The organism is Haloactinospora alba (assembly GCF_006717075.1).
GTDB classification, from domain to species: Bacteria; Actinomycetota; Actinomycetes; order Streptosporangiales; family Streptosporangiaceae; genus Haloactinospora; species Haloactinospora alba.
Genome location: NZ_VFQC01000001.1, coordinates 3467551 through 3523298 on the forward strand (window position 1 = coordinate 3467551; position 55748 = coordinate 3523298).

Here is a 55748-nt window from a genome sequence, read left to right on the forward strand (position 1 = left end):
GGTGGAGATGTCGTCGCCGTGGCCGTGGCCCGCGGTCTGGTGCAGCACCGGGCCGGCGTCCACACTGTCGGTCTGCGCGTGCAGCGGTTCCGCGACCTCGCTCGCGCGGTCCAGCAGCGAGCCGGTGGTCGGCGCCGCCTGCGCGTGGCGCGCGTGCCCGCCGGAGGTGCCGCCCTCCTTCACCAGCGCGCCGGTGTCCTCGGCGGCCGCGCCCGCGACACCGCCGACAGCGCCGATGGCGTTGCCCGAGGCGTTCACCGGAACGTCCAGGTCACCAACGAGCTGGTTGCCGCCCACGGCGGAACCGTTGCCGGAGGTGGAGATGTCGTCGCCGTGGCCGCCCTCGATGACGGCGGCGCCGCTGTGCTCGGCGGCCGCGCCGGCGGTGCCCAGCACCGCGCCGACGGAGTTGCCGGTGACGTTCACCGGGACATCCCCGTCGAGGACGGCCTGGTTGCCGCCGACCAGCGAGCCGTTGCCGCTAGTGGAGATGTCGCCGTTCTTGTCGTGCACCACGGCACCGGTGTGGTCGGCCTTGGCTCCGGCGATGCCGCCGACGGCGCCGATGGCGTTACCGGAGAGGTTCACCGGAACGTCGGCGTTGGCGACGAGCTGGTTGCCGCCCAGCACCGACCCGTTGCCCGAGGTGCTCGGGTGGCTGTCGGCGAACGAGACGCCGGCGCCGAGCGCCACGAATCCGGCTGTCAGCAGCGCGGTATGTGCCGAAGTGCGCACCCACTTGCGCATGTGAAGGTCCTCTCGAACGAAATTCGCGGATGAGATGAAATGAACCAACCCCCGAGGGCTCCTGCGCTCCTGGAGGGAGCGCGGACCTCCGTGGCCTGGCTGCCATCCCGCCGCCCCGTATCTGGCCGAGTACGGGCCCGCCGGATGCGGTGGGGGGCACGCAGCGTGTCCCGCCGGATGCGGGAACGTGGCGCACGCCCGGTCAGCCCCGCTCTGGATGAGCGGGGGCTGGCGTGAATCCCGCCGCACGGCTGCCGCGCCGCGGGACTCGCGCCAGCCCCCGACACGCGGGTCGGGGGCTGCGTGGGATTACCCCTCGGCGCGGGCCTTGCGGAACCTGCTCAGCGCGATCGCGCCGGCTCCGGCGAGGACGGCCGCCAGGGCGGCGCCGACCATCGCCAGCGCGTTGGCGCCGGTGGTGGGCAGGCTGTCGTCGTCACTCTGGTTCACCGCGGGCTCGGTATCCGCGGAAGGGGACTCCTCGGGCTTTTCCTCGGACGGGGCTTCCGTGGTTGGGGAGGGGTCGGGTTCACTGTCGTCCTCCTCCGGCGGCGCGGTCGGGTCCTCGGGGGTGGGCTCCGGTGTGGGGTCGGGGTTCTCCTTGTCGCCGTCCTCGGGCGGGTTGTGGGGTTCGGTGCCGTCCGGGCCGTCCTCGTCGACCTCGGCGCCGCTGTCCTCGCAGTCGGCACCGGCGTTGCCGGCGACGCCGACCGCGTTGCCGCAGCCGTTCACGGGGACGTCCGCGTCGGCGTCCGCCTGGTTGCCGCCGACGATCGAGCCGTCGCCGCTCGTGCTGGTGTCCCCCGAGTCGCCCTCCTCGACCTTGGCGCCGCTGTCCTCGCACTTGGCGCCGGCCACACCCAGCACCGCGACCGCGTTGCCGCAGAGGTTCACGGGGACGTCCGCGTCAGCGTCCACCTGGTTACCGCCGCCGATCGACCCGTTCCCGCTCGTGCTGGTGTCGGCGTGGGCGAGGGGGGCGGTGGAGAGGACCCCGGCTGCCGCGAGGGCCGCGAGTGTTCCTACGGACGTTTTCGACATGACGTCTCCTTCCGGATTTCAGAATTGGATTTCGGAATTACGTGGAGTGAGGTTCGACATTGCGACATGTCAGCAGGAAGAGTGACTGACTAGGTGCGCTGTGTGTCCAGACGGGGTGTCACTCGCGCGTCTCGGGCGCGGAAAGGCCCGCGTTCAGCCGCTTCGTCGCTGACAGTGCGGAAAGGGCTAGTCGGGCGAGAACGAGGGGTCGTCCGCCGCGTCGCGGACGGCCGGGTGCACCGCGCCGGGCAGCGCGACGCGCTGGGCGTTCAGGCGCGGGAACTCCTGCTGGCTGCGCAGGAAACCGGCCGGTGCCGGCGCCCCGGGCGCGGACACCGTGCCGGTGGTCTCGGACGTGTCGTGCCAGCCCTGGCGGTCCGGTTGTCCGGAGCCGTCGTCGTGGCCGGCGTCCTTCTGCTGTTGCGGGGCCGGGTCAGCGCCGGCGCCGCGGTCCGTACCGAACGCCCCTCCCGCGTCCGGTGCGGACGGGGTCGGCTGCGCCTCCTCCGGTTCTTGCTGCTCGGAGTCCCGGTCGGAGTCCTGTTCCCGATCCCGCTGCGCGTCCGCCTCCTCGGCGGCCTCGGTGGCCCCCTCGGCACCATCGGTGCGGGGTTCCGGCTCGGCGGAGCGCTCGACGGTCCGTTCCAGGCCGTCGTTGATGTCGGAGACCGGCTCGGAGACCAGGGAGGAGTCGCCCAGCGACACGTCCCCGAGGGAATTCTCCTCCGCGGAGAGTTCCCCGTCGCCTCCCACGGTCCGCGAGACGGCCTCGTGCGCGCGCCGCCCGGTCTCCTCGAGCGCGTCGCGCGCCGACACGTCGGTTCCCTCGTCGATTCCGGACAGGAGGTTCTCGCCACCGTCCGCGGGAACGGGTGCGGCATCGTGCCCGCCGGGGCCCTCCGCCGTCGTGTCCGTGGCGGTGTCGGCACCAGCGGCGTCCCCCGCGGCGTCCACAGCAGTGGACACCTCGGGAAGGTCCGGCTCGGCGGCGCCCTCGGCCGCTGCGAGCGCGGCCCCTCCCAGGAGCCAGCCGGTGACCGTCAGTCCCACCAGGAGGAGCGTGCGGCGGAGAGTGTCGTCCATGGCACGGCAGACCGCATGGCTGAGGGATTCCCCCCGCCGGTCTGCGAACGCCATGATCGCCCCTCTCCGACACAGCCGCGTGGCACGGTCAGCCGCTTCGGTCGGCCGCTCACGCAGCACAACCTCTGCAAACTGAGAGTAACAGTAACACCACCCCACGCAACATGTACGGCAAAACGCGGGGAGCGTCGGTGTGTTTTTCGCTCCGGGGCCGGAGCTGCCGCCCGGGGAGCCCTCTCACACCGGGCGGCGGCACCGGCCGGCCGCGGGTCAGCTCATGCCGAGGAAACGGTCCAGCACCCGGGTGCCGAACCGCAGGCCGTCCACCGGAACCCGCTCGTCCACCCCGTGGAACATCCCGGCGAAGTTGAGCTCCGGCGGCAGCTGCAGCGGCGCGAAACCGTAGTTGCGGATGCCCAGCCTCTGGAAACTCTTCGCGTCGGTGCCGCCGGACATGCAGTAGGGCACCGCCCGCGCGCCCGGGTCCTCCGCCCGCAGGGCCCCACCCATGGCGTTGACGAGCCCGCCCTCGAAGTCGGTCTCCACCGAGGGGAGGTGGTGGATGAACTCCCGCGACACGTTCGGCCCCAGCAGCCGGTCGATCTCGGCGAAGTACTCATCGCCCATACCCGGCAGGAACCGGCCGTCCACCTGGGCGCTGGCCGCGCCGGGGATGACGTTGGCCTTGTAGCCGCCGTCCAGGACGGAGGGGTTGGCGGTGTGGCGCAGCGTGGCGCCGATCATGCTGGCGATCGGTCCCAGCCGGGCGACGGTCGCCTCGGCGTCGTCCTCCCGGAACTCGATACCGAACGCGTCGCACACCTCCTCCAGGAACGTCCGCACCGTCTTGGTGAGGCGCACCGGGAACTCGTGGCGGCCCAGCCTGGATACCGCCTCCGCCAGCTCGGTGACGGCGTTGTCGTCGTTGACCATCGACCCGTGCCCCGCCGTGCCGCGTGCGGTCAGCCGCATCCAGGCGATGCCCTTCTCCGCGGTCTCCACGAGGTACAGCCGCCGGTTCTCCGACACGGTGAAACTGAACCCGCCGACCTCGCTGATGGCCTCGCTGCAGTCGGCGAACAGTTCGGGGTGCTGGTCCACCAGCCACTGGGCTCCCCAGGAGCCGCCCGCCTCCTCGTCCGCCAGGAACGCCACGACGATGTCCCGCGGCGGGAGACGGCCCTCCCGCATGCGCTGCCGCAGCACCGCGAGCGTCATGGCGTCCATGTCCTTCATGTCGATGGCGCCGCGCCCCCACAGGCAGCCGTCGGCGATCTCGCCCGCGAACGGCGCGTGGGTCCAGTCGGCGGCGTCGGCCGGAACCACGTCCAGGTGGCCGTGGACCAGCAGCGGCGCGCGGCTGGGGTCGGCGCCCGCCACGCGGGCGACCACGCTGCTCCGGCCCGGGTGGGACTCGTAGATCGCCGGTTCGATCCCGACCTCGTCCAGCTTCTCGGCCACGTACTCGGCCGCCGGGCGTTCGCCGGGGCCGGAGTGGTCGCCGTAGTTGGACGTGTCGATGGTGATCAGGTCTCGGCACAGGTCGACGACCTCGGCTTCGGCCGGGCTCAACCGCTCGCTCCCGTCGGCCATGGAGCAGCTCCTCTCGGGGGTCGGCGCGTCGTTGGCGGGCCCCCATGATCCCGCCCGGAGGAAAACGATGCACGCTCACCCTCATACTTTTGCTACAGTTAACCGTGTTCGGCGCGATGCGCCGAGCGGATACTACGTCCGGATGGCGGAAACGGTAGACGCGCTAGCTTGAGGTGCTAGTGCCCGGATAGGGCATGGGGGTTCAAGTCCCCCTCCGGACACCAGGCGACCGGCTTTGCCGTAGGTCAGAGACCTGAGGCGGGGCCGCGGGAACAGGGCCGCATTTGAGCCAGTACGCATTCAGTACACATGGCTCAGGTGCGGCCGTTCTTTGTTTCGCCTCCCCGTTCCCGCGCGGTAAGGGCGGAAACGGCGCTCCCGCCCCGCTCTCTTCCGGCTCCGCCCGCTCAGTCGGCGGCGCCGGGTTTGCGGCCGACGCCGCAGCGGCTCGCCGAGGCTCCGGGAGTGAGTGTTCCGACGCCGGCGGGGTCGGGCCGCCACTGCGGACAGGGGACGACACCGGGAGCGACGGGCTCCACTCCGCGGAAGAACGCCGCGATCCGCTCGGGACTGCGCGCCCGGTACGGCAGCGGGACGGACTCGTTGTACGACTCCAGTGCCTCGTTCGCGGCGGGTTCGGTGTCGGTCCCGTCCCACACCGCCAGGTAGCTGCCGCCCGGAAGTTCTCCCAGCAGCCCGTCCACGACCGGGTGGACCTCCTCGTCGGGGACGTGGCCGAGGACGCCCATGAGCATCAGCGCGACCGGTCGGGTGAGGTCCAACCGCCGGCGGGCGGCCCCGATGATGGCCGCGGGGTCGCGCAGGTCGGCGTGGATGTAGTCGGTGCTGCCCTCCTCAGTGCCGACCAGCAGGGCGTTGGCGTGGGCCAGCACCAGCGGGTCGTTGTCCACGTAGACGACGCGGGACTCCGGCGCCACGGCCTGGGCGACCTCGTGGGTGTTGTTCACGGTGGGCATGCCCGATCCGATGTCCAGGAACTGGCGCACCCCGGCCTCACCGGCCAGGTAACGCACCGCGCGCCCCAGGAACGCCCGCCCCTGGCGGGCGTAGTCCCGGATGCCGGGGAAGCGCGCGCGGAACTCGTCGGCGACCTCGCGGTCGGCGGCGTAATTGTCCTTCCCGCCGAGCCAGTGGTTCCAGATCCGCGCCGAGTGCGGCACGGTCGCGTCAACCGGCGGTGGCACCGGAGGGCCGACGGGGGCGGCGTCGCTCATGGGTTCGGGGCCCTTCACCGAGGGGGTGACCGAACGTGGCACGTCCGGCACGGTCGCGTGGCACAGCCTTCCGAACCGGCAGCGCGATGGTCAACCGGTCCCCGCCCCGGTGGCCGGTACCGGCCACATCCCCTGCGGCGCGGGACGTACGGGAATCACGAGGTGAGGACGCGCACCCCGAAGAGGACGAGCACCCCTCCCGCGAGCTGCTCCATCCGCTGGGTGACGGCGGGGCGGCGCAACCACCGGGCGAGACCGCTCGCGGCGGTGATGACGAGGGCGAGCCACATCGCGGTCTCCACCACGTACACGGCACCCAGCGCCAGCGACGCTGCGCCTGCGGACATCCCGTCCGGCACGAACGCCGGCAGGAAGGTGACGAAGAAGACGCCGATCTTCGGGTTCAGCAGGTTGGTCGTCGCCCCGGTCGCGTAGGAGCGCAGCGCGGCAGCGGCAGCGCCGCCGCTGCCGGTGTCCTCGACGGCGGGTTCCCGCTTCGCGAGCAGGCCGCGGACACCGAGGTAGAGGAGGTAGCACGCTCCCGCGACGCGCAGCACGGTGTAGGCGGCCTCGCTCGCCTGGAGCACGGCGGCGATACCGAGGGCGGCGGCGCCCGCCCAGACGGAGAGGCCGGTGAGGATGCCGAGCGTCGTGGCGGTTCCGGCCCGCCAGCCGCTGTTCACGGTGCTGCGCAGCACGAGGGTGCTGTCCGGGCCCGGAGTGACGACGAGCAGCCCGGCAGCCGCGACGAACGACAGCAGCAGGTACGCCATCCGGGGAACGTAGCATCCGGGGCACCCGCGGCCTCCGCTACCGGAGGGGTAGCCGGGCCCCGCTCTCCTCCTCGGAGCGGGGGCCGAGGATGCGGCGCTCCGCCTCGGTTATGGGCACATCGTTGATGCTTGCCTCCCGGCGGGACATGAGCCCGTTGTCGGCGAACTCCCACATCTCGTTGCCGTAGCTGCGCCACCACTGGCCCGTGCTGTCGTGGCACTCGTACTGGAAGCGCACCGCGATCCGGTTGCCGTGCACCGCCCACAGCTCCTTGCGCAGGGTGTAGTCCAGCTCGCGCTGCCACTTCCGCCGCAGGAAGGCGACGATCTCCTCGCGTCCGGTGACGAACTGGTCCCGGTTACGCCACACCGAGTCCTCGGTGTAGGCCGAGGCGACCCGCTGCGGGTCGGTCGTGTTCCACGCGTCCTCGGCGGCCCGCACCTTCTGCTGGGCCGTGTCCCATGTGAAGGGGGGAAGCGGTGGTCGTGCGGTCATGACATCCTCCCACTGAAAGAGAACGGTCGTTCTCCAACTGGTGCTAGAATAGAGAACGGACGTTCTCGACAGCAAGCCGGGAGGTGCCGTGGACCGCGCCGAAGCCACAGAGCGGCTGCTCGACTCCGCGGAACGCCTGTTCTACACGCGTGGCGTGCGGGCGGTGGGTATGGACGAGATCCGCTCGGACTCCGGGGTCTCACTCAAACGCCTCTACCAGTGTTTCCCGTCCAAGGAGGAACTCGTACTCGCCTACCTGCGCCGCCGGGACGAGCGGTGGCGAGCGTCACTGGCCGCGGCGGTGACCGAACAGGCCTCCGGGGCTCGCGACCGGGTGCTCGCCGTCTTCGACTGGCTGCACGAGTGGTTCTCCCAGCCGGACTTCCGCGGCTGCGCCTTCCTGAACTCCGCGGGAGAGCTCGGTCCGACCTCTCCCGCTGTGGTGCAGGCCGCCCGCCAGCACAAGGACGCTGTTCGGAGCTACCTCGCCACCCTCGCCGCCGACGTTCCGGTACCCGACCCGCAGGAGACAGCGACCCAGCTGCACCTGCTGGTCGAGGGGGCCATCGCCTCAGCGGCGGTGACCGGGACCCCCGAACCGGCACGTCACGCCCGGCACGCGGCCGAGGCCGCACTCGCCCGTTCGTGACCCGGGACCGGACGGTCCCCGGAGGAGCAGCCGAACCGGCCGCGCCGTGCTCGGGAGCCCCGGGAGCCGTGGTTCCCCGGGCCGTGCGGCACGAGGACCTCCCACGGGGATCCGTGCTTTGTTATGGTCCCTCGCGTGGACCTGGTGACAACGCGCCGCGGCGGACGGCGCCCGGGCGGACCCCCACAGCACCCGACCCCTCCGGGACCGCGGACGTGACGGGCAGGGAGACCGACCCCGCCGACCATCCGGACAAGGAGGTCCGTGAGGTTCTCCGGAAACTCGCGAAGGACGGGTGGCGGCTGACCAAGGAGGGGCACTGGGGAGCGCTGTACTGCCCATGCGGCTGCCTGCGCATCCAGGTTCCCGGAACACCGGGAACCTCCTCCCGCGCCGCGCGGCGCATCGCGTGGAGCGCGCGGCGCTGCCCCCTACCGCCGGACGACCCGCGGCGCCGGCCGAACGCTGCGGACGACTGAGTGTCCCCCGTCTCCCGGCTCGCACGTGACCGGGGTCGTCCATCTCACCGACACGTCCGTTGACCCTCGTCAACAACAGTAGGATACTTTCCGTGAGACGAGCTGACGGGAGGATCCCGGCCACGCCGCTCTCCCGGGAAAGGCAGCGACCGATGTTCGAGTACGAGTTCACCTTCGTCCTGGACGGCATCACTCTCGACGACGAGGACACCGTTCGCGCCCTCACCGACGAGCTGGACCCTGTGCTCTTCTCCGTGCACGGCACCGTGCACATGACGGTCGCCGGGGAGGGTCCCGACGCGACGGCCGCCGCGCTGGCCACAGCGGAGCGCGCCCGCAGGCTCGCCCCCGGGCTGCGGCTGCTGCGCCTGGACCGCGACATCGTCGGGGTCGCCGACATCGCCGAGCGCACCGGCCGCAGTCGGCAGAACGTGAACCAGTGGGTGAACGGAACGAGGCACGGCGAAACCCCGTTCCCCGCTCCCGAGGGCACGGCCGGACGCCATCCCGTGTGGCTGTGGTCGGAGGTCAACGACTGGCTCCGCCGGTACGGGATCGACGACGGGGAGAACCGCCCCACACGCGCGGAGATGGCCGACATCGACTACCTCCTGCGGCACGGCTCCCGCACCGCGCGCCTGCACGTGGACCTCGGCGGTGTACACAACGGCGAGGACATCGCCCGCCAGCTGAAGCAGCACGCCAGCACCACACCGCAGTTCGTCGAGTTCCTGCTGCGCCACCCCGAGGTACGCGACGCCCAGGGCAAGCACATCCTGGTCGTCTCCCGTCCCGACGAGGCCGTCACCGACCTGTTCCAGCGGCTGGAACGCTACGACCGCCCCGTTGTTCTGGTCACCGTCCGCGACCGGATCCACGCCCGGGTCCTCGCACCGGGGGTGGGGGCCGACGCTGACCCCGTGCCGTTGGAGCCGGAGGCCACGGTGGGCGACTGGCTGGGGCTCATCCGGCTCTACCCCGGCCACGCGTTCGCCGTCGACTCCGGTGACGACGCGCTGGGGGCGGCGCCGGGGGACAGCTCGCTTCAGCTCACGACGGCCTGAGGTGACGCGTCCCCCGCCGGGGAGAGGTCACTCCTGCTCCTCCCGTCCCGACGCGTCCGCGGCCGCGTTCGCCGACGGGGGTCGGCGGCGCGCCGCCGACCCGAGGTGGGTCGCGCGCAGCTCGTCCATGAGGCTCTCCCACAGCGGCGGGCCGCCGTGTTCGAGTTCCTCGGCCCGGCGGCCCAGTCACGAGCGCCGCGTAGCGGCGCGCCGCGAGGGCGCGGTCCACGTCCACCAGCCGCACCCACAGGTTGTCGACCGTGGCCGAACGCACCGCACGCGCGTCGTGGAGCAGGTGCGGCAACGGCTCGTCTACCGCCCCCGTGTACTCGATCCGGTCACACCCCTCCTCCACACGCGTGAGGAACTCCCACAACGCGGCGTACGCCCGCCGTGTCACCGCCGCCAGCTCGACGACCCGCACCGTTCCACCGGCACCGGCGCCGACTGGACCCGGTAGAACACGTAGCCGGTGGCCTCACCGTCCGGGCACTGGTGCACGGCGAAACGCAGCGACGACGCCCCGTCGCGCACGTGCTCCTCGTCGTACAGCCGGGCGTCCCAGAACCTGGCGGGTCGGGCGAGCCAGCCGACCGCCCCGCCGCGGGCCCGCTCATAGACCTCCTCGAGAAGAGGGCGGGCGCTGTCCCGGTCGAACAGCCGGACGGTCCCGTCGCCGAGGTCGGTGCCGGACCGCAGCCGCATCTCCCGCCGCTGCCCCTCGATCCGGGCCACGTGGGAGGCTGTGCCGTACCCGTAGCGGCCGTAGATCATGGCCTCGGCGGCATTCAGCGCGGCCACCGGTTCACCGCCGGACTCGTGCAGAGCGGTGAGCTGCCCGCGCATCATCGCGGTCATGATCCCCCGCCGCTGGTAGGTGGGGGTGACCGCTACCAGTGTGACCCCCGCGACCGGGAGCACGGCGCCGGGAACCGTCATGGTCCGGGTGAGGATGGCACCGCCGCCGACCACCTCCCCGCCGTCGAACGCGGCGGTCGTGCGGTCCAGCTCGATGGTGCTCGCCGCGTTGCGCAGGGCGCCCTCGCGCCACTCGCTGCCGTAGGTGTCGCAGGTCATGCGCGCCCACGCGTCGAACTCACCGGGTTCGAGGGGGCGCAGGGGGTAGGGGTCACGCATCCCGCCTATATACCAGGGCTATTTCATTCTCGGGTGTGGCGGGTGTAGCTGCTGGTCAGGGGAGCCTGAGAAGGTCAAGGGGACGGGTGAAGCACTCGTAGCTCACCCATCGGTAGGCCGCGGGGATACTCGCGAACCCCAGCCCTGCCAGCACCCCGATCGCCACATCGCGCAGCAGCGCCATGTTCTGCGGAGCGTTGCCTGTGCGCACCCGTGAGGCGTCCTCGCCCAAGCTCACATCGCGGATGTGGTGGCGGGCCTCGATGCCCCAGTGCCCGCGCACCAGGCTCGCCAGTTCTGCGGCCGTGACGCTTTCGGCCGGCAGGCTCGTGACCAGGTAGGCGTAGCTGCGCCGGACTCTGCCCGTACAGGACTCGCGCACCCATCGATGAATACGCATCACCTGACGGGCGTGGGGAAATGCGATGCGCGGTGCGGTCAGCACCTTGGCGGTGCGCACCTCGACCCGCCCGTGGGCGTGCTCACGGGCGGCCTCCAGCACCGGCGCCTGCGCCCAGGGCAGCGCTTTGGCCTGGGAAAGCAATGTGGGCTGGTTCGCCTTGACTGTCAGCAGGTACTCAGCCCCGCGTGCGACGAGCCAGCGGGCAGTGCCGAGTTGGGTGTGCAGCGCATCGGCGCTGATCACACACCCCGTGATGTCGACGTCGGCCAGCAGGTCGGCCACGGCGGCCATCTCACTGGCCTTGTCGTCCACGCGGACCTGGGCGACGGTGCGTCCGGCCGGGGTCATCGCCTGGAGCAGATGGGCGGCCGCAGCGGTGCGGGTGGCCGAGCCGCGCAGGCTCTTGCCGTCCATGACCAGCACCGCGATCTCCTCGGCGGTGTGGAGCCGGGTGAGCGTCTGCGGGTCCAGGGCGGTGAGGACGCGGCGGATCGTGGCGGGGCTGGGCGCCTGGCGGGTGCCCAGGGCGGGGTCGGTGATGCGGGCGCCGAGCCGGGCGAGGGTGTGCTGGGGCGCGTTGGCGGCCCACTGGCCGATCGCGGCCAGGCAGCGGGCGCCGGCCAGCACCGCGCACAAACCGGTGAGGATCACGCAGCTCAGCGGGTGGCGGCGTCCCCGCCGGTCGCGGGGATCACTGTCCTCGGCGGGCAGGATCGGCGTCGCGGACGCGGCCAGGGCGGACGAGGGCATGGCAGACTGAAGGCGCAACGGAGTCCCTTGGAAGTCAGAGATGTGAGAGTCCCTGCTCTTCTAGCGGGCTCCGTTGTCGTGTGTGCGGGCTTCTTCTGGATCGCTACAGGGCTGTGACCGGCTCCGCCATCATCCGCACCCGACTTTGAAACCGCCCTGCCTATATACCGGATTCCGGGAACACGAAGCGAGGGAAATAACGCCCCGGGTGGGGTGCCCTGTCCGCAGGGCACCCCAGGACTTGATGCCGGGAATCGCAGCACCCTGATGGTCTGCCTCATCCGCTCCGAAGAGCGGATGAGGCAGTTCGCGTTCGTGTAGTCGTCGCGGCCGCGCAGGTTGCGATCCTCATCCGCTCCGAAGAGCGGATGCAACATCCGACAGCGCGGACTCAGAGCACTCCCCCTGGTTGCGATCCTCATCCGCTCCGAAGAGCGGATGCAACGGGGCGTTTCCGAGACGCTTGGAACGCGATTCGACAGGTTGCGATCCTCATCCGCTCCGAAGAGCGGATGCAACGGGCTACTTAGGAGGACCTAACGATGAGCGAACGTTGCGATCCTCATCCGCTCCGAAGAGCGGATGCAACGCCGCGCCGCCGCCAGGTTGGTCCGCGTCGCGGAAGTTGCGATCCTCATCCGCTCCGAAGAGCGGATGCAACAACTGCGCATACGGACGTGTGACCATGGCAGGCAGTTGCGATCCTCATCCGCTCCGAAGAGCGGATGCAACGCGGGGAACTGCAAACCGGCACGCAGCGGAGAGGCTAGTTGCGATCCTCATCCGCTCCGAAGAGCGGATGCAACTCATGCTTGACGCTTCCCACCTGGTCAGCAGCGAGGGTTGCGATCCTCATCCGCTCCGAAGAGCGGATGCAACCCCATGACCAGGTAGGACCCATGACCTTCCCTCCAGAGTTGCGATCCTCATCCGCTCCGAAGAGCGGATGCAACGTTGGTTCCCAGCAGCTCGGCGTGGTCGGGGCCGTTGCGATCCTCATCCGCTCCGAAGAGCGGATGCAACCCCACCGGAAGGAACCGGCAAGATGCTTGCGGCGGTGGTTGCGATCCTCATCCGCTCCGAAGAGCGGATGCAACGTGGGAATCACACCAGCGGCCGCAGCATTCGGAGTTGCGATCCTCATCCGCTCCGAAGAGCGGATGCAACGCATGCGACTGAGCAGCTCGTCCCGAGGGATTCCGGTTGCGATCCTCATCCGCTCCGAAGAGCGGATGCAACGGCAGGTGACCAGGGAAAACGCCATCGCTTCCCTTAACAAAGTTCACCATGCCCATGAGATTGCTACCTTACTGTCCGATTCTTGCTTGAGAACCACCCCGGAACCACATGACCACTCCCGGTTCCTAAGCTGGTCCCACCAGACCTTTGGAGACAGCCATTATCGTACAGATGCCTCGACCCTCGTGGACATCTTCCGTTGGTTCCGGGAAAGTACGAAGGATCGACTCGGTGAACGTCGCCTAGCTGGGCCGTCCCCGGGGCACCGCAGACATTGGCGCTGCGTGGACCCACACCTACCCGCGTCGGGAGTTCGCTCACCCGGGAAGGGCTGGCGGAGTTCCACTCCGGTCACACCGCTTGGGTCCTCACCCCGCGCGGCGCCGAGGTGTACCTGAACGCCGCCCGCGCCGACGCCGGAACGCCCGCACAGGGGAAGCGGCAACGGCTGACCGTCCGTCCCGACCTCAGCGACGCGGACCGGGAACGCCTCCATCATGCTCAGTTCGGACAGAGGCACACGGCGGGAGAACCCTCGCATCAGGCCGGCCGGTTCAGGCTCGAACAGTTCCTCGGGCTGGTCTTCGTCGGAGGGGTTTCTCCCTGCTCCCCGTCCTCATGATCGATCTGACACTGCTCGCCTTCGTCGCGGTCGCCATGGTGGTGGCTCTGCTCGTGGCGACCTCCAGCTTGGCGCAACTCAAAAAAACGCGACGAGCGGGATTCCCCGGATGCGGTCCTCCACGAGTTCCGGGACAGCTACGTCAGCGCCGACATGCTCGACGGACAGGCCGAGGCGCTGTTGGGGCTCGTGCGGGATGCGGTGGACACCGTGCTCGGGTCGTCCTGCACCGGGAAGGGATGCTGCTGGACCCGGTGCGCGGTCGGGTCGTACTCGCCGAGCTCGATGTGCTCGCCGCGTCGACCGTCTAGGAGCGGGCGGGGGACCACCAGCAGGACGAGGTCCTGGGATCCCTGGACCGGGTCCGGGAGTTCGCCCGCCGGATCGTCGAGCTGACCGCCCCGCAGGAGTGAGGCACGCCGCACCGCGCCGCGCCCCGCGCGATCCGGCGCTTGGGCCTACCGGCCGGTTTCGATCCCCGCACTACCCGCCAATGCCCTGCGTTTGTGCACATATAGTTTCTGGCTGACTACAATACGCACTAACCTCCTGCGTTTCGGTCTCCGAAACGCGCGCAGGTCATTGTCCGTACTGGTGATCGAACCACACCCCGTCTGGAGACCCCGTTGTCGCGTTACTCCCCTCCCCGGTCGGTGCACCTGGTGGGTAGCTACCCCGCCGCCACCGTGTCCGAGGCGCTGGCGGTGCCGATGGAACAGGTCGATTCCCGGCTGCGCAGCCTGGCGGACGGTGAGGTGGCGGAACGCAGCAGTTGGATCGCGCACATCGTGGAGCGGCTACGTGAGCACCCCGATGTCACGCTGGTGACCGACGGGGACTGGTCGAGCTACACGGACCGCCCCGTGTTCCGCGTGCGCAGGGGCCACGAGTTCCGGCCGGAGAGCCTGCGGCTGGGCTACGCCGCGCAGGCCCGGGAGAGCTACGAGACGTTCAGGGAGCTGCGCTCGGACCGCGGGCTGCACGACCTCGACTTCCAGGTCGGGATCCCCAGCGACCTGGACCTGGCGTTCTTCCTCTTCGAACCCGTCAACGCGTTCAGACACCGGCCGGTGGTCCGCGCGGCACTGGCCGAAGAACTACGCGAGATCCACTCCTGGAACCGTGACGACGTCATCTTCCAGATCGAGTGCCCGATGGAACTGGTGCTGGCGGCGGGCACCCCCTCGCCGCTGCGGCCCGCGCTAGCGGCGCTCCTGGTCAACGGGATCCTGGGGCAGGTCGCGGCCGCTCCCCAGGGCAGCCGGTTCGGGATCCACCTGTGCTTCGGCGACCTCAACCGCGAGGGCCTGTGGCGCGCCCGGGACACTCGCCCCGCCGTGGCCCTGCTGCGACGGCTGCTGCGGGCCTGGCCGCAGGGACGCACCCTGGAGTACGTGCACGCCCCGCTCGGCAGCGGGGACTTCCCGGCGCTGCCGGAGGCGAGGGCCTACCTGCCGTTGCGGGAACTACGGGAGCTGCCCCGCGACGTCCGCTTCGTCGCCGGGTTCGCCCACGAGCGGCAGACCCTGGAGAGCCAGCAGGTGACGCTGCGGCTGGTCGAAGCGGCGCTGGGGCGCCGGGTGGACGTGGCCGCCTCGTGCGGCCTGGGCCGCTGCACCCCCGAGCAGGCCGCCGCGAACCTGCGGCGCGCACGGGAACTCGCCGACCTCCCGCCCCAGCCCGGAGGCGGTACCTGAGGCCCGCCTCCGGGAGAGGAGTACCGGCCGGCGCGGGTGCGTACGGAGGAGGTAGCCCCTACACCGCCGGGGACTCCCACGGCCAGTGGCCCCGCTCCCCCGCCTCGAGCAGCGGGATCATGCGGAACGCGGCGTCGGACAACCCGCCGAAGAGGTGCCGGTTGCCGCCGGTGGGCCCGTGCCCGCGGCGGTAGCCCGCCAGGTTCCAGGTGTAGACCGGAACGTGGTCCGGAACGGCGCGGGTGGGTTCCTCGCCGTTCCGGCCCGCCCAGGCCTGCTCGTCGGTCACGAGCACCACCCGGTCGTGGCCACGGTAGTGTTCGCGGACCATCACGGCTGCGATCCTAGCGCTGGTTAGAGCAACCTGTTCCTGTACTTGCCCTACTGGCTGTCCGCCAACGACATGGAGTCACTCCGCCATCGGAGTACGGGTGTAGCCCTGCAGGGAACCGACCGTGGCCGCGGGAACACGCATCCCCCCGTCCTCACCGGCCAGGATGCGCCAGTCCCCATCCTGCCAACGCATATCGACCATGTAGGACAGGATCTTGTCGTTGTCGGGATCCTGGTCCAGCAACGCGAGGTCCACCCGGGTGTAGCCCTCGCCGTAGGCGAGCAGGGTGGCCCCTCCGATCGAGATCCGGGTGGAAGAGGGACCTGTGCTGTCTTCCTCCTCGAGCCTTTCCAAGGCGGTCTGCTTGTTCTCGCCCGGCAGAAACGTCTGCTCTACCAGGTCGGTTTTCAGCGGCGGATCGGTGGTCATCGCCACAAAGTTGCTCGCAGCCAGCACCGCGCCGGTGGGCGAGTAGGAGTAGCAGTGGCGTACCCCCGCATCCGAGGTCTCGCCCGGCCCGTAGTCAGGGTGGCTGGGCGCCTGGGTGGCCCCCACCGCCTCCCACTCGGTGCCCTCGGGGAACTGTGCGAAGTTGTCCTTGTCGTTGCCCTCCAGACCGCAGGCGCTGTCCCCCTCGGCCGAGGGGGTCGGTGACGTGCTGTGCCGCTCCTGCTCAGGGACCTCATCAGAGGAGATCTCTCCTTCCATACCGGGATCCGGAGAGGTTTCCCCGTCCGTATCGGGGTCCGAGGCAGAATCTGCCGTACCGTCACCATCGCCGCCGATGAGTGTTCCCACCGCAAAGGCGGTTCCCCCCACCAGGATGAGCGCCACGAAAGCGGCCGAAATGACAAAAACTGGCGTCGTCAGTCTACGACGGATCGGAGACGCGTAGTCGTGGTTGTGGGAGGAGCCCTCTGTCACTACGACTTGTCCTTTCTTCATCGGGAGTCAGGAAGGCGATTAGGTGAAAGACCGGTCCACGATCACGCTCCAGAACCATTCCTATATTCCCATATGCCATCTCCCTGGTAGGTATTGGCCACCCCTCGGTTCTGACGACCATGGGGCCAACCCACATACCCAATCAGCGGGAGCTGGTTAACCCAGCTGAGCAGAGGAAACCGCTCATACAACAATCGCAGTGATTCCTGGGATTCTGACCGGAACTGTTCTTGCCGACTGCTCGGCGGGGCCCGTCGCTCCGCCGTACCAGGGGTCCGGCACGCGGTTCCGGGTCCCCGCTATGTGGGAGGTCCCGAAAGCAGTGCGCTGGCCAGGATTCCCGCGGACACTATCCCGCCGATGAGCAGCATCATGAGCCCCACCACTGCCGGGACGACGAACTCCGCTGCGCGTTTGGTGTCCAGTTCGGCGAGCTGGAACCGCGGCGGGAAGTCGGGAGAGTAGTTGACCCGCACCGGTTGTCCGACGCTGAGTTGGCCCCAGTGCGGACTCCGCGGGCTTCGGGTGTGCACCTCGCGGCCGTCGGGCAGGGCGAAGCGCACCGTGCACACGATGACGACGCGCGTGTTTCCCCTGCCTCCGGTGGAGACACGCTGCTCCCACTGGTCGGTGACCGTCCCGGTGGTTTCCACGGAGCGGCGGCGCCGGCGCCGCTCCCCCGCCCCGCGCACCAGGGACACGGTGAGGAGCACCGCCCCGACGACCGGTATCGCCAGCGGGACGACGAGGAAAACGGTGGGGTTGGCGTTGCCGGCGAGGATGACCAGCGGGATCATCACCATCACCGCGATGACGCAGACGGGGAGCACGAACGGCGCCACCGCGTTCCACCGGCCCCGCTCCGGGCAGACCGGGAAAGGGCCGTGCGGGCCGTTGACCTCCTCGACCCGCAGGAGTTCCGGGTCCTCGGGAGAGTGGCGCACGCTCAGCCAGGCGCCCTCCGCGACGACGAACCCGCCCAGACCGTCGGTGACCCGGTGCTGCCACCGGTGCCCCTCACAGCCGTGGATCTCGACGAGCACCGGGTGGCCCGCTCCCCCGTTGAGGGACCGGTCCATGGGTTCGACCCGCACCACACGGGCCCGGGCGGGCACCCCGTGCCGGTCCAGGTGGCGCCGTCTCCGCCGGTCGCTCAGCGCCCGCCGCAGCGTGGTGACGGCTACCGCCGCGAACACGAGGTAGAGGACGGCAACGACGAAGGGGAAAAGTTCGGATTCCACACGGTTCCTTTACCAGGATTGCGAGGTTCGGACAATACTGGCGTCGTTGCTTACCCCCTCCCCGACCGGGAACCGCGATCGTCCCGCCGGCATCGGATCCGGGTGCGCACGTCGTTGTGTGACCGGACGCCGGAGAGGAGGATTCCACAACCATGAGCGGAACGGCCCGGAGGAACCCTTCCTGGAACCCTCCGGGGGCCAGGAAGGGGCTGTGGTGGTTCGGGGATGGGGGAGTCATGCTGCTCCTCGGTGCTGGATTCATCGGGTCCAGCTTCATCGACTACAGCGACCGCACCGAACGCGCCGATGCCGTGGTCAGCGACCGCAGCCGCCAATACGACCAGAAGTGCGACTGCCGCGAGACGGTTCTCTACGTGGACTACACCGCAGACGGGCACGGGTACGAGGGAGTGAAGCTGGAGGACGGCGGTGCGGGAAACCGCGAGGGTGACACCGTGACAGTGGCCTACCCTCCCGGGGAACCCATGAAGGTGGTCACCGCCGACATGACCGAGGAGGGGCCATACGACTTCATGCTGTATCCGGGGGCTGCCACGCTCGCGGCCAGCGGAGCGTTTTTCACTACCGCCGTGGTGAAGGCGCGGCGCAAGCACCGGGGCGGATAACGCGCTGGCCGGTTCGGGAGAGAGGGCGCTCTCCCCGGTGGGCGCGGAAGTGCCCCTGTTGCGACTGTTGCGCGACACTCGGGGATGGAACGCCCGCCCCCGTGGCGCGCGCGGCCCGTGCCGCACGGGCGCGGGCGGTGCGCACAGCGCCTCGTGCCGTGAGGACGGTCCTGATGTCCGAGGAGGAGAGCGACGCCTCCGCGTCCAGTGGGGAACCCGCGCCGCCGCGTGCGCTGTTCGACGGGCGCCTGCTCGACCTCGTCACGGCCGCGGTGGGCTTCCTCCTCGCCGGTGCGGTGGTCGCCTTCCTGGGAGTGGCGGGAAACGCGGCCAGCGGCGGAGGCGGCATATTCCTCCCCTACGTCGGCCTGGCCGCGGGTTTCCTCATCACCGCGGGCGGGGGCGGTCGGACGCGGACGCCGCAACCGGCCGGCCGCCGTACGTCCCGGTGCTCCGCGCCCCGGAGCGTCCGGGGAGGAGGAACCCACCGCCCTCCCCGGACGGTCTGTCCGCCGCTAGGCGCTGTCCTTCGGGAGTTCGACGGACAGCTCGTGGTGGAAGACGTTCTTGGGGTCCCACCGCTTCTTGGCGCGCTGCAGGCGCGGGTAGTTGTGCTTGTAGTACAGCTCCGACCAGCGGGTCTTGGACGGGTTCCACTTGTCGTCGTTGACGTCGACGTCGGGGTAGTTGATGTAGCACCCGTCGGTGACCTCGTTGGGGACCGGCACCCCGGTGTCCCACCCGTACATGGTCCGGTACAGGTTGCGGATCCACTCCAGGGGCTTGGTGCCGTCCACACCGTCCTTCCAGTACACCTGGTGCTGCATCTTCATGACGGAGTCGCGTTGCGCCATGGCCGTCTCGGTGTTGGAGACGGTGTTGACCTTCGAGCCGTAGGCGTCGATCTGCATCACCGCGTGGGAGATCCCGTCGGGCGGGTGGGTAAGGGCGTTCCACATCGCCTGGATCTGGCTGTCGGGCAGCGGCTTACGCAGGTAGGCCGACTTGTACTTGCCGGATTCGTCGTTGACGAGCGGCCCCACCTGCTGGAGCTTGTCCCACTCCACGTGGACGGGTTCCTTGGAGCCGGTCAGCACGGGGTGCTCGCCGTGGGCCTCGGGGCGGTCGGTGAGCGTGGTAGCCACGGTCTCGTCGATCATGTCGACGAACTCCCGCAGCCGCTCTTTGGCCTCCGGGATGCTGGCGTCGATCTGGGCGAGCAGGCCGACCTTGTCGTGCGTGCTGGGGGTGAGCTGCAGGATCCCGAACAGGTCGGCGTAGCGGTCGCCCTCCTTGCCCTGGTGGTTGTGGAAGAAGTCGCCGAAGTTGGTGACGATCCGGTGGAAGTCCGTGTACCCGTTGTCCAGGAGGTCCTTCCACTTCCATCCCGCCTCGACGCGGTAGGCCCCGGGTGGGGCGTGCGGCAGGCCGCGGAACCAGAACCGGGTGGCCACCCCGAAGTTGCCACCCCCACCGCCGGTGTGGGCCCACCAGAGGTCCTTCAGGTCCTCGTCCTCACTGTCGTGTTTCGCGGTGACCAGCTCGACCTCTCCCTGCTCGGTTACCACGGCGACCTCGACCGCGTGCAGGTAGTCCACGGTCAGCCCGTGCTGGCGGGAGAACAGTCCGAAACCGCCACCGATGATGTGCCCGCCGGCTCCGACGGTGTTGCAGGAGCCGCCGGGCAGCACCTTCCCGAGTTTCTTCCCGATCTTCTCGCCGATGTCCCAGTTGCTGGCGCCGGCCTCGACGCAGACCGCGTCCATACCGGAGTCGTAGTAGACGCCGTTCATCAGCCCGACGTCGATGATCACGCGGACGTCGTCGGAGCACACGAAGTTCTCGTAGCAGTGCCCGCCGGAGCGGACGGTGATGCGTTTCTTGTCGGAGGTGGCGGGTTCCTCGGCGAGGGCGGTTCTCAGCGCCTCCACGACCTCGTCGGGGGTGTGGACGAGCTGGACGTAGTGGGGCTCGGCGGTCCAACGGGGATTGAAGCCGCGTTTCAGGGTGGGGTAACGGTAGTCGTCGGGGGTGATCCGGAGTCCGGCCGAACCGTGTTCCATGGCTGTGGTGCCTTCCGTTTCCGGGGGAGGACGGCCCATCACGCACCGGGGCCGCCCGGCACGAGAGTCGCCCGCCCCGGGTGGACACGTAAGGCGTTTGTGGAACTCCATGTGGTTATGGACGGCCGAAACGGGATCCGTTTTCAGCCATCCGGCCAGTGACGGCGCCGGTCCGGTACCGCCCCGCGGCGGCAAGACGCCCACGGTTCCGGTGCCGCAGGGAGTGGCGGCCACCCGGACAGGATGGTGTGGTCACCCGCACGGGGTGGCCGCCGCGGCGGTGGTCTGCACCGTGCGGTGGGTATCAGCAGCGCCGAATCTCCCCGGGCGCGCGCCTCACGGGGCGCGCCCGCACCGGTCGCACCCAGCGCCCACCGCGCGCTGCCACCCGGTGGGCACGGTTCCCCTCTCCCCTCTGCCGGTGGGCGGCCGGGAGCTGTCACAATCGTGGCCCGTACGCCGAGCTCCGCCGAGCACACGCCCCGCCCGGGGCGGGGCAGAGCCCCAGGAGCACGGGAGGTGCCCCTGATGACGGAGGAGAACACCATCCCCGCAAACCGCGAGGGGCGCTACGCTCCGCGCTGGAGGCGGGTACTCACGCTCGCGGGAGCCACGGTGGCGTTCCTCGTGGTCGGCGTGGTGACGGCGTTCTACGGCAGCCTGGCGGCGTTCATGAGTGACACCTGCGGACCGGACGACACCGCCCCCATCTGCACCGGGATCGGCCAGAACCTGACGGTCGTCTCCCCGTGGATGGCTCTGACCATCGGGATCCTGCTCACTACGGTCGGGGGCGGAGTCGCCGTGTGGCGCCGGCGCTCGCTCACCCTGTGGCTGCTGAGCGCGTGGGCACTGCTCTTCCTGGGCCTCCTGGTCTCCTGGAGCATCGCCTACTGGGACGTCTAGGGCGCCGCCGCGCCCGTTCCCCGCGGTCTCCTCGCGGGGAACGCTCCCCGGGAGCGGCGAAGCGGCCCCGCGTGCCGGCGCGCCGCCCGGTTCACGGACCGAAGGGGTCCTCGTGCGCCGCTGCCCGCCGTGCCAGGCCCGCCAGCGCCTCCATCGCCGTGCGCTGCGGTCCCGGACCGAACGATACCCGGGCGACGCCCAGTCCGGCCAGTCTGTCCAGTCCCGGCCCGTCCGGGTGGCAGAGCACGTTGACCGGTCCGGGGACCCGTTCGGTCAGGGAGGCGATCGCCCCCGCGGACGGGGCGAGGATGGGGTAGACGCAGTCCGCCCCGGCGTCCAGGTAGCGCTTCGCCCGGTCGACCGCCGCGGTGACGGCCGCCTCCCCGGTGTCCGTACCGGTGAGGAACACGTCCACACGCGCGTTGAGCACCAGGTCCACACCGGCCTCCCGGGCGGCGGCGCGCACACCGGTGAGGTAACGCGCCTGGGTGTCCGCGTCGGTGAGGCCGCCGGTGCGGTGGTCGGTGTCCTCGAGGTTGCACCCGGCTGCGCCGATGGCGTCCAACCGTGCCACAAGCTCGTGCGGGGCCAGCCCGTAACCGGCCTCCGCGTCCACGGTGACGGGCACCTCCACCGCGGCGGTGACGCGTCCGGCGGCGGCGAGCATCTCCTCCGGCGGGGCGCCCTCGTGGTCGGTGCGGCCCAGCATCGCCGAGATGGCCGCGCTCGCCGTGGCGAGAGCGGGGACCCCCTCCGCCGCCACGGTGGTGGCGCTGACGGCGTCCCACACGTTGGGCAGCACCAGCGGGTCGCCGGGCTGGTGCAGGCTGCGGAGCCGGGCAGCGTGGTCGTCGCGTCGGTTGGTCACGGTTTCCTCTTCCTCCGAGGGTCCGGTGGTGTCTCCCCTTCCGACCCACCGGACCCTGGATCCGTGACACCGCTCCCCCGGCCGTGACCGGGATCACTGCCCGTCCGCCACGCGGGCCCGGCCGCGCTTGCGGCGGATGGTGCCGACGAGTACCGCCACCATCAGCGCGAACACGATCGCTCCGTCGACGGCGTGGGCGGCACCGAACCACGTGCTTCCCTTCTCACCCAGTTCGGCGAGGCCGATCTGGCCGACCACGGCCAGCGCGGCCAGCAGCAGCGCCAGCAGCGCGACGATCGTTCCCGGCCAGGCGAGCAGGGCGACGAGGAGAATCACCACCGCCAGGCCGGCGATCCCGTACCCCAGGGAAGCGTGGAACTCGAATCCTCCGCCGTACGCCCCGTAGCCGGCGAGTCCGACCTGGACGACGAGCGCCACCGCGCCCAGAGCCGCCAGTATGAGCAGGAGTGTCTCCATTCCGCGGCGGAACGCCGACGGCTGTTTCCGGCGCCGTCCCGGGTCCGTGGAGTGCGCAGGTTGCTCAGCCATCACTCAGCCCCCCTTGTGCGCTGCGATGTTACGGCAGCGTTCCCCAGCCTCCTCCCCCGGACACGGTTCGCGTAATCCCGGACACGCGGAGTGGAGAAACGAGTGGGCGTGCAGGTGCGACGTTCAGTCGGCGGCTGTCGTGGCCAGGTAGACCGTGTTGGCGGCGTCCCGTTCCTGCAGCGGGTTGTGGAACGTGACCCGCTCGGCGCGCGCCCGGTCGAAGACACCGGCGAGGATGGCGGTGAAGTCGTCGTCCGGCGGGTCGTTCGACCACAGGGCGAACGTACCGCCGGGGTGGAGGTGGTCCGCGAGGCGCCGGAGTCCGGCGGGTTCGTAGAACGCGGCGTGGGCGGGGTCGAGCAGATGGCGGGGTGAGTGGTCGATGTCGACGACGACGGCGTGGAACCGCCGCCCCGGGGTGTGCGGGTCGAGACCCGCCGGGTCGGCGGCCAGGGTGAAGAAGTCGCCGTGCACCATGCGGCACCGGGTGTCGGCGGCCAGGGCCGCTCCGGCGGGGACGAGGCCGCGCTGGTTCCAGTCGATGACGGCACCGAGGGCTTCCACCACGGTGACGGAGGCCACCCGCGAGTACTCCAGCGCCGCCCGGGCGGTGTAACCCAGGCCGAGCCCGCCGACGGCCACGTCCAGGGGACCCTCGGGCTGCTCCGCCAGGGCGAGCCGCGCCGCCTCCTCCTCGGCGACGGTGAACATGCTCGACATGAGGAACTCGTCGCCGAGTTTGACCTCGTACACGTCCTCGCCGGTGCGCGGGTCCCGGCGGCGGCGCAGGCTGAGCTCCCCCATCGGGGTGTCCTGCCAGTCGAGCTCCTGCAGACGCGCGCTCACTCGGTTCCCACTCTCCGCTACGGGGTGCCAGCTGTGTCCACACGGTCGGGAGCGCGGCCGGCCTCCCGACAGTCGCCTTCCATCGTATGTGCCCGGGGACCGGAACCTCGGGCAGCGGTCCACCGCACCCGCCGCAGTGGTCGCGAGAGTTCGCGCCGTGCTCCCGTTGCGAGTGGATCGGGGAAAGGAACGGAGAGGCCCGTGGTGAACGGCCGGGAGGGGCGGTTCACGGTCACCTCCTCCTCGTGACGCCACGCTCCGGGGCGGTCTGTCACTCGTAGTCGCGCTGCCACTGGGTGTCGTCGCGTTCCTCCCGGCGTTCCCGCAGCAGGGGGCGCCGACGGGGCCCGCGGCGCTGCAGCCGGGACAGCTCCCCGTTGGAGTCGCGCTGCCAGTGGGCGCCGTGGGAGTCGGTGAACCGCAGTTCCGGCACCGCCGTGGCCGAGTACATGTCCTCGGAGCCGGTGTTGTCGAAGCTGTAGGGAAGGGACCGGGTGGCCGTGGCGTGCGGCGGGACGATGGCCAGGTCGACGCTGTGCCGCTGTTCGCTGTTGGGCAGGCTGAACAGCAGCCGGCAGTTGAACACCGGGGACACTCCCCCGTTGTGCACGCACAGGACGTACTGTTCGTCGCGGCCGTGCCGGGCTCCCTCGTCCAGCCAGGCGGCGACGCTCTGCGCGTGCTCCTCCTGGCGGACCTCCCCCTCGTCCTGCCGGTTCAGCAGCATGATCCACACGTAGGAGGCGAACCCCAGCAGGGACCCCGCGCTGCCGATCGCCGACACCCACGACGCGGCGGTCTGTGTTGCCAGTTCGGTCACCACACCGTCCTCGTTATGGCGCTGGGACACCTCGGAAGGCCCCGCCCAGCCGTGTGCCCGCGCGATCGGGGTGCGCGGGCACACGGCTGGGCGGGGTCGGGCGCGGCAGCGGCCGTCACCCGTTCCCGCTCGACGAGCTCTCGCCGGTCAAGGCGTCCCTGACCCTCCTCCCGGCGCGTTTCAGGGCGGAGCTTGCCTGCTCGTACTTGCCCTCGGCTTGCCACTGGGTGCTCCCGGTGGCCTCGCCGGCTTCCTCCTTGGCCTTTCCCTTGAGCTCCTCGGCCTTGCGGCGTGCCTCCTCGCTGTCCATGGCGGCGCCTCCTAACTTCCGCGGTTCTCCCCGAGCTCTTCCTCGATCGGGTTGTCGGGGGTTTCCTTCTCGGTTTCGGCGACCCCGGGTGTGGTGTGGTGGCGGCGCGCTCTGGCCTTCTCCGCGTCGGAAAGCGGACCGGCGTCGTCGGTCATCTGCACCGAGGCGGTGACCTCGTCGAAATCGCCGTAGTCGGTCGGCGGCATGGCCTCCAGGGCACGGACCGTATCCTCGTCCGCGCCGTTGTCCCGGGCGGTGCGTACCAGCTGGTCCTTGTCGGCGGGGTAGTCCACGTCGTCCAGTGCCGCTTTCAGGCGCCGGGTCGTGGTCGTCGCGGTCATAACCATCCCCTCACACGTGCGTACGGGTCCCGCTACCGCGGGCGGGGACGCGCATGCGTGAGAGGTGGGTGATCTTCACCACACGGGGTGGGCCCCGGTTCCCGGTGCCCTCCGGTTCCGGCACCGGAGGGATCACAGGAAGGGGCGCAGCGGGGACAGGATGAGTTCGCTGCACTTGGCCACGAAGGGGCGGCTGTCCCACTCCTCCTTGGTCAGCTGGCGGGCGTTGGTGATGTCGTTGGCGAAGACGCGCTCGAAGTGTTCGGCCACCCCGTCGTCGTAGATCTCCACGTTGACCTCGTAGTTGCCGGTGAGGCTCAGCCGGTCGACGTTGGCGGTTCCGACGGTGGTCCAGCGGCCGTCGATGGTGGCGGTCTTGGCGTGCACCATGGCGTTCTGGTACACCCACAGCGACACCCCGCCGCGCAGCAGCGCGGAGTAGAAGCCGCGGGACAGCCAGTCGGCCACCACGTGGTTGGAGTTCTCCGGCACCAGCAGGCGCACGTCGACCCCGCGCCCGGCGGCGTCGATGAGCGCGTCCAGGATCTGGCGGTCGGGGATGAAGTAGGCCTGCGTGATGTACACGTGGTCCTTGGCCCGGTCGATCGCCTCCAGGTACATGGCCCGGATGGGGTAGATGAGCTGCTCCGGCACGTTGCGGTGCAGTCGGATGCGGGAGTCCCACTGGGCGGTGCCGATGTCGTCGATCCGGGGCTGGTCGGGCTTGCGCAGCATGTTCCAGAAGTCCCGGAACGCGTTCTCCAGGTCCCACACCGACGGCCCCGCCATCCGCAGGTGGGTGTCGCGCCACTCCGTGGCGTACAGCGCACCGACGTTGTAGCCGCCGATGAACCCCACCTCACCGTCCACGGTGAGGAGTTTGCGGTGGTCGCGGCCGAACTTGCGGACGTTCAGCAGCAGCGCGCCCGGCCGGAACAGGGGGTAGCGGATCACGTGCACCTGCGGGGGGAAGCGGAGGAACGGCTGGGGCACGACCAGGTTGGCGAACTCGTCGTAGATCACGAACACCTCGACGCCGCGGTTCGCCGCGTCGATCAGGGCGCGTTTGAACTCGCGGCCGACCGCGTCGCTCTTGAAGATGAACGTCTCGAACAGGATGCGGTGCCGCGCCCCGTTGATGGCCGCCAGCATCTCGCTGTAGAGGTCCTCACCGTAGGTGTAGACCGTGGCCGTGGTCTCGGCCACCGGAAGCTGGGTCGGGGGTGTGCGGGGGAAGGTGGTCCGGCGCGGGCGCACGCGCCGGCGCCACAGGTCGATGCCGACAAGGCTGGCGATCACCGCGGCCTGCGCCGCGAACAAGCAGAGCAGCGCACGCTTGATCGCGGTCATGACGATGGTTCGCCGCCGCATTCGCGTTTCCTCCAGTCCAGCGGTGTGGCGGAACGGGCTGCCCGGGGCCTGTTCGACGGACGCCCGCCCTTCCGCGCGACGCCCGGCGCCGCAGCGGTCGCGTCCGGCGGAGGATCCGGTCCGCCCCCGTTTGCGACCGCGCCAGCGCGGCACCGGCCGCGCCGCTCGTAGCGGCAGCGCCCGCCGGACAGGCCCCAGCCCCGCCCGGCGCGTGCCGGGGGGACTTTAACGGTACCGTTCCACGTCCCGCTGGGGCGGGGCCACACGCTGCGATCCGCGAACACGTCCGGCAGCGGGCCGACGCCGGACGGCACCCGGTCCCGGTCAGGTGGTGTACAGCCGTTCGATCTCGGCGGCGTAGGTCTTGGCGACGATGGCGCGTTTCACCTTCAGGGACGGTGTGAGCATCCCGTTCTCCTCGGTGAACTCCCCGTCGACGATGCAGAACTCCCGGACCGCCTCGGCGCGGGAGACCGCCTCGTTCGCGTAGTCCACCGCGCGTTGCACGTCGGCGCGCAGGTCGGGGTCGTCGCGCAGGTCCGACATCGGGGTGTCCAGGGGACGGTTGCGCACGGACAGCCAGTGTTCCATCGCCTCGGTCTCCAGGGTGACCAGGGCGGCGATGTAGGGACGGTTGTCGCCGACCACCATGCACTGGCCGACCGGGGGCCGGCTGCGCATCCGGTCCTCCAGCACGCTCGGCGAGACGTTCTTCCCGCCGGTGGTGATCAGGATGTCCTTCTTCCGCCCGGTGATGGTGAGGTAGCCGTCCTCGTCCAGCCGGCCGAGGTCGCCGGTGGCGAACCACCCGCCGTCGAGGACGTTCGCGGTGTCCACCGGACGGTTCCAGTAGGAGCCGAACACGATCCCGCCGTTGACGAGCACCTCCCCGTCGTCGGCGATCCGCACCGCGGTTCCCGGGATCGGCTGGCCCACCGTGCCGGGGCGGGGCGCCAACGGCGGGGTGACGGTGGCGGCGGCGGTGGTCTCGGTGAGGCCGTAGCCCTCGTAGATGATGATGCCGCAGCCCAGGAAGAACCGGCTGAGCCGGGTGTCCAGTGGGGAACCGCCGCTGAGCGCGTAGCGGAGTCTCCCGCCGAGAGCCCTGCGCACCCGGCGGTACACCAGCAGGTCGTACAGCCCGCGGGCGAGCCGCAGTTTCGCACCGGGGCCGGGCCCGGTCCCGAGGTAGGACTCCAGCATCCGCTCGCCGTAGGACACGGCGATACGGTCGGCCCGTTCGAACGAGGCGCCGCGGCCCATGCGCTCGGCGGTCGCCCGGGCCGTGTCGTGGACCTTCTCGAAGAGGTAGGGGACGCCGAGGATGAAGGTGGGTTGGAACGACTCCAGTTCGGGCCGCAGTTCCTCGGGCTGGATACTGGGGCAGTGCCCCACCACGATGCGCGCGTGCAGGCACGCCACCTGCAGGACCCGCCCCAGGATGTGGGCCAGGGGCAGGAACAGCAGGGTCGTTGGGGTCTGGCCGGTGAGTTCCTCGAACACGGGTTTCAGCAGTTCCACGAGGTTGACCGCCTCGGTGCGGAAGTTGCCGTGGGTGATCACGCACCCCTTGGGTCTGCCGGTGGTTCCGGAGGTGTAGACGAGGGTGGCGACCGTTTCCGGTCCGAGGGAGTCGCGGCGCCGGGCCACGTCCGCGTGGGCGACGTGGCGTCCCATGCTGGTGAGTTCGGCGACCGCGCCGGGGTCGCCGTCGATACGCCACAGTCGCGGCGGGTGTTCCGCCCCGGCCAGGGCGGTTTCCGCGGTACGGGCGTTCTCGGCGGTTTCCACGACGCACAGTTCCGCGCCGGAGTCCTGCAGGATCCAGCCGACCTGGTCGCTGGAGGAGGTGGCGTAGATCGGCACGGTCTGCCCGCCCGCCGTCCACACGGCGAAGTCGAACAGGGTCCACTCGTAGCGGGTACGGGACATGAGGGCGACCCGCCCTCCGGGGCGGAGCCCGGCCGCGATCAGCCCGGCGGCCAGCTCGGTGACCTCCCGGGCGAACTCGGCCGCTGTGACGGGCCGCCACCGCTTGCCGGCCCTGCGGCGGAGCACCACCGTGTCAGGGGCTTCGGCGGCGTTGGTGACGGGGATGTCCGCCAGACTTCCCGTGGGGTTGTCGGCGGCGAGTCCGGCGACGCGGGCCTCGCGGACGATTCCGCCCTCCCGGGTCACCCGTACAGGGGCGCGCCCGTTGAAGTCGGGGCGGCGTTTCGCTCGGCGCAGGTCCTTGAACACTCCCATGGTCGGCTCCCGTTCGCGTGGTCGCAGGGGGTGGGATCGGGGCCCGCGGGCGCCAGCGCCCCCGCGCCGAAGCGCTCGGAAGCGCGTGGGCGCGGGGACACTGGCGCGGTGCTGTGACACGGGACACACACCGCCCTTTATTTAACACAGGAGTAGAGTTACCTAGAGGGCGGAGTGCTTCGGTACTCAATCGTTACCGAAAACGTGTACGTATCCTGTCAACCCGTGGTGAAGACGCGGGGACGCGACGGTGGCATGCTGGAGGCATGGGACGACTGGAACTGCGCCTGCGAGTCGCCGAGGAACTACGGTTCTTCCTGCCCCAGCGCCACCGCGACGGGGAGTTCCACACCGTCAGCGACGCCGCCTCCCCGTTGGGACACGTGGTGCGCTCCGCCGGCGTTCCCCGCACCGAGGTCGGCTCCCTCCTCGCCAACGGAACCCCGGTACCGTCGTCCCACCGGCCCGACGACGGCGACGTCGTGGAGGTCCACCCGGTCGGCCGACCGCAGCGGCCCCCGACCCTGCCTCCCCGCTTCCTGCTGGACGTGCACCTGGGTGCCCTGGCGCGGCGACTGCGGCTGGTCGGGTTGGACACCGCCTACGACAACGACCGCGACGACCCCTCCCTCGTCGACCAGGCAAACGCCGAGGACCGGGTGCTGCTGAGCCAGGACCGCGGCCTGCTCCACCGCACCAACCTGCGCTCCGGGGCCTACGTGCGCGGGACCCAGCCCGACGAGCAGCTCGACGACATCCTGGACCGGTTCCTCCCGCCGCTGGCCCCCTGGACCCGCTGCACCAGCTGCAACGGCGAACTCTCCCCGGTGTCGAAAACCGACATCGACGACCTGCTGGAGTCCGGAACCCGGGCCAGTTACGACACGTTCGCCCAGTGCCGCGCCTGCGGCCGACTCTACTGGCCCGGCGCCCACCACGAGCGGCTCACCGCCATCGTCACCGCAGCGCAGCGCACCGTCGCCGCTGCCGCCGCGGAGGGGTGAGACCCCGCCACCTCACTGCGGCGGGGTGAGCATCCCGTAGGCGCGGGTGACCCACAGCCGCAGCACGAGCCGCTCCTGGTCGACCATCGCGGCACGGAACTCCTCCCAGTCCGGGTGCTCCCCGGACAGGGTGCGGTACAGGTCGACCAGTTCCTCGGCGGCCCCGTCGTGCGGGTCGGTGGTCACCGGAGTGAGTTCGGCCTCCCCCTCGGCGACCGCGTACTTCCACCCGCCGTCGCTGGTCACGTACAGGCTGGCCCGCGGGTCCCGGCGCAGGTTGCGCGTCTTGGCGCGGCTGTCGGTCACCGACACGCGCACCAGCCACCGCCCCGGATCGTAGGCGTAGACCACGTTGGACAGCTGCGGACGCCCGTCGCGTTTCAGCGTGACCAGCGCCCCCATCGTGTCGCGGGCGATCAGGTCGAGGTAGGGACCGGACGTCTCGGCCATGGGCACGCTCCAGAGACACACGGGAGGAACAGCGTCCCCATCCCACCACGGCGGCCGCCCTCCGGGAAGAGGGCGCGGCCGGGCGCCGCGGGGCCGGTCACACCGACGCCCCCTCCTCCTGGCGCACCATCGCCCGCACGGCCTCCGCGATCGACTCCGCGTCGATGCGCGCCTCGGCGAGCTGCTCGTCCGGCGTCGCCGAGGCCGGCATGGAGCTGACCGCGAGCTTCATCAGCCGCGGCGACGGGCGGGTGTCGGCGAACACGTCGAGGACGGCGTCGCCCAGCCCGCCCTCGGGCCAGTGGTCCTCCGCGACCACGATGCGGCCGGTGTCGGCGGCGGCCCGCCGCAGGGTGGCGGCGTCCACGGGTTTGATCGAGTACGCGTCCACCACACGCAGCGGGATGCCCTCCCGCTCCAGGATGTCGGCGGCGCGCAGCGCCTCGTGCACCGTGGTCCCGGCTGAGACCACCGTCGCCTGGTCCGCGTCCGAGGAACGCGGGAGTTTGCTCCCCCCGATCTCGAAGGTCTCGTCGGGGCCGTAGAGCACCGGCGTGTCCGCGCGCATCGTGCGCAGGTAGGTGATCCCGTGGTGGTCGGCCATGGCCGCGGTGAGGCGGGCGGTGGAGTTCCCGTCGCAGGGGTGCAGGACCACGCTGCCGTGCACGGCCCGCAGCGCGGCGATGTCCTCCAGCCCCATCTGGGAGGGCCCGTCCTGGCCGATCGCCACCCCGGCGTGCGAACCGACGAGCTTGATGTTGGCGCGGCTGATAGCCGCCATCCGGATGAAGTCGTAGGCGCGGCTGAAGAACGCCGCGAACGTGGCGGCGTAGGGCACCCAGCCGCGCACCTGCATCCCCACCGCGGCGGCCACCATCTGCTGCTCGGCGATGTAGCACTCGAAGAACCGCTCCGGGTGGGCCTTGGCGAAGTACTGGGCGCGGGTGGAGTCGGCGACCTCGCCGTCCAGCACGACGACGTCACCGCGGGCGTGGCCGAGCGCGGTGACGGCCTCCCCGAACGCGCTCCGGGTGGCGGTCTGGGAACCGGTGTCGTAGGACGGGAGTTCCAGCCGCCCCTCGGGGAAGCTGTGCGGCTGGTGCCCGGCCTCGGGCCGGGTCACGGTGACGCGGTTGTCCCGCACCCCGCCCAGCTCGGCGATGGCGGCCTCGGCGTCCGACAGGGGCTTGCCGTGCGCACCCTCCTGGTTGGCCACAGCGGAGGCGCCGGCGCCCTTGACGGTGCGGGCGATGATCGCGGTCGGCCGTTCCGGGCTCGCCTCCGCCTGGGCGTAGGCGTCGTCGATGGCGGCGGTGTCGTGGCCGTCGATCTCGATCGTGTTCCAACCGAACGCGGCCGCGCGGCGCTGGTAGGCGTCCAGGTCCCACCCGTGCCGGGTCGGGCCACGCTGGCCGAGCCGGTTGATGTCGAGGATCGCCGTGAGGTTGCCCAGGCCGGAGTCGCCGGCGTACTCCATCGCCTCCCACACCGATCCCTCGGTGAGTTCGCTGTCGCCGCACAGCACCCACACCCGGTACGGAAGCCGGTCGAGGTGCATGCCGGCCAGCGCCATCCCGACCCCGACCGGAAGCCCCTGGCCCAGCGAACCGGTGGCGACCTCCACCCAGGGCAGCCGCGGCGTGGGGTGCCCCTCCAGGCGGCTGCCGCGCCGCCGGTAGGACAGGAGCTCCGTGTCGGAGACCGCCCCGCACGCCTTGTACAGCGCGTAGAGCAGCGGCGAGGCGTGGCCCTTGGAGAACACCAGGTGGTCGTTCTCGGGGCTGTGGGGGTCGTCGAAGTCGTAACGCAGGTGGCGGGCAGCGAGCACCGCCATCAGGTCCGCGGCGGACATCGACGAGGTCGGATGCCCCGAGCCCGCGGCGTCGGCGGCGCGCACCGCGTCCACACGCAACTGCTGTCCCAGCTCGTACAGCCATGCTCCCTGCGACATGGCACCTCCCCTCGCGAGTCCACTCGGGACGCCTCTGACACGTCTACCCTGCGGCGACGCCTTCATGCCAGGATCCCGCCGCACCCCGTGTCGCGGCCGCCGGGCGGTGAGCGCGCCGAAAACGGCTGGAGGGAGCGGCGGCGCCGCCGCTAGGTTCTGTTTTCGGACGCTGTTCGTCGCGAGCGGCGTCTCCGGTGCCGCCCGGCACGGCCGGTCGGGGATGCGGAGCGGATCCTCCGCCGACCGACGGGAACGCCGCCGGGCGGTGTCCCGGGACGACGCGCAGCAGGACAAGCGTCCGAAAACAGAACCCAGGGTCCGGGGGCAAGCATGCCCGAACGGGCCCCACCGAACACAGGACTCGCCGATGACACCCGACAGCACCGGTTCCCTCCCCCTCCACCTCGTGGACGCGTTCACCGCCGCCCCGCACGCCGGCAACCCGGCGGCGGTGGTGCTCCTCGACGGGCCGCCGCCCCACGCGTGGCTGCGCGCCGTGGCCGCCGAGCTGAACCAACCCGCCACGTCCTTCGTCACACCCCGCGCGGACGGCGCGTTCGACCTGCGCTGGATGAGCGCGACCAGCGAGCTGGAACTGTGCGGGCACGGCACCCTGGCGGCGGCGCACACGCTGGCGCAGCGCGGCCTCGCCACCGACGGACCCATCACCTTCCACACCAAGTCGGGGCCGCTGCGCGCCCACCCGCACAGCGGCGGGGCCGAGCTGGAGCTGCCCGAGTTCGTCCCCGCACCGGTGGAACAGCCCGACTGGGTGCCGCGGGTGCTGGGGGACAGCGCTGCGGTGGCCACCAGCTGGACGGGGTTGGACTACCTAGTGGAGCTGGCCACCAGCGCCGAGGTGCGCCGGGCCGAACCCGACCTGTCCGCCCTGCGCGGCGTGCGGACGCGGGGGCTCGTCCTCACCGCGGCGGGCGGAGCCGGGGAGGACGACATCGTCTCCCGCGTCTTCGCCCCCGGAGCCGGTCTCCCGGAGGACCCGGTCACCGGGTCGGCGCACTGCGCTCTCGCGCCGTACTGGGCCGCGCGGCTGGGTTCGGACGGCGTCACCGGCTACCAGGCATCCGCCCGCGGCGGCCGGGTGGGGATGCGCCGCACCGGCGACGGCACCGTCCACCTGTCCGGGGACGCCGTCACCGTCCTCAGCGGAGTGTTGTCTCGCGACTCCGGAGTGTGACCCACGTCTCCGGTGGGGAGAATCCGCCCTGGTGAGAATGCCGGGCCGTGCTGCGGGGCCGGCCAGCGACACAGCGCTGGACCCGAGCCGCCGCCGGGCCGGCCTCGCCACGGCGACAGCGCAGCCGAACGTTGCACACTCTCCACAACGGAAACGCGAGGGCCCGCCCATGGATCTGTCTTTTCTCCGCACTGTGTACACGCCGGCCGCTCCGGTGGCGTCGCTCTACATGGACGTCTCCCGCGACCGGGAGGGTGCCGAGCAGGACATACAGGCGCGTTGGGACAAGGCCCGCGAGGATCTGGCGAGCCAGGGGGCCGACGCGGAGACACTGGGCGCCATGGACCAGGTCGTCGGGCGCGGCGACGGGACCGCCGAGCCGTGCGGCCAGCTCACGTTCGCCGCCGACGGGCGGGTGCTGTTCGACCGCCTGGTGGCCGACCCGTCGCAGGACTACACCGCGTTGTGGGGGCCGCTGCCCGACCCGGCGCCGTACCTGAAACGCCGCGGCCAGCACGTGCCCTACGTGCTGGTCATCGTGCACAGCGGCGGAGCCGCGCTGCGCGCGGTGGACGCCAGTGGGCAGCGCCACACGGAACGGGTGGGGCCGGGGCCCGGCAGCAACGGGGCCCAGCCCGAGGCGGACGCCGGGCAGATCGTGGCGGCGATCGACCGGCTCGCCGTGGGCGGCGGGGCGGAGACGATCGTGCTCGCCGGGGAGCCCGAGGGCCGGGAACGGGTCCGGAACCGGCTCTCCGAGGGGTTGCGGCTGCTGGCGGGCGACGTCGAGACGGAGACGGGGCCGAGCGGCCCGGAGGGGTTGCCGCTCGACGACGAGCTGCAGCGGCGGCTGGACGAGCGCGCCGAGGAGGAGCAGCGCACCGTCGCCAACGCGTTCGAGGAGGGGCGCGGGAACCCCGACCGGGTCACCGAGGGGTTCGCCCCGGTAGTGTACGCGTTGCGCCAGGGGCGGGTGGAGACGCTGGTGTGGTCCTCCGGTCTGGCGGGTGGGAACGCCGAGCTGTGGATCGGACCCTACGGGGAACACCTGGGGCTCACCGAAGCCGAACTGCACGACATGGGGGTGGCGGAGCCCGTGCGGGCCAACGCCGAGGCGGCGCTGATCCGCGCGGCGGCGCTCACCTCGGCGAAGCTGGCGTTCCTGCCGCAGCACGACGTGGAACCGGACGAAGGCCTCGGCGCGGTGCTGCGCAACGCGGAGGCGCACCGGTGAGTGCCGGGGTGGCCGGAGGCGTGCTCACAGCTGGGGGGCAGCCCAGGTGTCGACGCGCACCTCGTCCCCGACGGTGACCCTGCCGGTGCCCACCACGGCGGCTTTCATGCCGAAGGCGACCCCTCCCTGGCTGCTGCGCCGGTAGCGGGCCAGGGTCCGCAGCGGCTCCGGGCCCGCCTTGACTCCGGTCCGCTGGTCGACGGTGGTCACCACGCAGCGGATGTCGAGTTTGGCGTAGCCGAGGCGGGCGCGGCCGAGGGTCATGGACCTCACCCGGTCCTCGGTGTGCGGCCGCGGCCACCCCTCCACCACGATGTTGGGACGGAAGCGTTCCATGGGGACCGGTTCGCCCCCGGCGGCGGTGATGCGCCCGTTGAGGTCCTCCAGGGAGGCGCGCGAGGTCACCAGGACGGCGTGGCCGTCGGCGAACGCCGCGCTTCCCGGGGTCTCTCCCGAGGTGGTGCGCTGGTGGTCGTCGGGGACGCGTACGAGCCTGCTGGGTTTCCGGAGGGCGGCGGTCATCCACTCCGCCGCCTCCTCCCCCTGGTCGACGGCGGGGTAGGTCCTTCCGAAGAGCAGTACCTGCCGGCGTTCGCCGTCCGTGCGGGGCGTGAGGTCGAGGGGCTGTATCCCGGGTGCCCGCAGGGTGAGGCTCCGCCCGTCGGCGCTGATGTCGGGGCGGATCGTGGCCAGGTGGGGTGAGCCGCGCTGGGTGCGGTGGTCGCCGTCCGGGTCGACGACCATGAACGCCCGGTCGTGGCGGGGCCCGAGACCGGTCAGTTCCATCTCCGCCGGTGAGGTGCCCGCGCACCCCTTGATGGGGTAGTAGGTCAGCTCGGCGATCGTGGCCATGGGTGAGGGCCCCTCCTCTCCTCCCGGTTCCCACCGGTACAGGGCGGTTCCGGCGGGAAGCCTACGCCGCCGGGACGGCACACGGCACGTTGTTTCCGCGCCGCCCCGTTTCCGCGCCGCCCCGGTGGCGGGACGCTCCGTACCGGCCCGGGCCCCAGCCAGCACCCCGGCGTCCGATTCCCGCCAGCGTCCCGGCCGCCGGCGGCCCTAGCGTCGTTTCCGGCCCGAACACAGTACGGAGTGGGGGACGATGCACCGGAGAAGCGAGCCGGCGATCCTGTACGCGGGAACACCCGTGGTGCTGATCAGCACCACGAACACCGACCGTTCGGCCAACCTCGCGCCGGTCTCCTCGGCGTGGTGGCTCGGCTGGCGGTGCGTGCTCGGGTTGGGCACCTCGGGGCGTACGGCGGCGAACCTGGAACGCGGCGGCGAGTGCGTGCTCAACCTGCCCTCCAGCGACCTGGCCCCGCGGGTGGACGCGCTGGCCCGCACCACCAGCGCCGAGGAGGTCCCGGAGCGCAAACGCCGGCGGGGCTACCGCTTCGACCCCGACAAGTTCGCTACCGCCGGTCTGACGCCCCAGCCGTCCGAGCTGGTGGCGGCACCGCGGGTGCGGGAGTGCCCGATCCAGATGGAGGCCGCCGTGGAGGCGGTGCACGGGGTCGCTGAGGACGCTCCCGAGCTGCGCGGGCGGACCGTCGCCGTCGAGACGCGCGTGCGCCGGGTGCACGCGGCGGAGGAGATCCTCGCCGACGGCGACCCCGACCGCATCGACCCCGACCGGTGGCGCCCCCTGATCATGAGCTTCCAGCACTACTACGGCCTGGAGCCGCACCCGTGCTGGACCTCCGAGCTGGCGCGGGTTCCCAAGCGGATGTACCGCACCGCCGACAGCCGCGCCGCCCGGCCGGAGTGGGACCGCCGGTAACCGGCACCCCGCCCCTACCCCGCGCGGGTGCGGTGCCGCTGGGCGGCGCGCATCGGGATCAGGGCGAGGCCGGACAGGAGGTACATGAGGACGCTGTAGGCGATGACGGCACCGGCTGCCTGCTGCGCCTCGGCCGCCGCACCTGCGGCGAGTAGCGCGAGGGACAGGTTACGCACCGTCGTGACCATGGCCAGCGCCCGCCGCTCCGGCGGCCCGCCGGAGCGGGGCAGCGCGACGGTGGCGAGCGAGGCACCCACCAGCAGCGTGATGGCGAGGTAGGCCTCGGCGGGGAGCCGGGCGAGGTGCGGCGCCGACACCACGAGCACGTAGCCCGTCATGGTCACGAGCAGGACGTCGGCGACGCGCCGGCTGACCGTTCTCAGCCGGTCGGCTGCCTCCGGGCGGCGGGCACGCAGGAACATGCCGCCCACCAGGGGGACCGCCTGCACCGCCAGCAGCGCGGTGAGCTGGCTCCCGCCGTCGAGGCCGGCCGTGGGGGCCTGGGATGTGGCACGTGCCCACAGCGGCACCGCGACCAGACCCAACGGGGCGAGTATCCCCTGGATGCCCAGGGCCAGCACGGGGTCCGCCCGGGCGTGGTGGGCGAGCAGGACACCGGTGCCGCCGCCCGGGGCGGCCGCGGCGAGGACGATCCCGACAGCGACACCGCCGTCCAGGTCCAGGACCGCCACGAGCGCCACGGCCGACGCGGGGAGCAGGAGGAGGTTGGCCGCGAGCGCGACGGCGAGGGTGGCCGGGCGGTGCAGGAGGCGGACGAATCCGGACGGGGACAGCTCGGTTCCCACCGTGGTCATCGTGGCCACGAGCAGTAGCACCAGTCCGAGGGTGACGGGCGGGGCGTCCACCTCACAGACCGACCGTCGCGGGCGCGCCGTGTACGTGGGCCGCGAGCGGGGCCATGACGTGCTGCGCGTCGCGGTGTACGCCCCGCAGCGTGTTGGAGGAGAACGAGCGTTGGAACTCCAGGCCGACGTAGACCAGCCCCGGGTGGGTGGTGGAGACCCCGCCGGTGTTGCGGGGCGCTCCGTCGCTGTCGAGCGCGCCGAGTCTCTCCAGGTACCCCAGACTGGGGCGGTAGCCGGTGGCGAACAGCACCGTGTCGGCGGGCTCGCGCGTCCCGTCGGACCACACGAGCGAGTCGCCGTCGAAGGCGTCGAACACGGGGACGCGGCGCATCCGTCCGGTCTCCAGCGCGCTGCGGTAGTCGCCGGTCTCCATGACGAGGGTTCCGCCGACGGCGCGGGCGAGCCATTCCGGCGGCAGGTGGTCGAAGCCGCTCTGCGTGATCCAGTCGTGCAGGTCGCGGCCGTTGTGGCGCTGGTGGAGGAACCGCACCGGCTGGCGGGTGGCGAGGGTGACCGAGGCCGCCTTCCCCGACAGCTCGTAGCCGATCTGTACGGCGGAGTTGCCGCCGCCGACGATGACGACGCGCTTCCCAGAGTACGGGGCGGGTTCGCGGTAGTCGGCGGCGTGCAGTAGCTCGCCGGTGAAGCCGTCCTGTCCGGGAAGGGCGGGCAGGTGGGGGTTGGTGAAGGAGCCGCTGGCGGCGACGACGCCCTCCGCGGGGATCTCCTCGCCGCGGGTGGTGCGCACGGTGAAGCCGTGGCTGCCGGCCTCGACCGTCTCCACGGTGGTGTTGGTGCGGATGTCGGTGCCGAGGCCGTGGGCGTAGCGTTCCAGGTAGTCGGCCACCTCGTCGCGGCCGGGATAGCGGTCCGGGTCCCCGGGGAAGGGCAGGCCGGGCATCGCGCTGTGCCGGGCCGGGGAGAAGAGGGTGAGGCTGTCGTAGTGGTGGGGCCACGCGCCGGTGGGGCGGGGTCCCGCTTCCAGGACGACGGGGTGGAGTCCGGTGTCGCGGGCCGCGCGGGCGGCGGCGAGACCGGACTGCCCTCCGCCGACGATGACGACGCGGTTGTGGGGTGTGTCCATGCGCCCGATCATATCGTCATTTCGCGAATTGTCGATATGTAAGACGTGCGAGCATGGAACCATGAGCGAGCCCGGTGAGGCCCACGACCCCACGGCGCATCCCGCCGGCGTCTGCGGTGGGCAAACGCCCGTGGAGCTGGACGAGACGACACACGAGTTCCTCCGGGCGCTGGCCAGCCCCACCCGGCAGCGCATCATGCTGCTGTTCGCCCAGGGGGCGGAGCTGTCGGTGGGGGAGGTGGCCGAACGCACCGGCCTGGGCCAGTCCACCGTCTCGGAACAGCTCGCCCTGCTCCGCCGGGGCGGCATCCTCGCCTCCCGGCGGGAGGGCAAGACCGTGCTCTACCACTCCGACCGGGAGCGCGTCTCCCACGCCCTCGCCGACCTGCAGAACTACCTGCGGTTCTGCTGCTGACACGCCCGCCCCGCCTCGGGGTCGCTCCCACCGCCGCCACGGCACTCGCGGTGGAACCGTACGCCGCCGCCGGCGGTCCTACCCACGCCAGGGAGGCCGCGACCGTGCCCAGCGGCAGTGGGGCACGGCGGCCGGTGAAACGCGAAGCGGAACGGATGTGTCATGACGGCACCACGACGTGTGCTGGCCGCGGCAGCGGCCGGTTCCCTCCTGCTGCTGTCCGGGTGCGGGATGATGCCCGGCGACGACGGGAACGGTTCGGACGGCGGGAACGGTTCGGACGGCGACTCGGCGGACTCCGGGAAGGACGGTGGGCAGGGGAACTCCGACTCCTCCGACGGCGGGGGCGAGAACACGTGGGAGGGCCAGTTCCCGGAGGGGGTCTCCCCGGTCATCGAGATGGACGAGCCCGGTGGCCAGGCCCAGCAGGAGGCGTTGGACGCCTACTTCTCCTTCTACGGCGACCTGTTCCAGGCCATCTACGACAAGGACGGCGAACAGGCGTTCCTGGACGAACGGCTCACCGCTGACGCGCCCTCCTCCGAGACCCTCAGCAAGGGCATGAACGCCTACATCGACGCCAACGCCGTACCGGCGGGCGACATGCGCTTCTACAACGGCGAGCTCGGCGCGTGGTCGCAGGACAGCGTCCAGGTCGACTTCTGTGTCGACCAGCGGAGCTTCACCGTGCAGGACGCCGACAGCGGCGAGGGGACCGAGCTCAGCAGCGACTCGTTCGAGTCCGAGATGTTCCAGCCGGGCATCCTCGTCGCCAGCGGGGCGTTCGAGAAGGGTGAGGACGGCACCTGGCGCAGCGGTTCGTTCTCCCTGGACCCCGTGGAGGAGGACGGGGCCGACACCTACGGCTGCCTCGCCGACAAGGAGGATAGCCAGTAGCCTCCTTCGGCGGCCCGCCTCGCCCCGCTGCCGGGGCGGGGCCGAGACCCGTACTCTCCGGACGGACTGATGGCATGACTCACGCAACCGAGCGAGGGGAAACAGGTTGAACGCGGACACGCCACCGGACATCCCCCGCCCCTACTCCGAGGTCCGGCGGCGGTTGCCGGGCACCGCCCTGATCAACGTCAGGCCGGGGCTGAGCCTGGAGACCATGCACGTACCCGGCCCCTCCCCGGCGCTGGTACTGGTCCACGGCGGCCTGGGGAACCTGTGGAACTTCTATCCCCAGCTCGACAGGTTCGCGGGCCACCGTGAGCTGGTCGCCTACTCACTGGCTGGCAACGGCCGTTCCGAGGACCGCGCCCAGCACAGCCTCTCGGGGCATGTGCGGGACCTGGCCGAGCTACTGGCCGCCCTCGACGTGGCACGGCCGGTCGTCGTCGGCTGGAGTTACGGCACCGCCGTCGCGCTGGAGTACGCCAAGAACCATCCCGTCTCGGGACTGGTTCTCACGGCGGGCGGGGCGTTCGGGCTGACCCCGGTATGGGAGCTGCCACTGCTGAAACTGGTCACCGCCCTGCGTCTCTACCGGGTGCTCCCGGGTGGTGCCGCGCTTCGGTCCCTCGCCAAGCGCACCATGCTGCATCCCGACAGCCCGGACTCGCTGGCCGCCGACATGGTGCGGTCCAACCCGCTGCCTCGCCGGGCGTCCGCGTGGCGGACGGTGACCGACGCGTTCTGGGGCTACGACGGCCGGGACGGCCTGGACGCGATCACGTGCCCGACGTTGGTCGCGCACGGTTCCGCGGACCGGGTGGTCCCTCGGGAAGCCGCGCGGCGTACCGCGGAGCTGCTTCCCCGCGGGGAGTTCCACGAGCTGGACCGCTCGGGCCACGTCACGGTGGCGGAGCAGCCCGAGGCGTTCGGCGCGCTGGTCGACTCGGTGGTAAACCGGGTGTGAGCGCTCCCCGCTGCTGGCACGTCAGGAACCGCCCTCAAGGCAGTACGTGTCCCCAGTATCCAGAGGGCCGAGCACGCCGAATACCACCTCCCGTGTGACCTGCCCCCACCGGCGAAGTGCGGAAAGCCACTCCCGCTGTATTGTCCGTGTCCGGACATCACGGCCCGAAGCCCTTCCCTCTCCTGACTGGCGGGGAGGACGCTGCGCGTGACGTCGCCTCCCGCCGACCGCAACACACGCTTGGAGAGGCTATGCCTCCTGAAACTGCTACCACCTCTGAACAGGAGCGCCAGCGCATGGTCGACGCCCTGGTGCGTGAGAGGGCGAACCTGGGCATGGATGTGCTGCTCCCCGAGGTCGAGGACGCGCTCCGAACCGTACCGCGCGAGTGCTTCGTACCCGGCCTCCCCTTGGCCGACTCCTACGACCAGCATCAGGCAGTAGTGACCAAACGCGCCCCGGACACGGACATGGCACTCAGTTCCGTCTCGGCGCCCAGCATCATCGCGACCATGCTGAACCGCGCCGACCTGCGCCCCGGCCAACGCGTGCTGGAGATCGGTTCGGGAGGCTACAACGCCGCGCTGATCCGCCACATGATCGGCGATGAGGGGAAGGTGACCTCCATCGATATCGATCCCGAGGTCATCGCCCGCGCCGAAGGATGTCTGAGAGAAGCCGGAACCGACCACGTCCACCTGGCGGTTGCCGACGGTGAACACGGTTTCCCCGCTCACGCGCCCTACGAGCGCATCATCGTCACCGCCGGAGCCTGGGACGTTCCGCCGACCTGGGATGACCAGCTCGCTGCTGGCGGCCGGTTGGTGGTTCCCATGCGGGTGCGCGGCCTGACCCGCTGCTTGACCCTGGAGCGTGGCAGCCTTCCTGGCTGGTGGCGCTGCCTGGAGGTGGACATGTGCGGATTCGTGCGTATGCGGGGTTCCGGCGAGCATTGGGAACGCATGCCGCTGCTGCACGAACGGGAGGGGGAACGGGTCGGACTGCGTCTGGAGGACGGCCCGCGGGTGGATACCGAGTCCCTGCGCGCGTCCCTGGAACAGGAGGCGGTGACCCTCTGGGCGGATGCGAGCGTGCGCGCTGACGAGCCCACTGACGGCCAGGACTTGTATCTGGCCTGCCAGGCCGACGGGTGGGCGCTGCTGACGGCCCAGCGCGGCGCGATCGCATCCGGACTTCTCCGTCCCGTGGTGCTGTCCGGAACTCCGGCGCTGGTCGACGAGGACGGCACCGGCTTCGCCTACCGGACTCTGCGCCGCAGTCCCCACGACCAGGACCGTTGGGAGTTCGGCGCGACCGGTCACGGGCCCCACGCCCACCAGAACGCCCAGGCCATGGTCGACCTGATCGAGGCCTGGGACCGCGATCGCCAGGAGCACCCCAGCCCCCGCATCGACCTCGTACCGGCTTCCACTCCGCTCGAAGACGTGCCGACAGGCCGTGTCGTGACCAAGCGACACACCCGCATGGTCCTGAACTGGACCAGCCGCACCCCGCAGCCGAGCTGCGCTGCGGACGGCAGCTGAGGTGTCCTGGCCTGGTGGGAGGTCGTGGAAGGAACCGGACCGGAACCTGATGTCCCTGTAGGGAGCAAACCCAGGTGTTCGAAGACCTCTGATGGGTGCGACTTCGGGAAGCTGGCGGGGCACCTCGGGCTGGGTAGAGTAGGAGCGAGAATAGGTAGAGGGGTCTCCCCGTACTCGGGAGAGGCCCCTCGTTCTGGTGAGTCAAAGGTCGCTCAGGAACGCCGTCCACGCAGCCGCTGGGAACGTAAGGTATCCAGCGTCCGGGTTCTGAGAGTCGCGTACAGCCGCTCCTGCGGGAAGTTCGGCGACCTCAACACAGTTGTTACGGTCGCTGTAGCTGCTCTTGCGAAACTCCAGGTCATCAATGCTGGGGAATAGGTTCATGTCGACTTCCTAGAGGAGATCCTTCAGGATCTGAATCGATGCCTCAGGATACCTGCCCGAGGTTCGTACGTGATCAAACAACTTACGGTACCGGTCTACCTCATCAGGTTCTTCGAGGTACAACCCGTCAGTGTCAGTCTCCAAGTAGACGACGGGGTTCACACCCTCGGCGAAGTCCATCAGGACGAAGGGGCCCTTGAGTCCGGCATGCATCCCGGATGCGAACGGTAGTACTTGGATCGTGACCGTGTTGTCGGCTTCGGCCATGTCGATCAGATGCTGAATTTGCTCTGTAAAGACTTCGCCTGCGCCTTGGAAACGGCGCAGTGCCGCTTCGTCGATGACCGCCCAGAGTTCTGGAGCATCCGGCTCCTGAAGGATCGCCTGTCGCCGCTGCCTGGTCTCGATAGCGCGCTCAATGTCCAGCGGGTTCCGGCGCAGACCAGCCCGCAGGAGGATGTCCACGTATCCCGGTGTCTGCAGCAATCCTGGGACCATGGCGAGTTCGTATGTGTGGATGCGGGAGGCTTCGGCTTCGAAACTGGGGAACTCGTCGGTGAACACGTCACTGTACTTTGACCACCATCCCCGGTCCCGCGCCTGTCGAGTGAGGTTCAGGATCTCCTCGCGGCGCCGTTCGTCATCGACACCGTAGGTGTCCAGCAGGCCACGAACTTCCATGATGGCTGGGTAGAGCCGTACACCTGTCTCAAGGTTGCTGATTTTTCCCATCGACCACTCAGTGGCCTCGGCAACCTCCTCGATGCTCATGCTCGCCTCTTGGCGCGCCTTCTTCAGCTCTGCGGACAGACGCCGACGGCGGATGGACTGCCGCTGTTCAGCCATGGTTTCTCCTGCGCTTCGCTCGTCCCCCTGGATGCTACGGGCGGTCTGTGAACTACGCGAACGCGGCATAGTGAAACTTTCTTCTCTGAAGATTAGCTCTCTGAATGGATAATAAGTAAAGCATCTCTGTGTGAAGGATTGAAAACCTGAAGATTCAGGTGCACGATAAGAGGTGACCTATTCTCGCCGCCCCATCTGGTGGGCGGTCCGATCACACGAGGTGAGCTATGCGTAACCTCGCGTCCCTATGGGCGCTGTTCGTCCTGCTGATCATTGCCGTTGTGGCGCCAGCCCGTAGCCGCAACCACGTCCGTCCCCCGGTAGAGGAGCCCACCCCCTCGGGGGTTCCGCACCGAACCGTGAGCCACGATCACGTTCGGCCGTCCACCCCGGAACCAGCTCCACTCGTGGCGACGTGGGACCCACCTCCCGAACCCGAGTGGTTGGATCCCACCGAGACCGATCCCGTACGTCCCTACGTGACCCAGCACGAACGACACCGCCAAGTCCAGGAACGGGAGGAAGCAGCGCAGCACTGCCCGGCCTGCGGCGCTGCCACCACACCCGATCCCACCCCGCCGGCGCATGGCGACGGGCTGGACGATGTCCGCGCGGAACTCTCCCCGCTGGTGCGCCAGTGGCTGGCCCAGCGCGAGGAGAAGAGCACTGTGGGAGTGGTTCGGTGAGCATCCCCGAGAGCTGGCCCGCCCCGCTGTTGCGGCCCGGTGATGTCGCCGAGGCCTTCGGCGTGACCACCTCCACCATCAACACCTGGGTACGCTACGGCCACCTGACCCCGGCACTGGTCACCCCGGGCGGGCACCGCCGCTTCCTCCCCGAACAGGTTCAAGACCTCATAGCCGCCACCAACCATGCAGGGGGTGACCAGGCGTGAACCTCACCCCGCAGGAACGCCGCGAACTACTCGACCTGCTGGACCAGCTCACCCAGGCCATGGACGACAACACCCTCTGGCCCGGCCAGCTCCGCGACACCCTGCTGGAACTCCGCACCCGCGTACGCACCTGGCTCGGCGACCAAACCGAAGAACCGAGGGCACCCGGACTCTGATCCCACCCCACCACGACCACTAACTGTTCGCTCAGGTCCCGCATCCGGCACCCTCCCCCGGATGCGGGACCCGCCCGCGCGAGCGGCGACACGCGCGGGCGGGAAACAGGACCGCCACCACCACACCGCATATTCTCTTCGTGACCGATTCGCCACAATAAGCAACTTCCTGTCCACGGCGTGCCACGTCCGCGCGGCACCGCCCCGGACCACCTGACCCCGTGGCCACACCCGAAGAGATGACACAATGGCGGCCTTTCTCTACCACCTCGGCAGGTTCTGCAGTCGGCACTACTGGCTCGTCGCCGCTGTATGGCTCGTGCTGCTCGCGTGCCTGGCCGTGGCGGCCTGGGCGTTCCGCGTCCCCACCAACGACTCGTTCACCATCCCCGGCACCGAGTCCCAGCAGACCGTGGACATGCTTCAGGAGCGGTTCCCCGACCGCAGCGGCGGCAACGCCATCGCCGTGTTCCACGCGCCCGACGGTGAGGACATCACCACCGGCGACCGCCCGGACGCCGTCCAGGACACCGTCGCCGACATCCGCGACATCGACGGCGTCTCCTCGGTCACCGACCCGTTCGAGCTGTACGAGCAGGGCTACCAGCAGGCCCTGAGCAGTGACGAGCTGCGTCAGAGCATGATCGAACAGGGTGTGGCCCAGGCCCAGCGGGACAACCCCGGCCTGGACGAGGAGACCGCGCGCTCCCAGGTCGAACCCCGGGTGGACCAGCAGCTGGAACAGGGCGAGTTGCCCGAGGAGGTCCGTGACGAGGTCCGCGCGGACGTCCTGGAGGAGATCGACCTGTTCTCCGGGGACCGCACCACCGCGATGGCCCAGGTGCAGTTCGCCGAGCCCGACGCCGAGGTGGCCCCCCGCACCGTGGACGACCTCCTCGACTCGGGCGACCCCGCCGAGGACGCCGGGCTGCGCGTGGAGTACAGCGGGCAGGCGATCACGGTCACCGACGTGGCCGGCATCCACGGCGGGGAGAGCGTCGGCCTGGCGGTCGCCCTGGTGATCCTGGTCCTGAACTTCGGCGGGCTGGTCGCCGCCGCCATCCCGATCGTCAACGCCCTCGCGGGAACCGGTGCGGGGATCGCGCTCGTGTACGCGCTCTCGCACGTACTGGACCTCACCAGCACCGCCCCGCTGCTGGCGGTGATGCTCGGCATCGCGGTCGGGATCGACTACAGCCTGTTCGTGCTGTCGCGGCACCGGCAGCAGCTCGTGGAGGGCATCCCGCCGGGCGAGTCCACCAGGCGCGCCATCGGCACCGCCGGCAGCGCCGTGGTGTTCGCCGGTGTCACCGTGGTGATCGCGCTGCTGGGCCTGTCCATCGTCCGCATCCCGTTTCTGACCGTGATGGGGGTGGCCGCCGCCATCACGGTGGCCGGGTCGGTCCTCGTGGCGATCACCCTGCTGCCGGCCCTGTTGGGACTGCTGGGCCACCACGTCCGGTCGCTGCGGGTACCCGGCCTGGGGAGGCGCGCGGAGAGGGCGCTGACCTCGGAGAACACCCTGGGTGCGCGCTGGGCCCGCACCGTCACCCGACACCCGGTGGTGCCGATCGCGGCGGTACTGGTGATCGTGGTGCTGTGCTTCCTGCCGGTGCGGGACATGCGCCTGGGCCTGCCGACCGACGAGTCCAGCTCCCCGGACAGCACCCAGCACCAGGCCTACGACATCATCACCGAGGAGTACGGGGAGGGCTACAACGCCTTCCTGCTGGTCACGGTGAGCAACACCGGCGGTGGGGACGTGACCGGGGCGGCGGAGGACGTCGCCGACCGGCTGGGGGACCTGGACCGGGTCACCACCGTGCAGACCCCGGTGTACAACGACGGCGCCGACACCGCCATCGTCACCGTGATCCCCGACGACGGCCCCTCCGCCGAGAGCACGCAGGAGCTGCTGCACGACGTGCGTGACCTGCGCCCGGACCTGCAGGACAGCACCGGCGCCCGGATCGCCGTCACCGGCGCCACGGCGACCAGTATCGACACCTCCCAGCGGATCGCCGAGGCCATGCCGCTGTTCCTCGCGGTCGTGGTCGGGTTGGCGTTCCTGCTGCTGATGGCGGTGTTCCGGTCCCTGCTCGTGCCGCTCAAGGCCGCGCTGGGCTTCGTGTTCAGCATGGGCGCGGCGCTGGGTGCCACCGTGGCGGTGTTCCAGTGGGGCCACGGGAGCTCGCTACTGGGTGTGACCTCCACCGAGACCCTGCTGTCGTTCCTGCCGATCCTGCTCATCGGCACCCTGTTCGGTCTCGCCATGGACTACGAGGTGTTCCTGGTCAGCCGCATGCGCGAGGACTACGTGCACGGCAGCGAGCCGCGCCGGGCCGTGGTGGACGGGTTCCGGTCCGGGGCGCGGGTGGTGGTCTCGGCCGCCGTCATCATGGCGGCGGTGTTCGCGTCGTTCGTGTTCAGCGACAACACCACCATCCAGCCGGTCGCGTTCGCGCTGGCCGTCGGCGTCCTCATCGACGCGTTCCTGATCCGGATGACGCTGGTCCCGGCGGTGATGGCGCTGTTCGGCAGGGCCTCGTGGTGGCTCCCGCGCTGGTTGGACCGTGCCCTACCCAACATCGACATCGAGGGCGAGTCGCTGCGCGGCGGCGGTGGCGACGAACGCTCCGACGCCCCCACCGGACGGGGCTGAGCGCCGGTTTCCCGGGGCCGGTGAGATAACGCACCGGCCCTCCCCACCCTGGGTTCGCCCCGCCTGTGATAAAAAGTTTGGTAAGCCAAACATAGAAGGTCGCTGAGCTTAACCCAGCGGTGTGTGCCCGCCCCCGCACCACGCGTGCCGGGCACGTCCCCCACACGACGCCCTCGGAGGTCACCGGTGGTACGCACCACCCCGCCAGACAACACCACGCCCCCGGACGGGAAGCCGCGGTCGAGTCCGACCCGCGCCCGCACCGGGGCCGCGCTGCTCGGTCCCGCCTTCGTCGCCGCCATCGCCTACGTCGACCCGGGCAACGTCGCCACCAACGTCGCCGCCGGCGCCCAGTACGGCTACCTGCTGGTGTGGGTGATCCTCGCCGCGAACCTCATGGCGTTCCTGGTGCAGTACCTCTCCGCGAAGTTCAGCCTGGTCACCGGGCAGTCCCTGCCGGAGGCGCTGCGCACCCGCCTGCCGCGCGGCTCCCGCATCGCCTACTGGGCCCAGGCCGAGCTCGTGGCCATGGCCACCGACCTCGCCGAGGTACTGGGCGGGGCCATCGCCCTGAACCTCCTGTTCGACCTCCCCCTGATCCTCGGCGGGACCATCACCGGCGTCGTCTCGCTCGGGCTGCTGGCCGTGCAGAACCGGTTCGGCCAGCGCCCCTTCGAACGCGCCATCGCCGGGATGCTCCTGGTGATCGCCATCGGGTTCGTCGCCGGGCTGTTCGTGGAGCCGCCGTCCCTGGCCGGGACCCTCGGCGGTACGGTCCCGCGCTTCTCCGGTACCCAGAGCGTGCTGCTCGCGGCCGGGATGCTCGGGGCGACCGTGATGCCCCACGCCGTGTACCTGCACTCCTCCCTCGCGCGCGACCGGCACGGTGTACAGGGAGGAAGCCGGCTCACCCGGCTGCTGAGAGCCAACAAGTACGACGTCGGGCTGGCGATGCTCATCGCCGGGACGGTCAACCTCGCCATGGTGCTGCTCGCCGCGAGCGCGCTGCGCGGCATCGACACCGGGGAGTCGCTCTCCGGCGCGCACGCCGCCGTGTCCGGCAACCTCGGCGCCGTCGTCGGCCTGCTGTTCGCGGTCGGACTGCTCGTCTCCGGCCTCTCCTCCACCGCCGTGGGGTGCTACGCCGGCGCCGTGGTGATGGACGGCCTGCTGCGGCGGCGGATACCGCTGCTGGCGCGGCGGGTCATCACCCTGGCACCCGGCCTTCTGGTGCTGGCGGCGGGGCTCGACCCCACCCGCGCCCTCGTGATCTCCCAGGTCGTCCTGTCGTTCGGCATCCCGTTCGCGCTGGTCCCGCTGGTGGTGCTCACCGCCAGACGCGACGTGATGGGAAGCCACGTCAGCCGCCCCGCGGTCACCGTGCTGGCCACGGCCACCGCCGCGGCGGTCGTGGCGCTCAACGCCGCCCTGATCGTCCTCACCCTCACCGACGCGGCGTGAGAACGTCCCTGGCGGCGGCGGTGGCCCCGTTCAACAGGCGCTGCGGGCCGCCGCCACCACCGCGCCGGGTCTCGGGTTGACCATAGTGGTGGAACCGACCACCACGGTGGGCACCGTCTCGTCCCCGCCGGTGATCTCGCGGACCCGGCCCGCGGCGGAGGCGTCCTCCCAGATGTTGGTCTCGCGCAGCGGAAGCGGCAGCCGGCGCAACCGCAGCCCCAGCCGCAGCGCGTAGCAGAACGGGCAGCCGGGGCGCCAGTAGACGCGCACCTCGTCGGCCTCACCAGCCACGGCCCACACCTCCTCCCAGTCCTCGGGTGGAGCCTCCCATACTCGCCGCCGCCGCACCGCAGCACAACCGTCCCGGCGACGCGGCGGACCCGCGCCACCGCCCGGCGGTGTCACAGGTCGTCCAGGGCCGCGGTGACGGCGCGGTGGAACGTGGGGAACGCGCACATCATCGACCGCAGCCGCCCGGTCGGCACCCGGGCGTGCACCGCCACCGACAGCGCTCCCAGGACCTCTCCCCCGCTCGGCCCGGCCGAGGTCGCGCCGAGGAGCACCCCCTCCTCGGCGTCGGCCACCAGCTTCACGAACCCGTCGTTTCCCGCCTTGTGGATGAAACCGCGCGCGGTGTCGGGAAGGCGCACCGTCGCGGTGCGCACGGAGCGCGCCTCCTCCCGCGCCCGCGCCTCGGTCATCCCGACCGCGCCGACCTCGGGGTCGGTGAAGGTGACGCGCGGCACGGCGTGGTACTCCGCCTCCGACGGGGACTGCCCCAGGATGTCGGCCGCCGCGATCCCCGCCTGGTACACGGCCACGTGGGTGAACGCCCCCTTGCCGGTGACGTCGCCCACCGCCCACACACCCGGCGCGGCGCGCATGCGGCCGTCGACCGGCACGGCGCGGGCGTCCGGGTCGATACCGACCCGTTCCACACCCAGCGGGCCGAGGTCCGCCCGCCGCCCGGTGGACACCAGCAGCTCCGCGGCACGCAGCCGCTCCCCGCCGGTAGTGACGGCGAACACGCGGCCGTCGTGGGACACCCGCTCCGCACGGGTCCCGGTACGCACCGCCACCCCCTCGCGCCGCAGCACCCCCGCCAGGAGTTCGCTGGACTCCGGTTCCTCCCTGCTGAGCGGCCGGTCGGAGCCCTCCAGGACGGTGACCTCGGAACCGAACCGCGCGAACACCTGGGCCAGCTCCATCCCGATCGCGCCGCCCCCGATGACGCACAGCGAGTCCGGGACCGTCGTGGCCTCGATCGCCTCGTGGTTGGTCCAGTAGGGGGTGTCGTCCAGGCCGGGGATCGGCGGGATGTCGGGAACACCACCGGTGGCGATCACGACGCCGATCCGCGCCTCGAACTCCCGCTTGTCCTCGCCGTCCACCACCACCCGGTTCGGGCCGCCGAACCTGCCGCGGCCGCGCACGAACCACCCTCCGGTGTCGCGGAACCGCCGCACCGCGCCGCTGTCGTCCCAGTCGTCGGTGGCCTCCTTGCGTACCCGGCGTGCGACCGGCGACCAGTCCGGGGCCAGGGTGCTCGCCCCGGCGAGTTCCGGAACCCGCCGCCCCTCCGCCAACGCGTCGGCGGCCCGCACCATCATCTTGCTGGGGATGCAGCCCCAGTACGGGCACTCCCCGCCCAGCAGCGCGGACTCCACCCCGACCACGGTCAAGCCGGAGGTCGCCAGCTCGTTGGCGAGGAACTCGCCGCCCGGCCCCATGCCGAGCACCACGACGTCCACGGATTCGGCCACCGTTCCCCCTCGCGTCGGCTGCCGGCCGCCCAGCGGCCCCGGACACTCTCCCCCATCATCGGCGCTGGGAGCGCCGAGAGCACGAGGAGACACGGCGCGGCGGCCAAGCGGGTGGCCGCGCGGGAACGAACGCGCCCCGCGCCCGTCGCGGAGCGGCGCGGGAACGGCTACCATCGCGCCGAACAGTGGGATTCCGGCCGTAACGCCCGCCACACGCGCAGAGAATGAACCACCGTCCCCCTCGGAAAACCGAACAAGGAGAACGGTCGTGCCATGGGTCAGGTAGCAACAGTCCAATCCCGGCGCCCCCACCTGGTGTGGCGCCTCTCGGCCGTCACCGCCCTGGCTCTGCTGGTCTGGCTCGGGCGGGGGTGGATGTCCGACCACCTCTACGACGGCCTCTCCCCGTTGGGCCGGCACACCGTGAACGCCGTCGTCACCTGCCTCCTCACCGTCGTCCTGGTTCTCGCCGCACGGCGCTACCTGGACCGGCGCCCCTGGTCGGGCCTGCGGCTCACCGGACCGCGCGCAGCGTGGTGGCCGTTCACCGTCGGGGCCCTCTCCTGGCTGGTGCCCGCCGCGGCCGGCACGGCGCTGTGCCTCGCCCTCGGCTGGTCCGGTATCGACGTGCGCTCCTCCCCGGGCGAGGCCGTCGGGGCGGTGGCGCTGCTCCTCGTGCTGGTGCTGGTCTTCGAGGCGTTCCCGGAAGAACTGCTCTTCCGGGGCTACCTCCACCGCAACCTGAGCGCGTCCGTGGCGCCGTGGCTGGCGGTGCTCGGCCAGGCGCTGCTGTTCACCCTGTTCGGCACCACCCTGTGGGTGGTCTCCTCCGGGTGGGACGTGCTGGTGGAACGCTCCGTGATCTTCTTCGGGATGGCGGTCTCCATCGGGTGCCTGCGGGTGATCACCGGCAACGTGTGGGCGTGTGTCGGCTACCACCTGGCGTTCCAGGTGGTAGCGCAGTTCCTGCTCGGCGGGAGGTACGCCGAGGTCGACATCACCGGGGAGGGGGCGCTCACCCTGGCCACGTTCGCCGCCGCCCTCACCGCCGCACCGGCGGTGGCGGCGCTGCTCACGCGGTCCTCCGAGAACTGGCGAACCCCGGAACCCGACGAGTCCCCGTCCTCCGTCTGACGGCCGCGGGCGAAGCGGTGCTCGCGCCCCGCCCGCGCACGAACGGCGGGCCGCCGGATCCGCTCCGACGACCCGCCGCGTTGCGCGGAGTCCCACCTCAGCGGGGCAGTGTTCCGCTGAGTTCCCGGTGCAGGGCGGCACTGGACGCGTTCAGGCCGGTGATCTCCACCTCGATGTCGTTGCGGCTGAACTTCTCCGTCGCGTGGTCCAGCGCGGCCACCGCGGAGGAGTCCCACACGTGCGCCCCGGACAGGTCGATCGTGACGTGGTCGATGTTCTCCTCGTTGTAGTCGAACTGCCACACGATCTCGTTGCTGGACGCGAAGAACAGCTCACCGTGCACGAAGTACACCCGTGCTCCCCCCTCCGGGTCGAGGACGCTGGTGACCTCCGTCAGGTGCGCCGCGCGGCGGGCGAAGACCACCATCGAGGTGATCACCCCGACGAACACCCCGAGGGCGAGGTTGTGCGTGGCCACGACCACCCCGAAGGTCACCACCATCACGAAGGTCTCGCTCCACGGCATGCGGCGCAGCGTTCCCGGGTGGACGCTGTGCCAGTCCATCGTCGTGATGGACACGTAGATCATCACCGCCACCAGCGCGGCCACCGGGATCGCGGCGACCGGCTCGCTGAGCACCACGACCAGCAGCAGCAGGAACACACCGGCCAGGAACGTGGAGGCCCTGGTGCGCGCCTTGGACTTGACGTTGATCACGGTCGGGCCCACCGTGGCGCAGCCCGCCATGCCGCCGAAGAAACCGGTGATGATGTTGGCGATCCCCTGGCCGCGGGCCTCCTTGCCCTTGTCGGAGCGGGTGTCGGTCATCTCGTCCACCAGCTTGGCGGTCATCAGGGACTCCATCAGCCCCGCCAGGGCGAGCGTGAACGCCACCGGCGCGATGGTCTGCAGTGTCTCCAGCGTCAGCGGGACGTCCGGCACGATCGGCACGGGGAACGCCTCCGGCAGGTGGCCCATCTCGCCGACCGTGGGCATGCTGAGGCCGCCGCCCCAGGCGGCCGCCGTGATGACGACGATGGACACCAGCGGGGCGGGGATCGCCCTGGTGAGTTTCGGCAGGACGGCGATGACCGCCAGCCCCACACCGATCAGGCTGTAGACCACCCAGCCGTCGCCCGCGAAGTGCGGAACCTGGGCGGTGAAGATCAGCACGGCCAGCGCGTTGACGAACCCGGTCATGACGCTGGGCGGCACGAACCGCATCAGTTTGGCGACACCGACCATTCCCAGCACCGCCTGGAACACGCCGGCCAGGATGGTGGCGGCCAGGATGTAGTCCAGGCCGTGTTCCTGCCCCAACGGGGCGACGATCAGCGTCATGGCGGCGGTCGCAGACGAGATCATCGCGGGCCGCCCGCCCAGTAAGGCGGTCGTGACCGCCATGGTGAATGTCGCGTAGAGCCCCACGCGGGGGTCGACACCGGCGATGATTGAGAACGATATAGCGTTCGGTATCAACGCCAGGGCCACGACCAGGCCGGACAGCGCTTCGGTGCGCAGCACCGACAGAGTGGAGAGGGTGGCCTGCGGCCACGTCAACTTCTGCGTGGTCATGACGCCGCTCGCTTTCGGACAGCTCGGGTGGGACCGCGGAGCGGTGCGTACACCCTGGGGTCAGGCTGAAGGGACTCCGGGACACAGGCGGGGCGCGAGCTGAACGTACGGGTGCGGGAAAGGGATCAGCCCCGCGGTAAAAGGTGACCTGACGAGTCCACGTGTTGTCCGCGCCCCGGCGACGCCGCCACAGCCCCTGGGGGGCAGAACGGCGACCCAGTGGTCACGGATGGAAAAAGCGAAGGCGAACTTCGCACATCATCGCGAAGTTCTCAACATACCGACACTACCCACAGGCTGGCGAACCGGTCACGTATTCCCGGCTGAGAGGGTACTCACAGCCGGTGGTGGACCGGGGACTCCCCGACCTGGGGTACTACACATCTGACGGACACGCTGCGCCGTCGCAACGGAACGTTCCGGGGCACTTTCCCACGGGTGCCAGCCACCCCACAAGAGTCTGCGCCACACCGAAACGAGCGCTCCGGGGAACGGGCCTCACGACTGCCAGGACGGGTCGTAGTCCGGGTGCGTGTCGTAGATCGCCGCCAGGTGCTCCAGCGCCTGGCGCCACGCGTGCAGCGCCGCCCACGTGTCGCTCCCGTCCGCCTGGCCGCTCCCGTCGCCCATGGCCGCCACACACGCGCGGTAGGTCTCGGTGTAGCTCTGGAGGATCCTCCGCTTCGCCGCGACGTCCGCCCGCGCCCGCTGCGGACCCCCGGTCGCCCGGGAAGCCGCGTGCGCCGCGCGTTCGTCCTCGTACAGCCGGGCGTCCAGAAACTCCACGATGGTCACGAACACACTCCTTCCGAGGCCGCGCGCCCTTGGCGAACCCCATTGCACCATCCCCGCGGGAAGTGAAGCACAGCCGCGCGCAGCCGACCGGACGGGATCTACCGGTACTCGGCGAGACGGGGGTAGACACCCGCCACGATCAGAACGCCGACCGCGACGGCCATCGCGGGGACCTGCCAGTACCGGCCGGCGAGTTCGCGCTCCCCGGCGGTGACAGCGTCCCCGAACGTCTCCCGGTGGGAGGCGATCAACGACTCCACGGACGCGTCGTAGGAGCGGAACGTCTCCGACACGGAGTCCTTGCCGTCCAGGTGCGCCTCCACCGCCGACCGGAACCGCCCGTCCTCCACCAGACCGCGCAGGTGCTGGTCGGACCGCTGGAACGCGGCGTAGCCCTCCAACACCTCGGCGAGCTCGGACTCCGCGGACCCCGTGGACGGGTTCCGCGCCTCCCGGCCCAGGAACCCGCCCACGGACGCGTCCACCCCGTCGGGGCCGTCCGCCACAGCGCGGGTCACCGCGTCCGCGTAGCCGTCTGCGCCCTCCGCGTCCACGGCGAGCACCCTCCGCGCGCCCGCCAGGTACTCCTCCTCGTACACGTCGCCACGCGCCGGGTCGAGCAGGTAGCGGTTCTGGTCGGCGTGGATGGCGGTACTCACCGCCCGCGTCTGGGAGAGGGACAGGACCGGGTCCAGCCCGTCCTCCTTGGCGGTCCGCAACTGCTGCGCCTCGGTCACCAGGATCGCGCAGGGACCCAGCGTCAGCACGGCCGCGGCGAGCGCCGCCCCGGCGATGGGCACGTTCATCCTGCGGCGGAAACGGACACTGAGGTAGTGGTGCAGCCACACCAGGATTCCGGTGGCGACGGCACCGGCGGCGACCACCCACACCGCACCGGACAGGATCGCCGACCGTTTGTCCTCGTACCTCTCGGTCACCGCGGAGCGGCTGTCCTCCATGAGCTCGGAGGCCTGCGGAAGCAGGTCCTCCTGCATGAGCGTGCTCGCCTCCCGCTGGCGCCGGAGCGCCTCGCCCGACAGGGCTCCGGCCCCCTCCCCCGCCGCGTCGTTGTGGATCCGCGCCCGGGCGACGAGCTGCTCGTAGGAACCCAGCCCGTCCATCAGCTCGCGAACGTCGTTCTCGTCCGCGTCCCCCTCGGAGGCGAGCTGCGCGGCCTGGGCCAGGGCGTGGTTCGCGTCGCCGCGGCGCTGTTCGTAGTGCCGCAGCGCCTCCGCCCGGCCGCGGCCCAGACCGTGCTCGTCACCCATCAGCAGCACGGTGGTGGCCTGCGCCTCCATGTCGCTGAGCGCGGAGTACACGTCGTGGGCGGCGATCGTCCGCGGGCCCGCGCTGTCCCCGAGCGCGTTCACCCCGTCCCGCGCCTGGCTGAGGGACACGGTGACCACCAGGAACAGCGCCGCCACGGCGGCCAGCGCCGCCAGGGTGAGTATCCGGATCCGCGACGGTGTGGTCCGCGGCCCGACGGTCTCGGGCATGCGGCCCTCCGCCCGTGCGCGCTGCACCGCCCGGGCGGCGTGGCGGTCGGCGATGTCGGGGCGCGCGGTGGAACCCTTCATCCGTCCCTCCCGGTCTCGTGCCGCACGGTGATCACCGTCCAGGCGCCCATGCGGAGTCGGTCCTCGCTGCGCAACGACACCTCCGTTCCGCTCGCCAGGGGGACGGTGTCCCCGTTGAGGGTCGTGCCGTTGGTGGAGCCCAGGTCCGCCACCGCCCAGGAACCGTCCGCCCGGGCGAGCAGCGCCGCGTGCGCGTGCGACACCGCCGGGTCCCCGGAGCAGGCGTCGAGGTCGATGCCGAGCGCGCCGCCGGGTGCGACGCCGCCGCGCCCGATGGTGACCTGCCACCCGTGCAGCACGGTCCGGTGCTGGCGCGCGTGGGACGGGAACGGGACCGCCTCGGAGTCGAGGAGGCCGCGTTCCACCATGCTCCGGTACTGGTCAAGGTCGGTGTCCACGACCGCGACCCAGCCACCGCCGCGCGCGCCGGGGCCGCGCGTGCGCGGGTGGGGAGTGCCGGTGGTGAAGTCGTAGCCGCACGCCTCACAGAACCTCCCGAACCGCACGAGTCCGCACTCGGGGCAGGGAGGCCGCGCGGGAGGCGTCCCCTCCTCCGCGGGGGCGGCCACCTCCGCGGGCTCGACGGCGCCGACCCCGCACACCCCGCACCGGTCACT

The 55748-nt window shown here is 70.9% G+C and carries 56 protein-coding genes, 1 tRNA gene, 1 pseudogene and 1 CRISPR repeat array (2 of these 59 only partly in view); of the genes and pseudogenes, 22 read left to right on the top strand and 36 right to left on the bottom strand.

The annotated features are described in order from the left end of the window. The 4 genes from FHX37_RS15665 to FHX37_RS15680 all read right to left on the bottom strand — a co-directional run. On the bottom strand, positions 1-747 hold the 5' portion of the coding sequence (locus FHX37_RS15665) for a hypothetical protein (protein ID WP_141924597.1). Its footprint begins 525 nt before the window's first position; only the first 747 of its 1272 coding nucleotides appear in the window; its start codon is at positions 745-747; its stop codon lies off the left edge, out of view. 309 nt (positions 748-1056) lie between these two features. Next, positions 1057-1788 (bottom strand): chaplin family protein, encoded by a 732-nt coding sequence (locus tag FHX37_RS15670; protein ID WP_141924598.1) that lies wholly within the window; start codon positions 1786-1788, stop codon positions 1057-1059. Between the two features lie 186 nt (positions 1789-1974). Beyond that, positions 1975-2925 carry a hypothetical protein gene (locus tag FHX37_RS15675; protein ID WP_141924599.1) on the bottom strand — a complete coding sequence of 317 codons (951 nt, stop codon included), beginning with the start codon at positions 2923-2925 and terminating at the stop codon, positions 1975-1977. Between the two features lie 216 nt (positions 2926-3141). Then, complete coding sequence (locus FHX37_RS15680; RefSeq protein ID WP_141924600.1) at positions 3142-4464, bottom strand: M20/M25/M40 family metallo-hydrolase; 1323 nt, start codon at positions 4462-4464, stop codon at positions 3142-3144. 136 nt (positions 4465-4600) lie between these two features. Here FHX37_RS15680 and FHX37_RS15685 point away from each other — a divergent pair. Beyond that, positions 4601-4688, top strand: a tRNA-Leu gene (locus FHX37_RS15685). A 183-nt stretch (positions 4689-4871) separates the two neighbouring features. On the opposite strand, the gene FHX37_RS15690 is transcribed toward FHX37_RS15685, so the two are convergent. The 3 genes from FHX37_RS15690 to FHX37_RS15700 all read right to left on the bottom strand — a co-directional run bounded on the left by FHX37_RS15690 (position 4872) and on the right by FHX37_RS15700 (position 6968). After that, on the bottom strand, positions 4872-5699 hold the full coding sequence (locus tag FHX37_RS15690) for an SAM-dependent methyltransferase (RefSeq protein ID WP_141925300.1): 828 nt from the start codon (positions 5697-5699) through the stop codon (positions 4872-4874). Positions 5700-5854: 155 nt separating this feature from the next. After that, positions 5855-6472 (bottom strand): LysE family translocator, encoded by a 618-nt coding sequence (locus tag FHX37_RS15695; RefSeq protein ID WP_141924601.1) that lies wholly within the window; start codon positions 6470-6472, stop codon positions 5855-5857. A gap of 37 nt (positions 6473-6509) precedes the next feature. Beyond that, a complete protein-coding gene (locus FHX37_RS15700) occupies positions 6510-6968 on the bottom strand; it encodes a nuclear transport factor 2 family protein (protein WP_141924602.1) in 459 nt (152 codons plus the stop codon). 88 nt (positions 6969-7056) lie between these two features. Here FHX37_RS15700 and FHX37_RS15705 point away from each other — a divergent pair, with 88 nt between their 5' ends. The 3 genes from FHX37_RS15705 (at position 7057) to FHX37_RS15715 (ending at position 9160) form a co-directional block, all read left to right on the top strand. Beyond that, positions 7057-7617, top strand: a complete 561-nt coding sequence (locus tag FHX37_RS15705) for a TetR/AcrR family transcriptional regulator (RefSeq protein WP_141924603.1) — start codon at positions 7057-7059, stop codon at positions 7615-7617. A gap of 215 nt (positions 7618-7832) precedes the next feature. After that, positions 7833-8096, top strand: coding sequence for a hypothetical protein (locus FHX37_RS15710; RefSeq protein ID WP_141924604.1), 264 nt, complete (start codon positions 7833-7835; stop codon positions 8094-8096). 152 nt (positions 8097-8248) lie between these two features. Beyond that, positions 8249-9160 (top strand): helix-turn-helix transcriptional regulator, encoded by a 912-nt coding sequence (locus tag FHX37_RS15715; RefSeq protein ID WP_141924605.1) that lies wholly within the window; start codon positions 8249-8251, stop codon positions 9158-9160. A 298-nt stretch (positions 9161-9458) separates the two neighbouring features. Here FHX37_RS15715 and FHX37_RS24125 read toward each other — a convergent pair. The 3 genes and pseudogenes from FHX37_RS24125 to FHX37_RS15725 form a co-directional block, all read right to left on the bottom strand. Next, positions 9459-9584 (bottom strand): annotated as a pseudogene (locus tag FHX37_RS24125) (hypothetical protein); the annotation flags it as partial. Next, the gene (locus FHX37_RS15720; RefSeq protein ID WP_211351846.1) at positions 9557-10297 is read right to left on the bottom strand and encodes a GNAT family N-acetyltransferase; all 741 of its coding nucleotides are present in this window, start codon (positions 10295-10297) and stop codon (positions 9557-9559) included. The gene FHX37_RS15720 and the pseudogene FHX37_RS24125, both read right to left, overlap by 28 nt. A 55-nt stretch (positions 10298-10352) precedes the next feature. Further along, the gene (locus FHX37_RS15725) at positions 10353-11450 is read right to left on the bottom strand and encodes an ISAs1 family transposase (protein ID WP_141924606.1); all 1098 of its coding nucleotides are present in this window, start codon (positions 11448-11450) and stop codon (positions 10353-10355) included. A gap of 338 nt (positions 11451-11788) precedes the next feature. After that, positions 11789-12689: a CRISPR direct-repeat array (repeat unit 37 nt; unit sequence GTTGCGATCCTCATCCGCTCCGAAGAGCGGATGCAAC). 274 nt (positions 12690-12963) lie between these two features. On the opposite strand from FHX37_RS15725, the gene FHX37_RS15730 reads away from it, so the two are divergent. Further along, complete coding sequence (locus FHX37_RS15730) at positions 12964-13311, top strand: hypothetical protein (protein ID WP_141924607.1); 348 nt, start codon at positions 12964-12966, stop codon at positions 13309-13311. 137 nt (positions 13312-13448) lie between these two features. Here FHX37_RS15730 and FHX37_RS15735 read toward each other — a convergent pair whose 3' ends face one another. Further along, positions 13449-13736, bottom strand: coding sequence for a hypothetical protein (locus FHX37_RS15735; RefSeq protein WP_141924608.1), 288 nt, complete (start codon positions 13734-13736; stop codon positions 13449-13451). A gap of 201 nt (positions 13737-13937) precedes the next feature. Here FHX37_RS15735 and FHX37_RS15740 point away from each other — a divergent pair, with 201 nt between their 5' ends. Continuing rightward, entirely contained in the window at positions 13938-15008 is a 1071-nt protein-coding gene (locus tag FHX37_RS15740) for a hypothetical protein (RefSeq protein ID WP_141924609.1), read from the top strand. A gap of 58 nt (positions 15009-15066) precedes the next feature. Here FHX37_RS15740 and FHX37_RS15745 read toward each other — a convergent pair whose 3' ends face one another. From FHX37_RS15745 to FHX37_RS15755, 3 genes are all read right to left on the bottom strand, one after another. Next, complete coding sequence (locus FHX37_RS15745) at positions 15067-15342, bottom strand: hypothetical protein (protein WP_246062316.1); 276 nt, start codon at positions 15340-15342, stop codon at positions 15067-15069. Between the two features lie 75 nt (positions 15343-15417). Beyond that, complete coding sequence (locus tag FHX37_RS15750; RefSeq protein WP_141924610.1) at positions 15418-16266, bottom strand: hypothetical protein; 849 nt, start codon at positions 16264-16266, stop codon at positions 15418-15420. 320 nt (positions 16267-16586) lie between these two features. Beyond that, complete coding sequence (locus FHX37_RS15755; protein WP_141924611.1) at positions 16587-17528, bottom strand: DUF3592 domain-containing protein; 942 nt, start codon at positions 17526-17528, stop codon at positions 16587-16589. Positions 17529-17680: 152 nt separating this feature from the next. On the opposite strand from FHX37_RS15755, the gene FHX37_RS15760 reads away from it, so the two are divergent. Beyond that, positions 17681-18154: a hypothetical protein gene (locus FHX37_RS15760; protein WP_141924612.1), complete on the top strand. Its 474-nt coding sequence runs from the start codon at positions 17681-17683 to the stop codon at positions 18152-18154. 515 nt (positions 18155-18669) lie between these two features. Here the strand turns inward: FHX37_RS15760 and FHX37_RS15765 are convergent. Further along, positions 18670-20217 (bottom strand): FAD-dependent oxidoreductase, encoded by a 1548-nt coding sequence (locus FHX37_RS15765; protein WP_141924613.1) that lies wholly within the window; start codon positions 20215-20217, stop codon positions 18670-18672. Positions 20218-20745: 528 nt separating this feature from the next. Here FHX37_RS15765 and FHX37_RS15770 point away from each other — a divergent pair. Continuing rightward, on the top strand, positions 20746-21123 hold the full coding sequence (locus FHX37_RS15770) for a hypothetical protein (protein WP_141924614.1): 378 nt from the start codon (positions 20746-20748) through the stop codon (positions 21121-21123). A gap of 91 nt (positions 21124-21214) precedes the next feature. Here the strand turns inward: FHX37_RS15770 and FHX37_RS15775 are convergent, their stop codons facing one another. The 8 genes from FHX37_RS15775 to FHX37_RS15810 all read right to left on the bottom strand — a co-directional run bounded on the left by FHX37_RS15775 (position 21215) and on the right by FHX37_RS15810 (position 28475). Further along, a complete protein-coding gene (locus FHX37_RS15775; RefSeq protein WP_141924615.1) occupies positions 21215-21991 on the bottom strand; it encodes an isocitrate lyase/PEP mutase family protein in 777 nt (258 codons plus the stop codon). Positions 21992-22084: 93 nt separating this feature from the next. Then, a complete protein-coding gene (locus FHX37_RS15780; protein ID WP_141924616.1) occupies positions 22085-22540 on the bottom strand; it encodes a hypothetical protein in 456 nt (151 codons plus the stop codon). 123 nt (positions 22541-22663) lie between these two features. Continuing rightward, complete coding sequence (locus FHX37_RS15785; RefSeq protein ID WP_141924617.1) at positions 22664-23386, bottom strand: spermidine synthase family protein; 723 nt, start codon at positions 23384-23386, stop codon at positions 22664-22666. A 271-nt stretch (positions 23387-23657) separates the two neighbouring features. Next, positions 23658-24206, bottom strand: a complete 549-nt coding sequence (locus tag FHX37_RS15790; protein ID WP_211351847.1) for a hypothetical protein — start codon at positions 24204-24206, stop codon at positions 23658-23660. Between the two features lie 115 nt (positions 24207-24321). Continuing rightward, positions 24322-24516: a CsbD family protein gene (locus FHX37_RS15795; RefSeq protein ID WP_141924618.1), complete on the bottom strand. Its 195-nt coding sequence runs from the start codon at positions 24514-24516 to the stop codon at positions 24322-24324. An 11-nt stretch (positions 24517-24527) separates the two neighbouring features. After that, complete coding sequence (locus tag FHX37_RS15800) at positions 24528-24857, bottom strand: DUF2795 domain-containing protein (protein ID WP_141924619.1); 330 nt, start codon at positions 24855-24857, stop codon at positions 24528-24530. 132 nt (positions 24858-24989) lie between these two features. Continuing rightward, positions 24990-26228, bottom strand: a complete 1239-nt coding sequence (locus FHX37_RS15805) for a phospholipase D-like domain-containing protein (protein WP_141924620.1) — start codon at positions 26226-26228, stop codon at positions 24990-24992. Between the two features lie 324 nt (positions 26229-26552). Beyond that, positions 26553-28475, bottom strand: coding sequence for an AMP-dependent synthetase/ligase (locus FHX37_RS15810; protein WP_141924621.1), 1923 nt, complete (start codon positions 28473-28475; stop codon positions 26553-26555). Between the two features lie 266 nt (positions 28476-28741). Between FHX37_RS15810 and FHX37_RS15815 the strand changes: the two genes are divergently transcribed. Further along, positions 28742-29479: a Mut7-C RNAse domain-containing protein gene (locus tag FHX37_RS15815; protein WP_141924622.1), complete on the top strand. Its 738-nt coding sequence runs from the start codon at positions 28742-28744 to the stop codon at positions 29477-29479. Between the two features lie 12 nt (positions 29480-29491). Here the strand turns inward: FHX37_RS15815 and FHX37_RS15820 are convergent, their stop codons facing one another. Beyond that, entirely contained in the window at positions 29492-29929 is a 438-nt protein-coding gene (locus FHX37_RS15820) for a PPOX class F420-dependent oxidoreductase (RefSeq protein ID WP_141924623.1), read from the bottom strand. Positions 29930-30026: 97 nt separating this feature from the next. Beyond that, positions 30027-31880, bottom strand: coding sequence for a transketolase (locus tag FHX37_RS15825; RefSeq protein ID WP_141924624.1), 1854 nt, complete (start codon positions 31878-31880; stop codon positions 30027-30029). A 367-nt stretch (positions 31881-32247) separates the two neighbouring features. Between FHX37_RS15825 and FHX37_RS15830 the strand changes: the two genes are divergently transcribed. Next, positions 32248-33075 carry a PhzF family phenazine biosynthesis protein gene (locus FHX37_RS15830; RefSeq protein ID WP_141924625.1) on the top strand — a complete coding sequence of 276 codons (828 nt, stop codon included), beginning with the start codon at positions 32248-32250 and terminating at the stop codon, positions 33073-33075. 193 nt (positions 33076-33268) lie between these two features. Then, positions 33269-34309 (top strand): baeRF2 domain-containing protein, encoded by a 1041-nt coding sequence (locus tag FHX37_RS15835; protein ID WP_141924626.1) that lies wholly within the window; start codon positions 33269-33271, stop codon positions 34307-34309. Between the two features lie 24 nt (positions 34310-34333). Here the strand turns inward: FHX37_RS15835 and FHX37_RS15840 are convergent, their stop codons facing one another. Next, entirely contained in the window at positions 34334-35161 is an 828-nt protein-coding gene (locus tag FHX37_RS15840; RefSeq protein WP_141924627.1) for an MOSC domain-containing protein, read from the bottom strand. Positions 35162-35411: 250 nt separating this feature from the next. Here FHX37_RS15840 and FHX37_RS15845 point away from each other — a divergent pair, with 250 nt between their 5' ends. Further along, complete coding sequence (locus FHX37_RS15845; protein WP_141924628.1) at positions 35412-36092, top strand: flavin reductase family protein; 681 nt, start codon at positions 35412-35414, stop codon at positions 36090-36092. A 14-nt stretch (positions 36093-36106) separates the two neighbouring features. On the opposite strand, the gene FHX37_RS15850 is transcribed toward FHX37_RS15845, so the two are convergent. Both FHX37_RS15850 and FHX37_RS15855 read right to left on the bottom strand, forming a co-directional pair. After that, entirely contained in the window at positions 36107-36958 is an 852-nt protein-coding gene (locus FHX37_RS15850) for a bile acid:sodium symporter (RefSeq protein WP_141924629.1), read from the bottom strand. A gap of 1 nt (position 36959) precedes the next feature. After that, entirely contained in the window at positions 36960-38042 is a 1083-nt protein-coding gene (locus FHX37_RS15855; protein WP_211351848.1) for a flavin-containing monooxygenase, read from the bottom strand. A gap of 61 nt (positions 38043-38103) precedes the next feature. On the opposite strand from FHX37_RS15855, the gene FHX37_RS15860 reads away from it, so the two are divergent. The 4 genes from FHX37_RS15860 (at position 38104) to fxlM (ending at position 41862) form a co-directional block, all read left to right on the top strand. After that, on the top strand, positions 38104-38457 hold the full coding sequence (locus tag FHX37_RS15860; protein WP_141924631.1) for an ArsR/SmtB family transcription factor: 354 nt from the start codon (positions 38104-38106) through the stop codon (positions 38455-38457). A gap of 162 nt (positions 38458-38619) precedes the next feature. Then, complete coding sequence (locus tag FHX37_RS15865) at positions 38620-39354, top strand: hypothetical protein (protein WP_141924632.1); 735 nt, start codon at positions 38620-38622, stop codon at positions 39352-39354. A 106-nt stretch (positions 39355-39460) separates the two neighbouring features. Beyond that, positions 39461-40318, top strand: coding sequence for an alpha/beta fold hydrolase (locus FHX37_RS15870; RefSeq protein WP_141924633.1), 858 nt, complete (start codon positions 39461-39463; stop codon positions 40316-40318). Between the two features lie 251 nt (positions 40319-40569). Further along, positions 40570-41862, top strand: a complete 1293-nt coding sequence (gene fxlM / locus FHX37_RS15875) for a methyltransferase, FxLD system (protein WP_141924634.1) — start codon at positions 40570-40572, stop codon at positions 41860-41862. A 201-nt stretch (positions 41863-42063) separates the two neighbouring features. Here fxlM and FHX37_RS15880 read toward each other — a convergent pair whose 3' ends face one another. After that, on the bottom strand, positions 42064-42246 hold the full coding sequence (locus FHX37_RS15880; RefSeq protein WP_141924635.1) for a DUF397 domain-containing protein: 183 nt from the start codon (positions 42244-42246) through the stop codon (positions 42064-42066). A gap of 9 nt (positions 42247-42255) precedes the next feature. Then, positions 42256-43092, bottom strand: coding sequence for a helix-turn-helix domain-containing protein (locus tag FHX37_RS15885; protein ID WP_141924636.1), 837 nt, complete (start codon positions 43090-43092; stop codon positions 42256-42258). Positions 43093-43319: 227 nt separating this feature from the next. On the opposite strand from FHX37_RS15885, the gene FHX37_RS15890 reads away from it, so the two are divergent. From FHX37_RS15890 to FHX37_RS15910, 5 genes are all read left to right on the top strand, one after another. Continuing rightward, the gene (locus FHX37_RS15890) at positions 43320-43778 is read left to right on the top strand and encodes a hypothetical protein (RefSeq protein WP_141924637.1); all 459 of its coding nucleotides are present in this window, start codon (positions 43320-43322) and stop codon (positions 43776-43778) included. Further along, the gene (locus FHX37_RS15895) at positions 43775-43987 is read left to right on the top strand and encodes a MerR family DNA-binding transcriptional regulator (protein ID WP_211351849.1); all 213 of its coding nucleotides are present in this window, start codon (positions 43775-43777) and stop codon (positions 43985-43987) included. Before FHX37_RS15890 ends, FHX37_RS15895 begins: the two co-directional genes overlap by 4 nt. Then, entirely contained in the window at positions 43984-44163 is a 180-nt protein-coding gene (locus FHX37_RS15900) for a hypothetical protein (protein WP_141924638.1), read from the top strand. The genes FHX37_RS15895 and FHX37_RS15900 overlap by 4 nt, the downstream gene beginning before the upstream one ends. Before the next feature lie 247 nt (positions 44164-44410). Continuing rightward, the gene (locus FHX37_RS15905; protein WP_141924639.1) at positions 44411-46825 is read left to right on the top strand and encodes an MMPL family transporter; all 2415 of its coding nucleotides are present in this window, start codon (positions 44411-44413) and stop codon (positions 46823-46825) included. A 186-nt stretch (positions 46826-47011) separates the two neighbouring features. Beyond that, positions 47012-48286, top strand: a complete 1275-nt coding sequence (locus tag FHX37_RS15910; protein WP_141924640.1) for an Nramp family divalent metal transporter — start codon at positions 47012-47014, stop codon at positions 48284-48286. Between the two features lie 30 nt (positions 48287-48316). Here FHX37_RS15910 and FHX37_RS15915 read toward each other — a convergent pair whose 3' ends face one another. Together FHX37_RS15915 and FHX37_RS15920 are read right to left on the bottom strand one after the other, a co-directional pair. Further along, entirely contained in the window at positions 48317-48577 is a 261-nt protein-coding gene (locus FHX37_RS15915; RefSeq protein ID WP_170181599.1) for a glutaredoxin family protein, read from the bottom strand. A 110-nt stretch (positions 48578-48687) separates the two neighbouring features. Next, entirely contained in the window at positions 48688-50049 is a 1362-nt protein-coding gene (locus tag FHX37_RS15920; protein WP_141924641.1) for a dihydrolipoyl dehydrogenase family protein, read from the bottom strand. A 273-nt stretch (positions 50050-50322) separates the two neighbouring features. Here FHX37_RS15920 and FHX37_RS15925 point away from each other — a divergent pair, with 273 nt between their 5' ends. Beyond that, complete coding sequence (locus FHX37_RS15925) at positions 50323-51183, top strand: CPBP family intramembrane glutamic endopeptidase (protein WP_246062317.1); 861 nt, start codon at positions 50323-50325, stop codon at positions 51181-51183. 97 nt (positions 51184-51280) lie between these two features. Here the strand turns inward: FHX37_RS15925 and FHX37_RS15930 are convergent, their stop codons facing one another. The 4 genes from FHX37_RS15930 to FHX37_RS15945 all read right to left on the bottom strand — a co-directional run. After that, positions 51281-52759 carry a SulP family inorganic anion transporter gene (locus FHX37_RS15930; RefSeq protein WP_141924642.1) on the bottom strand — a complete coding sequence of 493 codons (1479 nt, stop codon included), beginning with the start codon at positions 52757-52759 and terminating at the stop codon, positions 51281-51283. A gap of 498 nt (positions 52760-53257) precedes the next feature. Next, complete coding sequence (locus FHX37_RS15935; RefSeq protein ID WP_141924643.1) at positions 53258-53554, bottom strand: DUF6221 family protein; 297 nt, start codon at positions 53552-53554, stop codon at positions 53258-53260. 98 nt (positions 53555-53652) lie between these two features. Next, positions 53653-55131, bottom strand: a complete 1479-nt coding sequence (locus tag FHX37_RS15940; RefSeq protein WP_141924644.1) for a hypothetical protein — start codon at positions 55129-55131, stop codon at positions 53653-53655. Next, a protein-coding gene (locus FHX37_RS15945; protein ID WP_246062318.1) for an FHA domain-containing protein crosses the window boundary here: on the bottom strand, positions 55128-55748 show its 3' portion. The gene runs 42 nt beyond the window's last position; the window shows 621 of its 663 coding nt (coding positions 43-663); its start codon lies beyond the right edge, outside the window — the gene reads right to left on this strand; its stop codon occupies positions 55128-55130. Before FHX37_RS15945 ends, FHX37_RS15940 begins: the two co-directional genes overlap by 4 nt.

Coding starts and splice junctions, on each gene's coding strand:
- FHX37_RS15670 (WP_141924598.1), bottom strand. CDS start 1,788: ATGTCGAAAACGTCCGTAGGAACACTCGCGGCCCTCGCGGCAGCCGGG.
- FHX37_RS15675 (WP_141924599.1), bottom strand. CDS start 2,925: ATGGCGTTCGCAGACCGGCGGGGGGAATCCCTCAGCCATGCGGTCTGC.
- FHX37_RS15680 (WP_141924600.1), bottom strand. CDS start 4,464: ATGGCCGACGGGAGCGAGCGGTTGAGCCCGGCCGAAGCCGAGGTCGTC.
- FHX37_RS15690 (WP_141925300.1), bottom strand. CDS start 5,699: ATGAGCGACGCCGCCCCCGTCGGCCCTCCGGTGCCACCGCCGGTTGAC.
- FHX37_RS15695 (WP_141924601.1), bottom strand. CDS start 6,472: ATGGCGTACCTGCTGCTGTCGTTCGTCGCGGCTGCCGGGCTGCTCGTC.
- FHX37_RS15700 (WP_141924602.1), bottom strand. CDS start 6,968: ATGACCGCACGACCACCGCTTCCCCCCTTCACATGGGACACGGCCCAG.
- FHX37_RS15715 (WP_141924605.1), top strand. CDS start 8,249: ATGTTCGAGTACGAGTTCACCTTCGTCCTGGACGGCATCACTCTCGAC.
- FHX37_RS15720 (WP_211351846.1), bottom strand. CDS start 10,297: ATGCGTGACCCCTACCCCCTGCGCCCCCTCGAACCCGGTGAGTTCGAC.
- FHX37_RS15725 (WP_141924606.1), bottom strand. CDS start 11,450: ATGCCCTCGTCCGCCCTGGCCGCGTCCGCGACGCCGATCCTGCCCGCC.
- FHX37_RS15760 (WP_141924612.1), top strand. CDS start 17,681: ATGAGCGGAACGGCCCGGAGGAACCCTTCCTGGAACCCTCCGGGGGCC.
- FHX37_RS15765 (WP_141924613.1), bottom strand. CDS start 20,217: ATGGAACACGGTTCGGCCGGACTCCGGATCACCCCCGACGACTACCGT.
- FHX37_RS15770 (WP_141924614.1), top strand. CDS start 20,746: ATGACGGAGGAGAACACCATCCCCGCAAACCGCGAGGGGCGCTACGCT.
- FHX37_RS15780 (WP_141924616.1), bottom strand. CDS start 22,540: ATGGCTGAGCAACCTGCGCACTCCACGGACCCGGGACGGCGCCGGAAA.
- FHX37_RS15795 (WP_141924618.1), bottom strand. CDS start 24,516: ATGGACAGCGAGGAGGCACGCCGCAAGGCCGAGGAGCTCAAGGGAAAG.
- FHX37_RS15800 (WP_141924619.1), bottom strand. CDS start 24,857: ATGACCGCGACGACCACGACCCGGCGCCTGAAAGCGGCACTGGACGAC.
- FHX37_RS15805 (WP_141924620.1), bottom strand. CDS start 26,228: ATGCGGCGGCGAACCATCGTCATGACCGCGATCAAGCGTGCGCTGCTC.
- FHX37_RS15810 (WP_141924621.1), bottom strand. CDS start 28,475: ATGGGAGTGTTCAAGGACCTGCGCCGAGCGAAACGCCGCCCCGACTTC.
- FHX37_RS15815 (WP_141924622.1), top strand. CDS start 28,742: ATGGGACGACTGGAACTGCGCCTGCGAGTCGCCGAGGAACTACGGTTC.
- FHX37_RS15820 (WP_141924623.1), bottom strand. CDS start 29,929: ATGGCCGAGACGTCCGGTCCCTACCTCGACCTGATCGCCCGCGACACG.
- FHX37_RS15825 (WP_141924624.1), bottom strand. CDS start 31,880: ATGTCGCAGGGAGCATGGCTGTACGAGCTGGGACAGCAGTTGCGTGTG.
- FHX37_RS15830 (WP_141924625.1), top strand. CDS start 32,248: ATGACACCCGACAGCACCGGTTCCCTCCCCCTCCACCTCGTGGACGCG.
- FHX37_RS15840 (WP_141924627.1), bottom strand. CDS start 35,161: ATGGCCACGATCGCCGAGCTGACCTACTACCCCATCAAGGGGTGCGCG.
- FHX37_RS15845 (WP_141924628.1), top strand. CDS start 35,412: ATGCACCGGAGAAGCGAGCCGGCGATCCTGTACGCGGGAACACCCGTG.
- FHX37_RS15855 (WP_211351848.1), bottom strand. CDS start 38,042: ATGGACACACCCCACAACCGCGTCGTCATCGTCGGCGGAGGGCAGTCC.
- FHX37_RS15860 (WP_141924631.1), top strand. CDS start 38,104: ATGAGCGAGCCCGGTGAGGCCCACGACCCCACGGCGCATCCCGCCGGC.
- FHX37_RS15865 (WP_141924632.1), top strand. CDS start 38,620: ATGACGGCACCACGACGTGTGCTGGCCGCGGCAGCGGCCGGTTCCCTC.
- fxlM (WP_141924634.1), top strand. CDS start 40,570: ATGCCTCCTGAAACTGCTACCACCTCTGAACAGGAGCGCCAGCGCATG.
- FHX37_RS15880 (WP_141924635.1), bottom strand. CDS start 42,246: ATGAACCTATTCCCCAGCATTGATGACCTGGAGTTTCGCAAGAGCAGC.
- FHX37_RS15885 (WP_141924636.1), bottom strand. CDS start 43,092: ATGGCTGAACAGCGGCAGTCCATCCGCCGTCGGCGTCTGTCCGCAGAG.
- FHX37_RS15890 (WP_141924637.1), top strand. CDS start 43,320: ATGCGTAACCTCGCGTCCCTATGGGCGCTGTTCGTCCTGCTGATCATT.
- FHX37_RS15905 (WP_141924639.1), top strand. CDS start 44,411: ATGGCGGCCTTTCTCTACCACCTCGGCAGGTTCTGCAGTCGGCACTAC.
- FHX37_RS15925 (WP_246062317.1), top strand. CDS start 50,323: ATGGGTCAGGTAGCAACAGTCCAATCCCGGCGCCCCCACCTGGTGTGG.
- FHX37_RS15930 (WP_141924642.1), bottom strand. CDS start 52,759: ATGACCACGCAGAAGTTGACGTGGCCGCAGGCCACCCTCTCCACTCTG.
- FHX37_RS15940 (WP_141924644.1), bottom strand. CDS start 55,131: ATGAAGGGTTCCACCGCGCGCCCCGACATCGCCGACCGCCACGCCGCC.